This is a genomic window from Microbacterium sp. W4I4 (genome assembly GCF_030816235.1).
Taxonomy (GTDB): Bacteria; Actinomycetota; Actinomycetes; order Actinomycetales; family Microbacteriaceae; genus Microbacterium.
In genome coordinates, this window is sequence record NZ_JAUSXT010000001.1 from 2,334,366 (window position 1) to 2,389,970 (window position 55,605).

Annotated in this window: 54 protein-coding genes (2 of these 54 running past the window's edge); 25 read left to right on the forward strand and 29 right to left on the reverse strand. The window is 69.7% G+C overall.

Going from position 1 to position 55,605, the window contains the following annotated elements; all coding sequences use genetic code 11:
* The 4 genes in view from QF046_RS10950 to QF046_RS10965 are tightly spaced (at most 50 nt apart) and all read right to left on the reverse strand, a layout consistent with a single transcriptional unit that may run on beyond the window.
* Positions 1–223, reverse strand: partial view of a RidA family protein gene (locus QF046_RS10950; protein ID WP_307369647.1) — the 5' portion only. Its footprint begins 161 nt before the window's first position; only the first 223 of its 384 coding nucleotides appear in the window; it begins with the start codon at positions 221–223; its stop codon lies off the left edge, out of view.
* Positions 224–273: 50 nt separating this feature from the next.
* Complete coding sequence (locus tag QF046_RS10955; RefSeq protein ID WP_307369649.1) at positions 274–1,863, reverse strand: amidohydrolase family protein; 1,590 nt, start codon at positions 1,861–1,863, stop codon at positions 274–276.
* A gap of 11 nt (positions 1,864–1,874) precedes the next feature.
* The gene (locus tag QF046_RS10960) at positions 1,875–3,125 is read right to left on the reverse strand and encodes an alanine racemase (protein WP_307369652.1); all 1,251 of its coding nucleotides are present in this window, start codon (positions 3,123–3,125) and stop codon (positions 1,875–1,877) included.
* 23 nt (positions 3,126–3,148) lie between these two features.
* Positions 3,149–4,504, reverse strand: coding sequence for an MFS transporter (locus tag QF046_RS10965; protein WP_307369654.1), 1,356 nt, complete (start codon positions 4,502–4,504; stop codon positions 3,149–3,151).
* 164 nt (positions 4,505–4,668) lie between these two features.
* On the opposite strand from QF046_RS10965, the gene QF046_RS10970 reads away from it, so the two are divergent.
* From QF046_RS10970 to QF046_RS10985, 4 genes are read left to right on the forward strand one after another with little or no spacing between them, the layout of a single operon-like run.
* The gene (locus QF046_RS10970) at positions 4,669–5,391 is read left to right on the forward strand and encodes a transcriptional regulator (protein ID WP_307369656.1); all 723 of its coding nucleotides are present in this window, start codon (positions 4,669–4,671) and stop codon (positions 5,389–5,391) included.
* Between the two features lie 22 nt (positions 5,392–5,413).
* Positions 5,414–6,337 carry a sugar kinase gene (locus QF046_RS10975; RefSeq protein ID WP_307369657.1) on the forward strand — a complete coding sequence of 308 codons (924 nt, stop codon included), beginning with the start codon at positions 5,414–5,416 and terminating at the stop codon, positions 6,335–6,337.
* A 29-nt stretch (positions 6,338–6,366) separates the two neighbouring features.
* Positions 6,367–6,981, forward strand: a complete 615-nt coding sequence (locus tag QF046_RS10980) for a bifunctional 4-hydroxy-2-oxoglutarate aldolase/2-dehydro-3-deoxy-phosphogluconate aldolase (RefSeq protein ID WP_307369660.1) — start codon at positions 6,367–6,369, stop codon at positions 6,979–6,981.
* Positions 6,978–7,349, forward strand: coding sequence for a rhodanese-like domain-containing protein (locus tag QF046_RS10985; protein ID WP_307369663.1), 372 nt, complete (start codon positions 6,978–6,980; stop codon positions 7,347–7,349). Before QF046_RS10980 ends, QF046_RS10985 begins: the two co-directional genes overlap by 4 nt.
* A gap of 202 nt (positions 7,350–7,551) precedes the next feature.
* Here the strand turns inward: QF046_RS10985 and QF046_RS10990 are convergent, their stop codons facing one another.
* The 5 genes from QF046_RS10990 to QF046_RS11010 all read right to left on the reverse strand — a co-directional run bounded on the left by QF046_RS10990 (position 7,552) and on the right by QF046_RS11010 (position 12,930).
* The gene (locus QF046_RS10990) at positions 7,552–8,463 is read right to left on the reverse strand and encodes a glycine betaine ABC transporter substrate-binding protein (RefSeq protein WP_307369666.1); all 912 of its coding nucleotides are present in this window, start codon (positions 8,461–8,463) and stop codon (positions 7,552–7,554) included.
* 145 nt (positions 8,464–8,608) lie between these two features.
* Positions 8,609–9,532: a proline/glycine betaine ABC transporter permease gene (locus QF046_RS10995; protein WP_307369668.1), complete on the reverse strand. Its 924-nt coding sequence runs from the start codon at positions 9,530–9,532 to the stop codon at positions 8,609–8,611.
* Entirely contained in the window at positions 9,532–10,881 is a 1,350-nt protein-coding gene (locus QF046_RS11000; protein WP_373425697.1) for a glycine betaine/L-proline ABC transporter ATP-binding protein, read from the reverse strand. The genes QF046_RS10995 and QF046_RS11000 overlap by 1 nt, the downstream gene beginning before the upstream one ends.
* Positions 10,882–11,182: 301 nt before the next feature.
* Positions 11,183–12,397, reverse strand: coding sequence for a methyltransferase (locus QF046_RS11005; RefSeq protein WP_307369671.1), 1,215 nt, complete (start codon positions 12,395–12,397; stop codon positions 11,183–11,185).
* Positions 12,398–12,609: 212 nt separating this feature from the next.
* Positions 12,610–12,930 (reverse strand): helix-turn-helix transcriptional regulator, encoded by a 321-nt coding sequence (locus QF046_RS11010; protein ID WP_307369675.1) that lies wholly within the window; start codon positions 12,928–12,930, stop codon positions 12,610–12,612.
* 16 nt (positions 12,931–12,946) lie between these two features.
* Here QF046_RS11010 and QF046_RS11015 point away from each other — a divergent pair, with 16 nt between their 5' ends.
* Complete coding sequence (locus QF046_RS11015; RefSeq protein ID WP_307369678.1) at positions 12,947–13,411, forward strand: SRPBCC family protein; 465 nt, start codon at positions 12,947–12,949, stop codon at positions 13,409–13,411.
* A gap of 12 nt (positions 13,412–13,423) precedes the next feature.
* On the opposite strand, the gene QF046_RS11020 is transcribed toward QF046_RS11015, so the two are convergent.
* Positions 13,424–14,044, reverse strand: coding sequence for a helix-turn-helix domain-containing protein (locus QF046_RS11020; RefSeq protein ID WP_307369679.1), 621 nt, complete (start codon positions 14,042–14,044; stop codon positions 13,424–13,426).
* Positions 14,045–14,117: 73 nt separating this feature from the next.
* Between QF046_RS11020 and QF046_RS11025 the strand changes: the two genes are divergently transcribed.
* Entirely contained in the window at positions 14,118–15,422 is a 1,305-nt protein-coding gene (locus QF046_RS11025; RefSeq protein ID WP_307369680.1) for an MFS transporter, read from the forward strand.
* A 271-nt stretch (positions 15,423–15,693) separates the two neighbouring features.
* On the forward strand, positions 15,694–16,494 hold the full coding sequence (locus tag QF046_RS11030; RefSeq protein ID WP_307369682.1) for a MerR family transcriptional regulator: 801 nt from the start codon (positions 15,694–15,696) through the stop codon (positions 16,492–16,494).
* 297 nt (positions 16,495–16,791) lie between these two features.
* Here the strand turns inward: QF046_RS11030 and QF046_RS11035 are convergent, their stop codons facing one another.
* Complete coding sequence (locus QF046_RS11035) at positions 16,792–18,015, reverse strand: FAD-binding oxidoreductase (RefSeq protein WP_307369684.1); 1,224 nt, start codon at positions 18,013–18,015, stop codon at positions 16,792–16,794.
* A 154-nt stretch (positions 18,016–18,169) separates the two neighbouring features.
* Here QF046_RS11035 and QF046_RS11040 point away from each other — a divergent pair, with 154 nt between their 5' ends.
* Positions 18,170–18,670 carry an Lrp/AsnC family transcriptional regulator gene (locus tag QF046_RS11040; RefSeq protein WP_307369685.1) on the forward strand — a complete coding sequence of 167 codons (501 nt, stop codon included), beginning with the start codon at positions 18,170–18,172 and terminating at the stop codon, positions 18,668–18,670.
* Between the two features lie 141 nt (positions 18,671–18,811).
* On the opposite strand, the gene QF046_RS11045 is transcribed toward QF046_RS11040, so the two are convergent.
* From QF046_RS11045 to QF046_RS11075, 7 genes are all read right to left on the reverse strand, one after another.
* Entirely contained in the window at positions 18,812–19,588 is a 777-nt protein-coding gene (locus QF046_RS11045; protein ID WP_307369686.1) for a DeoR/GlpR family DNA-binding transcription regulator, read from the reverse strand.
* Positions 19,585–20,466, reverse strand: coding sequence for a class II fructose-bisphosphate aldolase (locus tag QF046_RS11050; RefSeq protein ID WP_307369687.1), 882 nt, complete (start codon positions 20,464–20,466; stop codon positions 19,585–19,587). The genes QF046_RS11045 and QF046_RS11050 overlap by 4 nt, the downstream gene beginning before the upstream one ends.
* Positions 20,467–20,542: 76 nt before the next feature.
* Complete coding sequence (locus QF046_RS11055; RefSeq protein ID WP_307369688.1) at positions 20,543–21,784, reverse strand: 1-phosphofructokinase family hexose kinase; 1,242 nt, start codon at positions 21,782–21,784, stop codon at positions 20,543–20,545.
* Entirely contained in the window at positions 21,781–21,909 is a 129-nt protein-coding gene (locus tag QF046_RS11060) for a hypothetical protein (RefSeq protein ID WP_307369691.1), read from the reverse strand. Before QF046_RS11060 ends, QF046_RS11055 begins: the two co-directional genes overlap by 4 nt.
* Positions 21,906–22,889: an ROK family protein gene (locus QF046_RS11065; RefSeq protein ID WP_307369693.1), complete on the reverse strand. Its 984-nt coding sequence runs from the start codon at positions 22,887–22,889 to the stop codon at positions 21,906–21,908. Before QF046_RS11065 ends, QF046_RS11060 begins: the two co-directional genes overlap by 4 nt.
* 23 nt (positions 22,890–22,912) lie before the next feature.
* A complete protein-coding gene (locus QF046_RS11070) occupies positions 22,913–23,806 on the reverse strand; it encodes an SIS domain-containing protein (RefSeq protein WP_307369695.1) in 894 nt (297 codons plus the stop codon).
* A gap of 213 nt (positions 23,807–24,019) precedes the next feature.
* Positions 24,020–24,316 (reverse strand): chorismate mutase, encoded by a 297-nt coding sequence (locus tag QF046_RS11075; RefSeq protein ID WP_307369697.1) that lies wholly within the window; start codon positions 24,314–24,316, stop codon positions 24,020–24,022.
* 59 nt (positions 24,317–24,375) lie between these two features.
* Here QF046_RS11075 and QF046_RS11080 point away from each other — a divergent pair, with 59 nt between their 5' ends.
* Entirely contained in the window at positions 24,376–25,554 is a 1,179-nt protein-coding gene (locus QF046_RS11080) for an AI-2E family transporter (protein ID WP_307369698.1), read from the forward strand.
* Between the two features lie 24 nt (positions 25,555–25,578).
* Here the strand turns inward: QF046_RS11080 and QF046_RS11085 are convergent, their stop codons facing one another.
* From QF046_RS11085 to QF046_RS11115, 7 genes are all read right to left on the reverse strand, one after another.
* Positions 25,579–26,505 (reverse strand): ABC transporter substrate-binding protein, encoded by a 927-nt coding sequence (locus QF046_RS11085; protein WP_307369699.1) that lies wholly within the window; start codon positions 26,503–26,505, stop codon positions 25,579–25,581.
* A 28-nt stretch (positions 26,506–26,533) separates the two neighbouring features.
* Complete coding sequence (locus tag QF046_RS11090; protein WP_307369700.1) at positions 26,534–27,271, reverse strand: ABC transporter permease; 738 nt, start codon at positions 27,269–27,271, stop codon at positions 26,534–26,536.
* On the reverse strand, positions 27,268–27,960 hold the full coding sequence (locus tag QF046_RS11095; protein WP_307369701.1) for an ABC transporter permease: 693 nt from the start codon (positions 27,958–27,960) through the stop codon (positions 27,268–27,270). Before QF046_RS11095 ends, QF046_RS11090 begins: the two co-directional genes overlap by 4 nt.
* Positions 27,957–28,790, reverse strand: a complete 834-nt coding sequence (locus QF046_RS11100) for an ABC transporter ATP-binding protein (RefSeq protein WP_307369704.1) — start codon at positions 28,788–28,790, stop codon at positions 27,957–27,959. The genes QF046_RS11095 and QF046_RS11100 overlap by 4 nt, the downstream gene beginning before the upstream one ends.
* A gap of 148 nt (positions 28,791–28,938) precedes the next feature.
* On the reverse strand, positions 28,939–30,345 hold the full coding sequence (locus QF046_RS11105) for an NAD(P)/FAD-dependent oxidoreductase (protein WP_307369707.1): 1,407 nt from the start codon (positions 30,343–30,345) through the stop codon (positions 28,939–28,941).
* 449 nt (positions 30,346–30,794) lie between these two features.
* Positions 30,795–31,889 (reverse strand): beta-propeller fold lactonase family protein, encoded by a 1,095-nt coding sequence (locus tag QF046_RS11110; RefSeq protein WP_307369709.1) that lies wholly within the window; start codon positions 31,887–31,889, stop codon positions 30,795–30,797.
* A 90-nt stretch (positions 31,890–31,979) separates the two neighbouring features.
* Complete coding sequence (locus tag QF046_RS11115) at positions 31,980–33,266, reverse strand: adenylosuccinate synthase (protein WP_307369711.1); 1,287 nt, start codon at positions 33,264–33,266, stop codon at positions 31,980–31,982.
* A 112-nt stretch (positions 33,267–33,378) separates the two neighbouring features.
* Between QF046_RS11115 and QF046_RS11120 the strand changes: the two genes are divergently transcribed.
* Positions 33,379–34,116 (forward strand): Pr6Pr family membrane protein, encoded by a 738-nt coding sequence (locus QF046_RS11120; RefSeq protein ID WP_307369713.1) that lies wholly within the window; start codon positions 33,379–33,381, stop codon positions 34,114–34,116.
* Between the two features lie 24 nt (positions 34,117–34,140).
* Here the strand turns inward: QF046_RS11120 and QF046_RS11125 are convergent, their stop codons facing one another.
* Positions 34,141–35,142 carry a DUF2804 domain-containing protein gene (locus QF046_RS11125; protein WP_307369714.1) on the reverse strand — a complete coding sequence of 334 codons (1,002 nt, stop codon included), beginning with the start codon at positions 35,140–35,142 and terminating at the stop codon, positions 34,141–34,143.
* A 109-nt stretch (positions 35,143–35,251) separates the two neighbouring features.
* Between QF046_RS11125 and QF046_RS11130 the strand changes: the two genes are divergently transcribed.
* The 8 genes from QF046_RS11130 to QF046_RS11165 all read left to right on the forward strand — a co-directional run bounded on the left by QF046_RS11130 (position 35,252) and on the right by QF046_RS11165 (position 42,797).
* The gene (locus tag QF046_RS11130; protein ID WP_307369715.1) at positions 35,252–36,157 is read left to right on the forward strand and encodes a hypothetical protein; all 906 of its coding nucleotides are present in this window, start codon (positions 35,252–35,254) and stop codon (positions 36,155–36,157) included.
* A 139-nt stretch (positions 36,158–36,296) separates the two neighbouring features.
* Positions 36,297–37,421, forward strand: coding sequence for a MoxR family ATPase (locus QF046_RS11135; RefSeq protein ID WP_307369716.1), 1,125 nt, complete (start codon positions 36,297–36,299; stop codon positions 37,419–37,421).
* Positions 37,422–37,451: 30 nt separating this feature from the next.
* Positions 37,452–38,342 carry a DUF58 domain-containing protein gene (locus tag QF046_RS11140; RefSeq protein ID WP_307369717.1) on the forward strand — a complete coding sequence of 297 codons (891 nt, stop codon included), beginning with the start codon at positions 37,452–37,454 and terminating at the stop codon, positions 38,340–38,342.
* Positions 38,329–38,817, forward strand: coding sequence for a hypothetical protein (locus QF046_RS11145; protein ID WP_307369718.1), 489 nt, complete (start codon positions 38,329–38,331; stop codon positions 38,815–38,817). Before QF046_RS11140 ends, QF046_RS11145 begins: the two co-directional genes overlap by 14 nt.
* Positions 38,808–39,794 (forward strand): VWA domain-containing protein, encoded by a 987-nt coding sequence (locus QF046_RS11150; protein WP_307369719.1) that lies wholly within the window; start codon positions 38,808–38,810, stop codon positions 39,792–39,794. Before QF046_RS11145 ends, QF046_RS11150 begins: the two co-directional genes overlap by 10 nt.
* On the forward strand, positions 39,791–40,864 hold the full coding sequence (locus tag QF046_RS11155; RefSeq protein ID WP_307369720.1) for a VWA domain-containing protein: 1,074 nt from the start codon (positions 39,791–39,793) through the stop codon (positions 40,862–40,864). The genes QF046_RS11150 and QF046_RS11155 overlap by 4 nt, the downstream gene beginning before the upstream one ends.
* On the forward strand, positions 40,861–41,676 hold the full coding sequence (locus QF046_RS11160; RefSeq protein WP_307369722.1) for a hypothetical protein: 816 nt from the start codon (positions 40,861–40,863) through the stop codon (positions 41,674–41,676). The genes QF046_RS11155 and QF046_RS11160 overlap by 4 nt, the downstream gene beginning before the upstream one ends.
* Positions 41,670–42,797 (forward strand): hypothetical protein, encoded by a 1,128-nt coding sequence (locus QF046_RS11165; protein ID WP_307369724.1) that lies wholly within the window; start codon positions 41,670–41,672, stop codon positions 42,795–42,797. The genes QF046_RS11160 and QF046_RS11165 overlap by 7 nt, the downstream gene beginning before the upstream one ends.
* 13 nt (positions 42,798–42,810) lie before the next feature.
* On the opposite strand, the gene QF046_RS11170 is transcribed toward QF046_RS11165, so the two are convergent.
* Positions 42,811–44,346, reverse strand: a complete 1,536-nt coding sequence (locus QF046_RS11170; protein ID WP_307369725.1) for an FAD-dependent oxidoreductase — start codon at positions 44,344–44,346, stop codon at positions 42,811–42,813.
* A 157-nt stretch (positions 44,347–44,503) separates the two neighbouring features.
* On the opposite strand from QF046_RS11170, the gene QF046_RS11175 reads away from it, so the two are divergent.
* Positions 44,504–45,445, forward strand: coding sequence for an N-acetylglucosamine kinase (locus tag QF046_RS11175; RefSeq protein ID WP_307369727.1), 942 nt, complete (start codon positions 44,504–44,506; stop codon positions 45,443–45,445).
* 189 nt (positions 45,446–45,634) lie between these two features.
* On the opposite strand, the gene QF046_RS11180 is transcribed toward QF046_RS11175, so the two are convergent.
* Positions 45,635–46,342 (reverse strand): ZIP family metal transporter, encoded by a 708-nt coding sequence (locus QF046_RS11180; RefSeq protein WP_307369729.1) that lies wholly within the window; start codon positions 46,340–46,342, stop codon positions 45,635–45,637.
* Positions 46,343–46,594: 252 nt separating this feature from the next.
* On the opposite strand from QF046_RS11180, the gene argG reads away from it, so the two are divergent.
* The 6 genes from argG (at position 46,595) to QF046_RS11210 (ending at position 55,216) form a co-directional block, all read left to right on the forward strand.
* A complete protein-coding gene (argG, locus tag QF046_RS11185; RefSeq protein ID WP_307369730.1) occupies positions 46,595–48,040 on the forward strand; it encodes an argininosuccinate synthase in 1,446 nt (481 codons plus the stop codon).
* A gap of 238 nt (positions 48,041–48,278) precedes the next feature.
* On the forward strand, positions 48,279–48,893 hold the full coding sequence (locus QF046_RS11190; RefSeq protein ID WP_307369732.1) for a TetR/AcrR family transcriptional regulator: 615 nt from the start codon (positions 48,279–48,281) through the stop codon (positions 48,891–48,893).
* Complete coding sequence (locus tag QF046_RS11195) at positions 48,890–49,678, forward strand: hypothetical protein (RefSeq protein ID WP_307369733.1); 789 nt, start codon at positions 48,890–48,892, stop codon at positions 49,676–49,678. The genes QF046_RS11190 and QF046_RS11195 overlap by 4 nt, the downstream gene beginning before the upstream one ends.
* Positions 49,675–51,489, forward strand: coding sequence for a YhgE/Pip domain-containing protein (locus QF046_RS11200; protein WP_307369735.1), 1,815 nt, complete (start codon positions 49,675–49,677; stop codon positions 51,487–51,489). Before QF046_RS11195 ends, QF046_RS11200 begins: the two co-directional genes overlap by 4 nt.
* Positions 51,490–51,661: 172 nt before the next feature.
* Complete coding sequence (locus QF046_RS11205; protein ID WP_307369737.1) at positions 51,662–54,310, forward strand: penicillin acylase family protein; 2,649 nt, start codon at positions 51,662–51,664, stop codon at positions 54,308–54,310.
* A 144-nt stretch (positions 54,311–54,454) separates the two neighbouring features.
* A complete protein-coding gene (locus QF046_RS11210) occupies positions 54,455–55,216 on the forward strand; it encodes an alpha/beta fold hydrolase (protein WP_307369739.1) in 762 nt (253 codons plus the stop codon).
* A gap of 155 nt (positions 55,217–55,371) precedes the next feature.
* Here QF046_RS11210 and mnhG read toward each other — a convergent pair whose 3' ends face one another.
* On the reverse strand, positions 55,372–55,605 hold the 3' portion of the coding sequence (gene mnhG, locus QF046_RS11215; protein ID WP_307369741.1) for a monovalent cation/H(+) antiporter subunit G. Its footprint extends 159 nt past the window's final position; 234 of the gene's 393 nt are visible here — the last part of the coding sequence; its start codon lies beyond the right edge, outside the window — the gene reads right to left on this strand; the stop codon is at positions 55,372–55,374.

Here is a 55,605-nt window from a genome sequence, read left to right on the forward strand (position 1 = left end):
TGACGACGTCGTCCATCGTCAGTCCGTGCACGGCGAGAACCGTCTGGATGTTGCGGAGCACCTGGCGGGTCTGCTCCCCGGCGTCAGCGGCGACCGCGTTGCCGTTGGCGGCGTCCTGCGGACCGAATCCCGCCGTGTACAGGAAGCCGTTGGCGACGACCCCGTGGCTGTAGGGGCCGGCGGGTGCGGGCACGCCCTCCGTGTGGAAACCGGTCTTCGGCATATTGCTTTCCTTTCTGTTGACAACAGGTCTGACCCCATGCGGGGAAGTTCTCAGGCGCCGGGTTCGCGGCGCAGTCCGCGCCCGGGCAGGGCGCCGGTCAGCTCGCCGTCGGCGAGGACGCGGATGCCGTGCACGAACACGTCATCGATGCCGACGGCCAGGGTGCGCGGGTCCTCGTAGGTGGAGGTGTCGGCCACGGAGGCCGGGTCGACGATGATCAGATCGGCGATCGCACCGACCTCGACCGCACCGCGCCGGCCGAGCCCGAACCGGCGCACCGGCAGCGCCGACAGGTGGTGCACGGCCTCGGCCCAGCTCCAGGTGCCGAGCTCGCGCACGTACTCGCGGAGGTACCGGGCGAATGTGCCCGCGGCTCGCGGGTGCGGATGGGCGCCGATGAAGATGCCGTCGGAGCCCCCGGTGTGCGCGGGGTGGGCGAAGATGCGGGCGAGCTCGGCGCTGCTGCGCGGATGCCGCACGGCCATCACCGCGCTGCACTCCAGCCCGGATGCCACCAGGGCGTCCAGCGCGAAGTCGATCGGCGAGGTTCCCGCGCGCTCGGCAGCGGCGCGCAGGGTGAGACCGTGCGCCCACGCCAGCTCGGGTGCCGCGAGGTGGGCGAGCGTGATCATGTCGGGCCAGTCGGGGCCGAGGCTGGCGCTCTGGGTGGCCCGGGTCGTGCAGGCCTCCCGCAGTGCGGCACGGCCGGCGGGATCGGCGATCACGGCGACCGCCTCGTCCTTCGGCAGCATCGAGACCTCGGGCGGCAGGAGCGGCATGCCCAGCAGCGTGCAGCCGCGCACATACGGGTAGGCGTCGAAGGTGGCATCCACTCCGGCATCCTCCAGCGCGTCAAGTTGCGCCAGCACGATATCGGCCTCGGCGTGGAAGTGCGAGATGTGCGCCTTCAGCGGCGATCCGGTGGCCTCTGCGGCACGGCGGGAGATCTCGGCCACCTCGGAGATGCCCGCGGCGGTGTTCGACTCGTAGCCGCCGCGCATGTGGGTGACGTACACGCCGCCGGCTTGTGCGACCGGTGCGCACAGGGCCGCGATCTCCGCGGCGTCCTGGAAGATGCCCGGCACGTAGTCGAGGCCGCTCGACAGGCCCAGCGCCCCAGCATCCATCCCCTCGGCGACGAGCGCGGCCATCCGCTGCCGGTCCTCCACGCCTGCCGGAGCGGAGTCGCGTCCGCACACCTCGAAGCGCACGGTTCCCGCCGGGACGAGGTAGCCGACGTTCAGCGGCGAGGTCCCGTCGGTGTCGGCGAGGTATGCCGCGACACCCCCGCCCCGGTAGGTGCGGTGCGGTCCATTGATCGCCGCGAAGTACTCGGATGCGTACGCGCCGTCACCCGGCGCATAGGAGACGCCGTCCTGGCCGCCGATCACCGTCGTGACGCCCTGCCTCAGCAGCGCGCGGGCGACGTCGGGGTCGCCCAGCAGGCCGTCGGCATGCGAGTGCACGTCGACGAGGCCGGGCAGCACGAACCGTCCGGATGCGTCGATCACGACATCACCCGGGAGCGCATCGACGACGCCGACCTGCGTCACCTCGCCGCCCTCGATCGCGACGTCGGCCGGCACGGGTCCGGTCGGCAAGATCACGGATCCCCCGCGCAGCACGGTGCGAGTGCTCATACTCCCGCGCCTCAGAACCAGGTGCGGACGAGATCGATGACGACGTCGGAGTCGGCGGACTCGACCACCGGCAGCACGCGCCACTTGTCGAACGCGGTGCACGGATGAGACAGCCCCAGCCGCACGACCGATCCGATCGGAAGGTGCTGCTCGGAGCGCACGTAGGAGTGCTGGTCGTTCATCGCCGACACTTCGGCGTCGAGCGGCTGCCACTCATCCGACGGCGTGGCGCGCCAGGCCCGCGGGATCGGCAGACCCTCGTCGTAGGGCAGATCGCGCTTGCCGCCGTCGACCAGGGCCAGACCGGGTTCCGGGCTGGATACGACCCTGGCGTAGCCGTGCATCGCGTTGACGAATCGGGGCGAGCCTGCCGGATGCTCCGCACCCTCGTCGAACGGCGAGATGCCGCGGTAGAAGCCATCGTCGTGCACGATGTACGCGCCCGAGCGCAGCGTGAAGCGGGTGCGCCCATCGCGGGCCGCGCCCGCCCAGACATCGGCCACGATGTCGAAGTAGGCGCTGCCGCCGGCGGTCACGAAGAGCTCGCCGTCGTCGTACAGACGGCCGAGCTCCGCGTGCAGCTCCAGCTGCGCCTCGAGGTAGGCGCGAACTGCGGCGAGCGCGGCGTCCGAGCGGTCATGCCCGAGGCTGCCCTCGTAGCCGGCGACGCCGGCAAGGCGCAGCACGGGCGACGCGGCGATGCGCTCCGCGACGCGCACGGCCTCGGCGATCGACCGCGCGCCGGTTCGGCCGCCGGCCGCGCCCAGCTCGACGCACACGGCTACCGCACGCTCCGCGCCGGTCGCGAGCAGACCGAGCTCCATCGCCTCGACGGTCTCGACGGAGTCCGCCCAGCTGACGAACCGGAAGCCCGGGTCGGCCAGCTCTGCGGCAAGCCACGCCAGCGAGCGCGGATCGACGGCCGCGTTCGCCAGCATGATCGAGTCGAGACCGAGGTCGCGGCCGGTGCGCACCTGCCCCATCGTCGCCAGGGTGATGCCGGTCGCGCCGGCGTCGGTCTGACGCTTCCAGAGCGCGGGCGCCATGGTGGTCTTGCCGTGCGGCATGATCTCCAGGCCGCGTTCGACGCACCAGGCCGACATGGTGGCGATGTTGGCATCCATCGCCGCGTCGTCGAGCGCGATGAGAGGGGTCCAGAACTCGTCCAGCCGTGGACGCGTGGCGAGGAACTCCGCCGTCGTCGAGCCGATCGCTCGCGCCGGCAGTCCCTTGTCGCGTGCGGTCAGGGGTGCGTCGTCCACGTGGACCATTCTGGACCCTTCTCTCAGGCGTTCGTCTTGATGGTGGAGGTGGCCGCCAGCTCGTGCAGACGGCCGGCGCCCTCGACATCCGGGCGGATGGATGCCATCAGCGTGGCGATCACGCCGACCACCGCGATGACGGCCGCGTACACCACGACCGGCCAGAATGAACCGCCGGCAGCCGCGACCAACGCGGTGCAGATCAGCGGAGCGAGGCCGCCGCCGAGCGTGTTCGAGATCTGGTAGCCGATGTTGACGCCGGTGGTGCGGGCCTCCGGGTCGAACATCTCGGCGAGCATCGTGGCGAGCGTGGCCTGCATGGCCACACCGAACACGACGAAGCCGATGATCTGCCCGAGCCAGATCAGCCACAGGTTGCCGGTGCTGAACAGCATGAATGCCGGATAGACCATGGCGGCGAAGCCGAGGCATCCGATGATGTACACCGTGCGGCGGCCGATCCTGTCGGAGATGTGACCCCACAGCGGGGCGACGACGATCTGCAGCAGACCCACGATCATGGTTCCTGCGAAGCCCATCCAGGCCGGTAGGTGCTTGTTGCCCACCATGAACGCCAGGCCGTAGGTGAGCACCACGTATCCGGCGATGGACTGCGGCAGTCCGATGAGGATGCCCATGATCGCGTTCTTCGGGTGCCGGAACACCTCGATGAGCGGGTTGGCCTTCTTGCCTGCGGCGGCGAGCTGCAGTGTCTGGGTCTCGACGAACTCGTCGGACTCCTCGAGGTGGCGGCGCAGGATCACCGCGACGATCGCGAGGACGATCGAGAACACGAACGGGATGCGCCAGCCCCACTCCAGGAACCAGGAACCGGGGGTCAGGCCGAGAACGGCCATGAGGCCGCCGGAGACGACGTTGGCGACACCGGCACCGCTGATGAGGAAGGCGCCGTACAGCCCCTTCTTCCCGATGGGAGCAGCCTCGACGACCATCGTCGCGGCTCCGCCCATCTCACCGCCGACGAAGAAGCCCTGCAGCAGTCGGCAGAACAGCAGCAGCAGCGGTGCCGCGACGCCGATCGCGTGATCGGAGGGGATCAGGCCGATGGCGGTGGTGGCGAGGCCCATGCCGATGACGGTGCTCATCAGCACCGTCTTGCGGCCGATCCGGTCGCCGATGATGCCCCAGATGATGCCGCCGACGGGGCGCAGGAAGAAGCCCACGGCGAAGGTGGCGAAGGAGGACAGCTGGGCGATCACCGGGTCTTCGGAGGAGAAGAACACGGCGGGGAACACGGCTGCCGAGGCGAGACCGTACAGGTAGTAGTCGTAGTACTCGATGAGCGTTCCGATGGCACCGCCGGCCACCGTCTTGCGCTGCTTCTGGGACAGACCGCGAGATGCGGACACAGTCGTCATCCGAGCCTCCTTGCTGGGTGAGAATGGGCCGCGCAGAGCGCGCGGGCCTCGACGAGACGTCTGGGGTGACGCTAAGCTAGCAGGCAGAGAGACATTTTGTCTATCCCGCTTATTTTTTGTTCAGAACAGTTCGTTCAGCCGCCGTCGATCTCAATGAGGAAGCGATGAAGACCAGGACCGCAGCAGAAGACGCCATCGAAGGCCTCGCTCAGGATGTCGCCCGTCAGACCTACGACACGGCCGAGGCGGTGCTGCGCCTGTACCAGCCCGTGATGCGGGCGCTCGCGACCGCAGCCGGCCCCTCCGTCGAGGTGGTGCTGCACAACCTCGACGGCGACGACGTCGACCTCGGTCACACGATCATGGCGATCGAGAACGGCCACGTCACCGGACGCGCGGTCGGCGGACCCTCGACATCGCTCGGACTCGACGTGCTCAAGGACCGCCGAGCCGATCACGACGCGTTCGGGTACACCGCCTACACGGCTGACGGGCGCCAGTTGCGGTGCTCATCGGTGTACTTCCACAACGCCGACGGCGACATCATCGCGTCGCTGTGCATCAACGTCGATCTGAGCCCGATCCAGCAGGCGCGCAATGTCCTGACCGCGCTGCTGCCGGCATCGGAACGGATGCCGAACGCCCCGCGCGAGCACTTCGGCACCGACCTCGTCGCCGTGATGGACTCGATGATCAGCGATGCCATGCACGAGATCGGCCGCCCCGTCGAGAACATGTCGCGCGACGACAAGATCACCGTGCTCGAGCGCCTGGATCAGCGCGGTGCGACCCAGATGCGCAAGTCCGTCGAGGCGATCGCCAAGCGGCTCGGCATCTCCCGTGTCACCGCGTACAGCTACCTCGAGGAGGCTCGGGCCCGCCGCTAGGGCTTCCGCCATCATGGAGAACGTGAATCACCCCTCCCCTGCCTCAGCGGACACCGCCGTGCCCGCCGTCATCGCCCTCGGCGAGACGATGGTTCTCGTCACACCGCACGACGCGACGCGACTGGCGGATGCCGACGACGTGCGCCTGACCATCGGCGGCGCCGAGTCGAACGTCGCCGCCCACGTCGCCGCTCTCGGGCAGCGTGCGGCCTGGGTCAGCGCGCTCGGCGACGACGTGCTCGGGCACCGCGTGCACCGCACCGTGACCGGGCAGGGCGTCGACACCCGATGGGTGCGCTTCGCCCCCGACGCCCCGACCGGCGTGTACTTCAAGGACCCGGGTCATGGTGTGCACTACTACCGCGCCGGTTCCGCGGCATCGCGGATGAGTCCCGAGAGCGTCGCCGAGGTTCCGTTCGAGGATGCCGAGATCGTGCACGTCTCCGGCATCACGCCCGCCCTCTCGGCATCCTGCGCAGCCCTGATCGACTCGGTCATCGACCGCGTCACGACGGCAGGCCGCGGATCGCTGAGCTTCGACGCCAACCATCGCGCCGCCCTGTGGCCGGCATCCGTCGCCGCACCCGTGCTGCTCGACCTGGCGAACCGCTCGGACATCGTGTTCGTCGGCCTCGACGAGGCCGAGACGCTCTGGGGCTGCCGCACCGCGGACGAGGTGCGCGCACTGGTCGCCGCGCCGAGCCATCTGATCGTCAAGGACGGGGATGTCGGGGCGACGGAGTTCTCCGCCGCGGACACCGTCTTCGTGCCCGCGATCCGCACCGAGGTCGTCGAGGCGGTCGGCGCCGGGGATGCGTTCGCAGCCGGCTGGCTCGCCGCGAAGCTCCACGGCAGGCCGCCCGAGGAGCGGCTGCAGGCAGGCCACCGGCGCGCGCACCTGGTGCTCCAGTCCACCGAGGACGTACCGGTCACGGCCGTCGAATGACGACGCACCACCCATCGAAAGGGACACTCATGGACAATTCCGGATTCGAGCAGCTGTTCGGCGGCTCACCGCTGATGGCGATCCTGCGCGGCATGGGCGTGGAGCGCAGCCTCGCGGTGTCGACCACCGCCTGGGATCTCGGCATCGAGGTCGTCGAGCTGCCGATCCAGACCGAAGAGGACATCGAGGCGCTGCGCGTGGTCGCCGCCGCCGGCAAGGAGCGCGGCAAGTCCGTCGGCGCCGGGACGGTGGTCTCCCTCGCGCACGTCGCACAGGCGGCATCCGCCGGTGCCGTCTTCACAGTGAGCCCCGGTCTCGACCTCGACGTCGTCCGCGCATCGCATGAGGCGGGCCTGCTCAGCATGCCCGGTGTCGCCACGGCGAGCGAGGTGCAGCTGGCGATGAAGTCCGGGCTGACCTGGCTGAAGGCGTTCCCCGCCTCGGAGTTGGGCTCGCGGTGGCTCTCCGCCATGCACGGTCCGTTCCCGCAGGCGCAGTTCGTGACCACCGGCGGAATGAGCGCCGCCAACGCGGGCGAGTTCCTGCAGGCCGGCGCCCGCGTCGTGGCGGTCGGCTCCGCCCTCGAGGACCCGGCGCAGCTGCCCCTGCTGGCGGGTCTGCTCGGCGGCGCGGACCGGTCATGACCGACGCCGCGGTCCTCGCCTCCCGGCTCGCGCACGTCGAGGCGCGGCTGGCGTTCGAGATCGACGTGGTCGCCGCCGAGCGCGCGGTCGCGTCGGGTGCCGCCGTGCTCGTCGACACGCGGCGGCAGGAGTCGTGGGAGCACGGGCACATCGCCGGCGCACTGCACCTGCCCACGACCGAGATCGAGGCGCGCATCGACGACCTGCCGCGGGATCGCACCCTGATCGTCTACGGCTGGGGGCCGGATGCAACGGAGCCACCGCCACGGCCCGGACCCTGCTCACCGCGGGGCTCGACGTGCGCGAGCTGCTCGGCGGCTACGAGTACTGGGTGCGCAACGGCTTCCCCACCGAGTCGGACGGCGTGACCACCCGCGCCACGCCGGATCCGCTGGTGACCGCCGAGGCCTGAGCGCGCGGCATCCGCTCGCCCCGGCATCCGCTCGCCCTCCGGCCCCGCAGCGACCGCGCACGCTCCGGAGGAGAACACAGCGATGGGAGGAGCCTTCGCGGTGAAAGCTCCTCCCATCGGGGAGAACTCCTCCCGAGCGGGAGGGGAGATCGGAGTCCTTACTCGGTGACGAGCCAGTCGATCTGGTCGCCGTACTCCTCGATCCACTTGTCGACGGCCTCCGCCGACTTGTCCTTGTACTCGTCCGAGGTGACGAGGCCCTCGAGCGCGCCGTACTGCTCATCGTTCAGCTTGATCTTCGCGATGTAGTCCGCAGCCTCGGCATTCGCCTCGCTGAAGCCCTTCGTGCCCAGGAAGTGCAGACCCTCGGGCTCGCCCATGGCGCCCTTCGGGTCCTTCAGGTCCTTGATCGGGTACGCGTCATTGGCCCAGAACGGGCGCCACAGCGTGACGACGATGTCTTCCTTCTTCTTCGTCGCCTTGTCGAGCTCGGTGAGCATCGCCGCGGTCGACGAGGTGACGAGCTCGTACTCGCCGTCCAGGCCGTACTCCGGCAGCATGCTGTCCTGCGTCTGCTTGGTCAGGCCGGCACCGGGCTCGATGCCGATGATCTTGCCGCCGAACATGTCGGCGTTGCCCTTGAGCTCCTCGATCGAGTCGATCTTGGTGTACTCGGGCACGGCGATCGTGAGCTTGGCGTTGTCGTAGTACTTGCCGAGGTCCTCGATGTCGTCGCCGAACTTGTCCATGTAGGACTTGTGGGTCAGCTCGGGCCAGGCCGACGGGTAGATGTCGACGTCGCCCTTGGCGAGGCCGGTGTACAGCGGGCCGGCCTCGGTGAGGGTGTTCATCTCGACCTTGTAGCCGAGCTTCTCGAGCTGGTCCTGCAGCAGGTACGCGGTGCTGAGACCGTCGGTCCAGCCGGGCAGGAAGCCGAGCGTGACGGTGCCCTTGTCATCGCCGGCCGGCTTGTCGCCTGGGGTGTCGTTCGTGCCGCTCGCGCAGCCGACGAGAGCGAGGGATGCAGCGGCGGTGAACGCCAGGATGCTGGTGAGCTGTCGCTTCTTCATGAGATTCCTTCTTTCGTGATGCATGACATCGTGCGTTATGTATGGGACTCGGTACTGCGGTGTGCGGGTGGTGCTGTCCAGCCCGCGCGTCACGGCCGGTCCGGCCGTGACGGGTCGGAGCCCCGGGTTCGGGCCGCGACGAGATTCAGGCGGTGGCGAAGCCAGGGGCGATCGCCGCCTCGGCGGCCTCCTGCCGGCGGCGGTCCTGACGACGGCGCTCGAGGATGCCGAGCAGCGAAGACGGTGAGGGCTCCGCGAGGGCCGCCGTGCAGCGGTCGAGGAAGACGGCGATCAGCACGATGCCGAGACCGGCCTCCACGCCCAGCGCGATGTCCATCGACGAGATGCCCTGCACGACCAGCTTGCCGAGTCCGTCGGCGCCGGCCATACCGGCGATCACGGCCATCGACAGGGCCAGCATGATCAGCTGGTTGATGCCGGCCATGATGGTCGGCAGCGCCAGCGGCAGCTGCACACCGCGCAGGATCTGCCCCGGGGTCGCGCCGAACGCGTGTCCGGCCTCGACGGTCTCGCTGTCGACTCCGCGGATGCCGAGCTCGGTCAGGCGCACGCCCGGAGGCAGCGCGAAGATGACCGTGGCGACCACGCCGGGGACCACGCCGATGCCGAAGAACATGATCGCGGGGATCAGGTAGACGAACGCGGGCATGGTCTGCATGAAGTCCAGCACGGGCTTGAGCGTCGCGCGCACCCGGTCGTTGCGGGCCGACCAGATGCCCAGCGGCACGGCGATCAGCACGGCGATGACGGCGGCGACGATGACCAGCGCCATGGTCTGCATGGCAGGAGTCCACAGGTCGAGCGCCAGGATGAACACGAACGACAGGATCGTGCCCACCGCCAGCTTCCAGGAGCGCAGCAGCCAGGCGATCAGGGCGAAGATCGCGATCGTGACCGGGAACGGGGTCTCGATCAGCGCGGTCGACAGGCCGTCGACGAACGCACCGATGACGGTGGAGACGAAGGTGAACAGCCCCTCCAGGTTGTCGAGCAGCCAGTTCAGGCCGGTCTCGACCCAGTCTCCGAGCGGAATGCGGAATCCATCCATCAATGCGCCTCCTCTGCGGAGTCGGGCGACGAGGCGGCGGTCGCGGCGGATGCGGTCTCCACCGCATCCTGGGCCTCAGCCAGCACCTCGTCGATAACGGCCTGCGGCATCGGGTTCAGCGGCAGGGTGAGCTCGCCGGTGGCCCCCGGACCGGGGCCGAGGGCGGCGAGCAGGGTGACACGCGGGATGACGCCGGTCAGGCGTCCTTCGGCATCCGTCACCGCGAGAGGCAGGGGCGACTCGACGGAGGGGATGAAGAGGTTCATCAGCACCTCGTTCTCGTCGACGCTCTGCGGGACCGGTTTGAGGATCGACGCGAGCGAGGACTCGCCCTTGCGCACCAGCTTCACGGCATCCCGGTCGGTGACCATGCCGACCAGCTGGCGGTCACGGCCGACGACGTAGGTCGCCGACATGTAGGAGTCCCGCATCTGGCGCAGCGCGGTGCGCGGGCCGGCGGTGTCGGGCACGACCGGACGCGCACGCTCCATGACGTTCGCGGCGGTCAGCACGCGGGCGCGGTCGACGTCCTGCACGAACTGCTCGACGTAGTCGTTGGCGGGGTCGGTGAGGATGTCCTCGGGCGTGCCGATCTGCACGATGCGGCCGTCGCGCATGACCGCGATGCGGTCGCCGAGGAACATGGCCTCGTTGAGGTCGTGCGTGATGAAGACGATGGTCTTCTGCAGCTTGGCCTGCAGCTCGACGAGCTGCTCCTGCATCTCGCGGCGGATCAGCGGGTCGAGGGCGCTGAACGCCTCGTCCATGAGCAGGATGTCGGTGTCGGCGGCGAGCGCGCGGGCGATGCCGACGCGCTGCTGCATGCCACCGGAGAGCTCGCTGGGCAGCTTGTCGCCCCAGCCCTCCAGGCCGACCAGGGAGAGGATCTCCTCGGCCTTGCGCAGGCGCTCGGTCTTGCCGATGCCCTTCAGCTCCAGCGGGTAGGCGACGTTCGCGGCGACCGTGCGGTGCGGCAGCAGCGCGAAGTGCTGGAAGACCATCGACACGCGCTCACGGCGGATCTCGCGCAGCGCGGCGGGCGGCGCCTTGGCGATGTCGTCACCGCCGATGATCACCTCGCCGTCGGTGATGTCGTGCAGGCCGTTCAGCATGCGGATGATGGTGGACTTGCCGGATCCGGACAGTCCCATGATCACGAAGATCTCACCGCGGTTGACGGTGAAGCTGGCGTCGATGACCGCTGCGGTGCCGGCGTCGAGCACGTCGGTTCGGGTTTCGCCGGCCTTCAGACGCTTGACCGCATGCTGCGGACTGCGACCGAAGACCTTGTACAGATGGTGCGCTTCGAGAGCGATTTCGGACACGTTTCCCCTGACAGACTCACCCATTTCCAGGGTGTCGGCGAGCCTGCTTCGGTAACGTCCGGGTGATGATCACAGGGCCGTTTCGACAATCGCTGTACTGGCGGCGCGGACGAGGATTTCGGATCCTCGCAAAGAACATCGACCGTACGCCCACGCCTCTTCGTGTACAGCTCGAGTCGAAAGAAGGACGCGGCCGCGGACTGGTCTTGTGGCCCCTCGACCACCTGTCCACGCTAACGAATGGCTGATCCGGTGGCAAATCTGATTTCGGGTTTCGCGGTCTCACCGGGAGTTAAGGGCGTGTCGGAAATGCCGCCCGAACCCCTCAGCCGCGGCGGATGCTGCGCGTGACGGTGAACTTCGGGGTGCGCGCGACCTGCTCGGTGGCGCCGATATCGCGGCTCAGCGCACGCCGGTGATCGAGGTGCGAGTTGAACACGGTCCACACCTCGCCGCCGGGTTTCAGCAGGCGCGCGGCGGCCTGGATCAGGCGCTGCCCGGCACCCTCATGCACGCTCGCGCCGAGGTGGAACGGCGGGTTCAGCAGGATCAGATCGGCGCTCGCATCGGGGAGCTCGGAGCCGGCGTCGTCGAGGGTGACGTGCACGCGACCCTCGAGCCCGTTGGCGGCCATCGTGGCGCGGGCCGAGCGCACCGCGGAGGCGGAGCGGTCGGTCGCGATGATCACAGCATCCGGATGCTGCCGCGCGAACGCCGCGGCGAGGGCGCCGGTGCCGCAGCCCAGGTCGATCACGTGCGGGTTCACCACCGGGATCGCGAGCGTCGCCATGGTCTCCAGCAGCGCGCGGGTGCCGATGTCGAGCTTCGCGCCCGCGAAGGCTCCGCCGTGCGCGGCGAGGGTGAGCGACGTGTGTCCCGCGAGCCCGCCCGCCGAGAAACCACTTTGCGCGCGAGAAACACGTGCTGACGTGGTTTCTGATGTGGAATATGGTTTCTCGTCGAGGTCGTGCGTCTGGGAGATCGGGAACGGCGGGGTCGCCGGTACCGACAGGGCAGCGGATGCCATGATCAGACGCGACTTGCGCTCCGCGCGCTGGGGCTGCACGTGCCCGAAGAAGCGGGCGAGCACCTCGTTCTGCGCGAGGGTCATGTGCTTGACGCGCCCGCCGGCGATCAGGGTCGCGTCGGGTGCGGCCCAGCGGGCCACGGCATCCGCGATCTCCTCCAGCTCGGCGAGCGCCTTCGGCAGCTGCACCAGCACCAGGTGGGCACCGTCGAGCAGCTCCCGGTCGAGTTCGTGGGCGACCCAGTCGGTCAGCCCCAGAGCCACGGAGTTGGCGGCGAGCGCCTGCCGACCGGTCACGAGATCCTGATGCACGCGGATGCCGTGCAGCCCGGCATCCGTCAGCGCCAGCGCGATCGCGCCGTACCCGTCGCCGATGACGGCGATCTCGGTGCCGGGCACCTCCGCGGCGAGCGCAGCCTGCACGAGCAGCTCATCGGTGGCATCCCAGGCCTGCAGGTTCGGCGCCTCCACGTCGGGGAACCGGCGCAGGCTGCTGTAGTCGAACTCGGGCACCCGATCACCCTACCGGCGGCGCCTGTCGACCCTCTCGGTGCACTCCAGGTCACACTGGTTGCCGCCTCCCGGCGATTCAGGCGGCATCCATTGCGACCTGAACGGCGGGCGGTACAGAGTTCCGGCATCCATTGCGACCTGGAAGCGCCGACCGGGGATCGGGCGGTGAGACGGTGCTGCGGATATGTGAGCACGAGCGCATCCGCGGGCTCTCAGTCGTCCAGATCGTCGAGCAGCTCGACGGCGGCCCGAGCGTAGTCCCCGATCCAGCGGTCGAAGATGCGTTTGATCGGCTGCGGCGCCAGCGAGAGGCGGCGCTCACGTCCGACGCGGCGGCCGATCACGAGGTCCGCGCGCTCGAGCACCCGCAGATGCTGCAGGACCGTCGTGCGGTCCAGTTCCGAGAAGCGGGCGCACAGCTCGCCGGTGGTCAGCTCGGAGGGGCGAAGCGCATCCAGCATCCGCCTTCTGATCGGCGCCGCGAGCGCCTTGAAGACGAGATCGTCATCCCCTGTTCCCTCTGCCGACGACATGTTGTAATCTTACAACATGTCTCAGGAACTCACCGAACTCTCCTTCACGGTGTCGGGCCGCGTCTCGCGCCCGATCGCCGAGGTCTACGAGGCCGTCGCCGACCCCGCCCAGCTCTCCCACTACTTCACCACCGGCGGCGCGCGCGGCCGCCTCGAACCCGGTGCGGACGTGAGCTGGGACTTCGCCGACTTCCCCGGCCGCTTCCCCGTGACGGTCGTCGAGGCGGTCGCACCCGAACGGATCGTCATCGAATGGGGCGGGAACGACTCGCTCGCCGACGTCACGCGCGTGGTCTTCGAGTTCGCGCCGATCGACGACGGCACGCGCACGCTGGTCACGATCAGCGAGAACGCGTGGCGTGCGACGCACGCCGGGGCCAAGAGCGCCTTCGGCAACTGCGAGGGCTGGACCGGCATGCTGGCCGCGCTCAAGGCATGGCTCGAGCACGGCATCAACCTGCGCGAGGGGTTCTACAGGTAGCGCCTCAGCGGGTCAGATCGTGTCGTCGGCGGCGATGATGTCGATGTTCCAGATCCGGGATTCGGGATCGTCGCGGTCCGGATGCGCGAGGTCGTGCGCCTCCTTGGCTTCACGGGCGATCTCGTCGAATCGGTCGATCAGAGCTACGAATTCCGCTTCGGTCAGGCGCAGGGTCTTCTGCGAGAACTCGGCGTGCATCTCGGTGGTCCGTCCCGCCATGTAGTCGGGAGTCCAGGCCACCATCCGACGCACCAGGTCGTAGTGGTCATCGATCAGCGCGGCCAGCACGGCATCGCCGAGGGCGGGGTCGTCGATCGGAGCCTCGGGCCCGCCGAGCTTCACTGCGGCCGCCTGGCCCTTCCAGACCCGATCACGGCGATCGCGCGCGCGCTCCGGAGCCTCGACGAGCAGCCCCGCGTCTGCCAGTACGCGCAGATGGAAGCTGACCTTGTTCGCGGGCACCCCGAGCGCCTCCGCGGCATCGGCGGCACGCAGGTACTCGCGTTTGCCGAGCAGCCGCAGGATCTGTCGGCGCAGCGGATGCGTGAACGCCTTCAGCATGGCGGTCGTGGCCTGGGTGGCCTCCTCGCCCCCGGGCGTCTCCGCGTCTGCAGTATCCGCCTGCTCTGTCATTCCCACAGTCTAGTCAGGATTATTTGCGCAATTCCTATTGCGCAACTCTTCTTGCACGATTATCGTTGCGCGCATGACAACCACCTCGCCTCGACTCTGGCGGCAGACTCCGTACCTGCTGTGGCTCACCTCCGACACGGGGAAGGGCCTGGCGATGACGCTGTTCAGCTTCGCCGTGCCGCTGCTTGCGCTGGTCATCACGAACGACCCCGCGAAGGCGGGCATCATCGCGGCCGTGGGCACGATCGTTCGACTGCTGGCGACGCTGACCGGCGGCGTGCTGGCCGACCGGCACCGCCGCATCCTGATGATGACTCTGGGCGCGGCCGCAGGTGTTCTCGTCGCCGGCGCGTTCACCGCGATGGCGCTCGCGGGTGGCATCGACTTCGTCAGCCTGCTGCTGTTCGAGGTGCTGCTGGCCGGGGTCGCCGGCCTGTTCAGCCCGGCGGGCGAGGCCGCACTGAAGGACATCGTGCCCGGCGAGATGATGGGCCGCGCGCAGGCGGCGAACCAGGGCCGCGACGCCGCCCTGCAACTGGCCGGCGGACCCATCGGGGGGATGCTGCTGGCCGCAGGCGGCTGGTTGATCGGAGCGGCGATGGTGATCAGCAGCCTGGTGTCCGCCGTCGCGGCGTGGGCGCTGGGTCGGCGGGTCGGGTGGGAGCGGGCCGGTGCGGCGGATGCTGCGGCATCCGCCCTCCCCGCTCTCCCCAAGAACGGCCTGCGCGAGCTGCGCGAGGGCGTGCGCTGGCTGTTCCGCCGGCCCGACCTCAGCACCGGGACCGTCGTCGCCACCGTGATCAACCTCGGGCTGAACGCCGGGATCACCACCATGATCTACTCGGTGCTGCAGGCCGGGCACTCCGAGGCGACGATCGGCTGGATGATGGCGGCATCCGGTGCGGCGATGCTCGTGGGCGCGCTACTGGCGCCGACGCTCGTGCCGCGGATCGGGGCCGGGATGCTGATGATCCTGGGCCTGTTCGCCTGCACGGCCGCCATCGCCGGCGGCGTGTTCGTGGAGACTCCCTGGGGCGTGGCGCTGCTGATCAGCGCGGCGGTCTTCCTGATCCCGGCGTTGAACGCGGCCTTCAGCGGGTACCTGATGGTGGCCACGCCCACGGCGCTGGTCGGCCGGGTCAACAGCGTCGGCGGAGTGCTGAGCATGGGTGCGATGCCGTTGTCGCCGCTGATCGCCGGGTTCGGACTTGCCTGGGCCGGGCGCGGACCGACGCTGATCTTCAGTCTGGCGCTCTGCGCGATCGCACTGATCATGGGCGTCGCGAGCCGCCCGCTGCGTTCGATCCCCGCCGAGGCCGGCTGGGTCGAGCACGCCGAGCAGTACGAGGAGCCGGTGTCAGCGGCATCCGCTCGCTGAGGTCGCGCTGCGCCATGGCATCCCCTCGCCCGGCCTCTCCTCGCCCCCGCCCCTCGCGGCATCCCCTCGCGGCCTCTCCTCGCGGCCGCACGCCGCAGAGATGGAAATCGTCGGCCGGAGGCCCCAGGAACCCGCGTTTTCCATCTCCCGCACCCGGACCGGATGGAAAACGTCGGTGGCACGGACTCTGGGCCAGCGTTTTCCATCCGTGCCGCGCCGGTTCACCCGGCAGACTTGACCCTGACACGGTGTCAGGCGGGAGAACAGAGACATGTTGTCCATCGGAGCGTTCGCGCAGGTCGGCCAGGTGACCCACCGGATGCTTCGGCATTGGGACACCTCCGGACTGCTCGTGCCCGCGCACGTGGACGAGTTCACCGGCTACCGTTCCTACGACCCCTCGCAGCTGGACCGGCTGCATCGGATCGTGGCGCTGCGTCAGCTGGGGTTCGGCCTGGAGCACGTCGGCGCCATCCTCGATGAGGGGATCGATGCCGACCGCATCACCACGATGCTGCGCTCCCGCCGATCCCAGGTCGAGCGCGAGCACCGGATCGCGGCCGAGCGACTCGTCGACGTCGAGCGGAGGCTCCACCTCATCGGAAGAGAGAACCGCATGTCATCTGCAGAATTCGTCGAGAAGCCCCTGCCCGCCGTCCGTCTCGTCGGGCGCACCAAGACCGTCCCGGAAGAGGAGGTCGGCCTGACCGTCGGCCCGATGTTCGGCGCCGTCGAGGATGCGCTGCCCGATCCGCACGGGATGCTCGAGACCCCGGTCGCCGAGTACGACCTCACCGACGACGGGATGCGCATCACCGTCGGCTACGCGTACAGCGGCGATCCGATCGAGGGCCTGGAACTGATCGACCTGCCCGCCGTGGAGCGCTCCGTCTGCGGCATCCACCTGGGCCCGATGTCCGGCATCCGCGACACCTGGCACGCACTGCACGCCGAGATGCTCGCCCGCGGGTACGTGCCCTCCGGGCCGTGCCGCGAGCTGTACGTGCGCGCCGAGTCCGAGGACCAGTCCGACTGGGTCACCGAATTGCAGCAGCCCGTCACGCGGGGCTGAGCTTCGGCATCCGCCGGTGATCCTCGCTGAGCCACCGCACGGATGGAAAACGTCGGTCGGAGGCCCCGGGAACCCGCGTTTTCCATCCGCGCGCAACGAGGCAGATGGAAAAGGCGGGGCCGGATGCCGCGCAACCGACGTTTTCCATCCGCAGCGACGTGCACGCGCACGCGCACGCGCGGCCGGTCGCCCCGGCATCCGCTCGCCAAAGCCGGCCTGGATCAGAAGTGCACCCCAGATGCCGGACTCCGAGGCGTTCCTGATCCATCCTGCGCGCGCAGGGCGCGGTCGACGCGCTCAGCGCAGCGGGTCGAAGGGTTCGATGGCGGGGTCGATGCGGCCGGTGACGATCTGCTCCGCGAGCAGCTTGCCGGTCGCGGGGCCGAGCACGATGCCCCACATGCCGTGACCGCCGGCGACGTACACGTTCGGCGCCTGGGTCGCGCCGACCAGCGGCAGGCCGTCGGGAGTGACGGGGCGCGAGCCCATCCACTCGTCCTGGCGGTCGTCGAGGTCGAGTCCCTGGAACATCTCGCGCACCTGCGCGATGATCGCCTGCACACGGCGCGGCTGGAACGGCTCGTCGGGCCCGCGGAACTCCATGGTCCCGGCGATGCGGAATCGCCCCTGGTACGGGGTGCAGGCGATCCGCTGAAACGGCAGGTAGACCGGATGCTCCTGCGGCTGCTCCGTGGCGACCGTGAACGAGTAGCCGCGGCCGGCCTGCACGCGCGTGCGCACGCCGAGCTTTCGGGCGAGCTTCGGCATCCACGCCCCGGTCGCGATGACGACCGAGTCGGCCTCGATCCGCGCCCCGTTCGAGAGCGCGACGACGGGCCGGCGGGTGGAGGACACGTCGGTGACCTCCACACCGGTGATCAGCTCGGCACCGCGCGCGACGACCGCGTGACCGAGCGCCTCGACGAACGGCGCGGGCTCGAAGTAGCGCTGACCGTCGAGTCTGTAGACGTGCTGCACGGCATCCGACAGCACCGGCGCCAGCTCGCGCGGATTCTGCAGCTGCTCGAGCGGGACATCCTGGCCGTGCCGCCTCACGCCCTCGATCTCGTGCAGGAAGCCCTTCGCGTGCGCCTTCTCCTTGAAGCCGATCACGAACGGACCCTCCCAGGTCCACGACTCCACGCCGCCGTCGAGCATCTCGTCGAAGGCGCCCAGCGCCATCTTGTCGATGGGGGTGAGGGCTGCCATGGTGCGATCCCACGCGCGGTTGGTGCCGTGCGCGGCGAACTGGGCGAGGAACGACCAGAGCCCGGCATCCACCCGGAAGGGCACGTGCAGCGCGGCATCCGGGTCGAGCAGTGCTCGCGGTCCATAGGTCCACAGGCCCGTGTCGGCCAGTGGGATGGTCTTGCCGGGGGTCAGCCAGCCGGCGTTGCCCCACGATGACCCGGCGGCGATGCCGACGCGGTCGATGACCGTGACCTCGACTCCGCGCTCCTGCAGGTGCCATGCCGTGGCGAGCCCGACCATTCCGGCTCCGACGACGATCGTGCGCGTCATTGCGTCCTCCTGAGACATGCCAGCCAGGGCGCGATGAAGCCCTGCTCATTCACGATTATGCGGATCCCATGCGCGATCGTGGGGCGAGTCGAAAGATCCTGCGTAGAATCAGGCCGAACGCCGCAGTTTCTGCATTTTCCGGGAGGAAGTGACCATGTCGACATCCGAATCTTCGAGGTCCCGTCACACGGCGATGACGGATGCCGGGCTGGATGCCGTCGATCGCACGATCCTCTCCGAGCTCAGCCGCAACGGACGACTGTCGAACACCGAGCTCGCGGCGCGCGCCGGCATCGCCGAATCGACCTGCCTGAAGCGCGTGCGCGCCCTGCAGGCGAGCGGTGTGATCGTCGGCTTCCACGCCGAGATCTCCTCGGCCGCGATCGGCCTGCACCTCGAAGCGCTGATCACCATCAGGCTGCACGCACACGCCCGCGGAGATCTGCGCCGGTTCCAGGCCTACCTGGAGGAGCTGTCGGCCACGCAGCGCGTGTACTTCCTGGCCGGCGACCGCGACTTCCTCGTGCACGTCGCGGTGCCGGATGCCGGGGCGCTGCGCGAGCTCGTCTCGGACACGCTCAGCCTGCGCCCCGAGGTCGCGTCGACCTCGACGAGCCTGATCTTCGCGCAGGCTTCGGGCTCCCGAGGTCTCTGAGGGTCCGGGCATCCCGCACCCCACCTCTGCCGACGAGAGCACGGGACCTCGCCGAGTGCATGGCACATTCACGCCAAGCTCCCGTGCGCTCGGCGAGATGTCGTGCTCTCGACGGGGATGAGGACGGCGAGGCGCGGGCGCTCAGCCCGCGATGCGGACCTCGTAGCCGGCGGCGGTGAGGGCGTCGCGCTGGGCGGGCGCGGCGGCGGAGTCCGTGATCACCGTGGGGAACAGCTTCGCGCCGCCGACGTGCGCGAACGCCGCGTGACCCAGCTTCGACGCGTCCGCGACGACGACCGCGCGCGTGGCGCGCTGCGCCATCATGCGGTTCACGGCGGCCTCGGCCTCATCGTGCGTCGTCGCGCCCTCGACTCCGGACAGTCCGTTGACGCCGATGAAGGCGATGTCGAGACGGATGCCGGCGAGCATCTGCTCCACGAACGGCCCGACGAGTTCGAAGCTGCGGGAGTGGATCGCCCCGCCGGTGACGACCACCTTGAATTCCGGCCGCATGGCGAGCTGAGCGGCGATGTTGACTGCGTTGGTCACGACCGTGAGCCCGTCCGAACCCAGGTCATCGCGGGCGGCGAGCGCCGTGGCGATCGCGGTGGTGGTCGTCCCGCCGGAGAGCCCGACGACCCCGCCCGGATCGACCAGAGCGGCCGCCGCCGTCGCGATCCGCTCCTTCGCACCGGTGCCGAGGTGGCTCTTGTAGCGGATCGGCAGCTCGTAGGCGACCGACTGGGCGACCGCACCGCCGTGCGTGCGCGTGAGCAGACGCCGCTCGCCGAGGCTGTCCAGATCACGGCGGGTGGTGGCGGCGGATGCCCCGAAGCGCTCCACCAGCTGCTCGACCGACACCTCTCCTTGAGTTGCGAGCAGGTCGAGGATGGCGGCCAGGCGAGAGGCGCGGTTCATGCGCGGGCCGTCTGCTCCGACTCGAGGGCGAACAGGCGCAGCATCCGCGCCGCCTCCTCGGCCACCGCCTCGCGACCCGGCGCGACGTACTTGCGGGAGTCGACGAGTTTCTCGTCGGAGGCGAGCGTCTCGCGCACCGCGCGGGTGAAGAAGCCGTTCAGATGCGTGGACACGTTGATCTTGGTCATGCCTGCGCGCACGGCCTGCATGATCACGGCGTCGGAGACGCCCGACGATCCGTGCAGCACGAGCGGCACGTCGCCACCGGAGCGGCCCTCCCCGCGCAGGGCATCGCGCAGGCGCCCGATCAGCTCGATGTCGAGGGATGCCGAGCGGTCGAGCATCGCGTGCGAAGACCCGACGGCGACGGCGAGCGAGTTCACGCCGGTGGCCTCGACGAAGGCGCGCGCCTCGTCGGGGTCGGTGCGCACACCGGGCGCGTGCGCGCCGTCCTTGCCGCCGACCTCGCCGAGCTCGGCCTCCATGTAGACGCCGGCGGCGCGGGCCCGGGCGGCGACGTCTGCGGTGATCTCGACGTTCTCCTCGTAGGGGAGTCTGCCGCCGTCGAACATGACCGAGCCGAAGCCCAGCTCGATCGCCTCGTCGACGAGCTCGGGGCGCTCGGCGTGGTCGAGGTGCACGGCCACCGGCGTCGCGGCGCGGCGGGCGATCGCGAGGGTCGCCCAGCCGATCGGCTCGAGACCCCCGTGGTAGTCGGCGCAGTTCTGAGAGATCTGCAGGATCACCGGCAGCTGAGCGCGCTCGGACGCCGCGACCAGCGCCTCGGCGGTCTCGAGGTGGATCACGTTGAAGGCGCCGAGCCCGGTGCCGGCTGCGGCGGCCGCGCCCATCAGGTCGCGAGCGGAGACGAGGGTCATCTGGGGTCCTTCGGGTCGGGCGGGCGGATGTCGGGCGGCGTGACTTCACTTCCAGCATGAGACGGCACGCCAGACGTCATGTCTCGTGCAGGAGGTGACGTCTCGGACCGGGTCCTGACGGTGAGGGCGTGCTCGAGGTCGGGCCAGGACTCGTGGATCTCTCGCCGGCGAGCGGCATGAGCACGGCGGCGGCCGACCACGCGGTCGCGCGACGGAGGATCTGCTCGGGGTCGCGGATGCCGGCATCCATCAGCACCGCGCACGCGGCGACCGCGGCGTCCCCCGCACCCGTCGGGTTGCCCGCGAGCGGGGTGTCCAGGCGCGCGTGCAGGATGCTGAGCGCGCCGACCGCGGTCGCGGCACGGGCGGCATCCCGCTCGGGGACTGCGGTCACGGCATCCCGCTCGGGGACTGCGGTCACGGCATCCGGCCCCGTGCCCGCGGTCACGGCATCCATTTCGGGGGCCGACACGCCAGATGTCGGACCGGATGCCGGGATGCGTCCGACATGTGGCGTGTCGGCCCCCGTTCCGTCATCGGCGGAGAGCGACACGGCCAGCATCCCCTCGGCGCCGAGCGAGAGCAGCACCAGCTCCGCACCGCGGCGCAGCAGCTCTTGCGCGCCGGTGATGGGGTCGTCGAGGCCGGTGGCATCTCGCAGTTCGTGCTCGTTGGGCTTGAGGACGGATGCTCCCGCGTCGGCCGCCACGAGCAGCGACGGCCCCGACGTGTCGACGATCACGCTCGCACCGGCATCGCGCCCGAGCCGGATGAGCGCGGGCAGCAGGTCGTCGGGGGTGCCCGGCGGGAAGCTGCCCGAGATCACGAGGACGTCAGAGGCGCCGGCATCCGCCCGCGAGAAACCACTTCCTGCATGAGACACCTGCGCGGACGTGGTTTCCTGTGCGGAATGTGGTTTCTCGCGGGATGCGGCGGTCAGCGCGGCGGTGACGGCATCCGTCAGCGCGGTCCACTCCACCGCCGTCGGGGCGATGCCGTACTCGTTCACGACAGTGGTGTCGCCGAGCGCCTCATCGACCAGGGCGATGCTGCGACGGGTGGATGCCGCGACAGGCACGAGCACGTGCGGAACGCCGGATGCGCCCAGCTCGGCGGCGAACTCCTCACCGGTCTCGCCTCCGGCGGTGGTGACGGCAAGCGCGGACGCGCCCTGTGCGTGGGCGACCCGGGCGACGTTCAGTCCCTTGCCTCCGGCGCGTGCGACTCCGGCATCCGCTCGATGCGTGCTGCCGACGGCGAGCGATGCGACATGCCAGGTGAGGTCGAGTGCCGGGTTCGGCGTGACGGTGATGATCATGCGCGCTCCGCCGGGTACGACTGCACGACACGGGCACGGATGCACGATCCATCGGCCGATCCGGTCGTGCGGGTGTTCCCGGATCGTGCAGCCGTGCCGACCGGAAGCCGGAACAGAGCGCTCATGACCGCGCCTCGCGCGCCAGCAGGGCGGAGCCGAGGATGCCGGCGTTGCCGGACAGCTCGGCGGGGACCAGCGCCGGGATGCGGTGGAAGCTGAGCCGGTCGGCGAGCCGCAGACGCAGCTGATCGAACAGGGCGCCGCCCGCGCGCGAGAGCCCGCCGCCGATCACGATGGCCTGCGGGGCGAGCACAGCCGTCAGCTGTGCGATCGACAGGGTCAGCGCGTCGAGCGCCTCGTCCCAGATGCGCACCGCGACGCCATCACCACCGGCGGCGAGCGCGAGCACCTCATGGGCGCCCGCCACGGCCGTCCCGGTCGCCTCGGTGTAACGCCGCGAGATCGCACCGGCCGAGGCGACGGCCTCGAGGCATCCGCGCGCGCCGCAGGGGCACGGCCACTCCCCGATCGGAGAATGCCCGATCTCGCCGGCATATCCGCCCGCCGTGTACGGCTTGCCACCGATCAGCAGCGACCCGGCGATTCCCGTGCCGATGATCAGCACCACGGCATCCGCATAGTCGCGCGCACCGCCGAGCACCCGCTCGGCCCAGCTGCCCGCCCGCACGTCGTGATCGAACGCGACCGGAAGACCGAAGCGCGCAGCCATCAGTTCGCGCATCGGCGCGTCCCGCCAGCCCAGATTGCTGCTGAACACGGCGACGCCGGCATCGGCATCCACGATCCCGGGAACCACGAGCCCGACGGCTTCGGGCACGACCTCCGGATGCTCCGCGCGCAGCTGCTCTGCGAGTTCGGCCAGCCTGGCGATGAGCGCCCCCGCGGGGTCGCCGTCACCGGCCGGCGTGGGCGTGCGACGCAGCCCGATCGCCGTGCCGTCCGCGTCGAACAGCGCCGACTTGATGTCGGTTCCGCCCACGTCGAACGCCAGCACGGGCGCACCGCGGCCGATGGTCACGGCGCGGGCGAGCCGCTCACCGGAGGCGTCGGTGACGACGTCGGGGATGCTGTCGCGCTCGGGCATGGCGGTCGTCTCCGTCGTCGGTGTCAGTCGGAAAGGATCACGGAACGGGTCAGGTTGCGCGGCTGGTCGGGGTCGAGGCCCTTGCCGACCGCGCGATCCAGGGCGACGCGGTGCAGGCGCACGAGGTCGGCCATCGGATCGACCGGGTGCTGCACGAAGCGTGCGCCGGTGGCGGCGACCTGTGCCTGGAGCCCTTCGGGCGCGGTGCCGAACTGCCAGGTGATGCGGCCGGGTGCGGCGATCGCGATCGGGCCGTGGCGGTACTCCATCGAGCTGTACGACTCGGTCCACGACTGCGACGACTCCCGCATCTTCAGCGCCGCCTCGTGAGCGAGGCCGATGGTCCAGCCCAGCCCGAGGAAGGAGTACTGCTCGGCCGCGCCGAGCTCCGCCTCGTCCGTGCCGTCGAGCACGGCCTGCGCGTCGGCGATGGCCGGGTCGAGGTCCTCGCCCAGCGAGGCGCGGAACAGGGCGAGCGCCGTGGTCGCGAAGCGGGTCTGCACGACCGACTGCTCATCGGCGAACGGCAGCGCGATGACGGTGTCCGCCAGGTCGACGAGGGGCGAGGTGTCGTCGCCGAGAACCGCGATGACGGGGGTGGTGCCCTTGACGCGCTCGGTCAGCTCGAGCACCTCGGTGGTCGTGCCGGAGCGGGTGAGGGCGACGATCGCGTCGTAGCCGCGATCGGAGGGAACCTCGGATGCCGTGAACGCATCGGTCTCACCGTGGCCGGCCGCCTCGCGCAGCGCGGCGTAGGACTGGGCCATGAACCAGGAGGTTCCGCAGCCGACGACGGCGATGCGGGCACCGGATGCCGGCAGCAGTGCCTGCTCGGCCCGCATCCCGGCGGCACGGGCCCAGGTCTCGGGCTGTGAGGTGAGTTCCGCGCGCATGTGCGCGCCGGCGGCGTTGGTCATGTCCGACTCCCGTTTATGCAAGTTTGTGATCGTTTTATGAATGTACCGATCACATTATCGCATCCGATGGTGTGGACTGTCGAGGCGGCCGCGCGCGAAACGCAGGAGATCGCAGGAAACACAGGAGCGGATGCTGAGCTTCCTCCTGCATTTCGTGCGATCTCCTGCAGGCCATGAGCACGATCGCCGTCGAGGTGGAGCGGGCGCGGAGGCTCAGCGCCCCTCGGCGGCCTCGGTGTGGTGGCGGATGACCTCGGCGACCACGAAGTTGAACCACTTCTCGGCGAACTCGGGATCGAGGTGCGCCTCTTCGGCGAGCGCGCGCAGACGCGCGACCTGCTGCTCCTCCCGACCGGGGTCGGATGCCGGCATCTCGTGCTCGGCTTTGAGGTACCCGACCTGCTGGGTGGCGCGGAAGCGCTCGGCCAGCATGAAGATCAGGGCGGCGTCGATGTTGTCGATGCTGGCACGCAGGCGCAGCAGCTCGGCGCGGGCGTCATCTGCGGACATGATCCTCCTCGGAGTGGGACATCCTCGACGATACCGAAGAGCGCAATAGAGTGATCCGCATGAGCGCCGACGAATCCTCGAACACCGAGCACGAGTCCGACGTCGACGACGCCGACAGCACCCTCGAGAATCCCGGAGTGGTGGCAACCGTCCATCCGGTCATCGAGTCGCCGACACCCAGCCGATCTTTCTGGGCACGCATCGACAAGCCTTTCACGGTCGGCTTCCTGGTGACGATCGGCGGCTTGGCCGCCATCCTCCTGGCGATCACGCTGACGAGCCTGTCCACGGTGCTCATCTACATCGCCTTCGCTCTGTTCGCCGCCCTCGGCCTGGATCCGGCCGTGCGCTTCCTGGAGCGTCGGGGCCTCTCCCGCGGGCTCAGCGTGCTCAGCGTGATCCTGGGCCTGGTGATCGTGCTCGCGCTCATCCTGCTGATGATCGTGCCGGTCGTGGTCGAGCAGATCACGTCGTTCGTGAAGTCCGTCCCGGGCCTGATCACCGACTTCATGCACAGCGACATCTACGCCGTGCTCGAGAAGCAGTTCGGCGATCAGTTCGAGCAGCTCGTCGAGGATGCCCAGAAGTTCCTCACCGACGGCAAGACCTGGCAGGTGATCGGCGGCGGTGCGCTGCAGGTGGGCAGCTCGATCGCCACCGGCATCTCGGGCTTCATCGTGGTGCTGGTGCTGACGCTGTACTTCGTCGCGGGTCTTCCCGCCATGAAGACCGCACTGCTGCGCTTCGCCCCGGCGCGCGATCGTGCGCGTGCCGGCAGCATCACCGACCAGATCACGGACTCGGTCGGCGGCTACGTGCAGGGCATGGTGATCCTGGCTTTCGCGAACGCGATCGTCGCGCTGATCCTCTACCTGGTGCTCGGTCTGCCGTTCCCGCCGCTGATGGCGACGGTGGCGTTCCTGGTCACCCTGATCCCGCTGGTCGGCTCGGTGCTGTTCTGGGCCATCGGCTCGGTGATCGCGCTGTTCGCGGACCCGCTGCACGCGCTGCTGTTCGCCGTCATCTACCTGGTCTACATGCAGGTGGAGGCGTACGTCCTCACCCCGCGGGTGATGAACAAGGCCGTGTCGGTGCCAGGGGCCCTGGTGGTCATCGGCGCTCTGGCCGGTGGCACGCTGCTGGGTCTGCTGGGTGCGCTGGTGGCCGTGCCGGTCACCGCGTCGATCCTCATCATCATCAACCAGGTGTGGCTGCCCCGCCAGGACGCTCGGGTCTGAGCGCCCCGGCGGAAGCGAGGGGACTCAGACGAGCCCCTTGTCCTTCAGCCACTTCGCGGCGATGTCCTTCGCCGAGGCCTGGTCGACGGTCGACTGCACGTTCATGGAGACGAGGTCGTCGGCGCTGAGCGCGGCGCTGATCGGGTCGATCACCTTCGCGATCTTGTCGGCGAGGTCGCTGGATGCGATCGGCACGACGTTCGAGGCGAGGATCATGTTCTCGGGGTCCTTCAACGCCACGATGTCCTCGGTCTTGAACGCGGGCGCGGCCGTGTAGATGTCGGCCACCTGGATCTGACCGGCCAGCAGCGACTCCAGGGTGCTCTCACCTGTGGCGGAGAAGCCCAGGTCGACGCCGTAGACATCCTTCGCCCCGGCCGGGCCGTACGGCCGCTGCTCCAGTTCGGGCGCACCGCCCAGCACCGGCTTGGTGGTCAGCTTGGAGAGGTCCGCGATCGAGGTCAGGCCGTTCTCGTCGGCGAACTTCTTCGTGACGGTGTAGGTGTCCTGGTCGCTCGCCTGCGCGTAGTCGAGCGCGGTCAGACCCTCGGGCAGCGCCTTCTGCAGCGCGGCGTAGACGTCGTCGGGGCTGGTCGCCGTGGCGGACTTGTCGAGGTACTCGAGCAGGTTGCCCGTGTACTCCGGGAACAGGTTGATCGCGCCGGACTCCACCTCGGGCATGTACGCGTCGCGCTGACCGACGTTGAACTTGCGCTCGACGGTGAAGCCGTCGTTCTCGAGTGCCTGGGCGTAGATCTCCGCGACGATCTCGTTGGAGTAGTAGGCCTGCGATCCGACGACGACGGTGTCGGAGCCGCTGTCACCGCCTGCGGTGCTGCTGGTGGTCGGCTCCTCGAGCGGGTTGCTGCTGCTGCAGCCGGCGAGCGCGAGGGTCGCGACGAGCGCGGCCCCGGCCACGAGGGCGAGTCGGGACTTCCGTGCGGTGAACATGATGTGCCTCTCTGGTGGGGTTGGGGGGTCAGGCGACGGCGGCCGCGGCGCGGCGCGAGCCGCGTCGTTCACCGGAGTCGGAGTCGGATGCCGGATCGGAGGAGCGGATGCCGGCGGGGACGACTGAACGCTGCAGGGCGGCCAGCAGCAGGTCGACGATCAGGGCGAGCACCGCCACGAGCAGGGCACCGGCCAGCACCTGATCGAACCGGCGCAGCGGGATGCCCTGGATGATCGGCCAGCCGAGTCCGCCGAGATTGACGTAGGCCGCGATGGTGACGGTGGCGATGACCTGCAGCAGGGCCGAGCGGATGCCGCCGACCAGCAGCGGCATGCCGAGCGGGAGCTCCACCTTGGTGAAGATCTGCCATTCGGTCATCCCGACTGCACGCGCCGAATCGATGGTGCGCCGGTCGATGGCTTCGAAGCCGGTGTAGGCCCCGGCCAGCAGGGAGGGGATCGCCAGCAGCACGAACGTGATGACGGCGGCCAGGGGCGTCTGCAGCACGCCGAGGAGCAGTACGAGCAGCACCAGGAGGCCGAAGGACGGCACGGCGCGGGCGGCACCGGAGACGGCGACGGCGATCTCTCGCCCCTTGCCGGTGTGGCCGATCAGCCAGCCCGCGGGCAGGGCGATCGCGGCGGCCACGGCGACGGAGATCACCGTGTACAGCAGGTGCTGTCCGAGCAGGAGGGGCAGGGCGTACTGGCCCTGCAGCCGCTCGGGGGAGAACAGCCAGGCCAGCGCATCGGCGAAGAGATTCATGCGGCCGACCTCACGATCGCGCGCTTCGAGGCGGTGCTCTTCGAGCGGCTCAGCGCTCCCGCGCGCGCCCACGGCATCAGCATCCGCCCGGCGAGGACGAGCAGCAGATCGATGACGAGCGCGATCACGACGACCGCGACGACTCCGGCGAGCACCTCGACGATGATGCGCCGCTGCAGGCCATTGGTGAACAGGTAGCCGAGGTTGGTGACGCCGATCAGGATGCCGACGGTCGCGAGCGAGATCGTGCTGACCGCTGCGACCCGGAGTCCTGCGAGGATGACGGGACCGGCCAGCGGCAACTCGACGGTGAAGAAGCGGCGCGGGGCGGCGTAGCCCATCGCGGTGGCGGCCTGGCGGACGCCTGGGTCGACCGAGTCCAGCCCGTCGGCGACGGCGCGCACCAGGATCGCGATGGCGTAGATGGTCAGCGCGATCATGAGGTTCGGCTCGTCTGTGGCCGAGTAACCGAAGACCGCGGGCATGAGGATCAGCAGCGCCAGCGACGGGATCGTGTAGAGCAGCCCGGTGAGCACGATCACGGGGCCGCGCACCAGCCGGTACCGCCATGCCACCCAGCCCAGCGGGATCGACAGCAGCAGGCCCACCACGATCGGGATCGCACTCTGACGCAGATGCACGAGTGTGAGCTGGAGGATGAGGTCCAGGTTGTCGCCGACCCAGTTCACGTCGCGCCCTCACCGCCGGGGGTGTGCAGAACGCCCTGGGTCCGCCCCTCGGAGTCGACGACCACGGTGCCGTGCGACGTCTGCTTGAGGGAGAGTGCACGCCGGCCGCGCTCGGTGCCGATGAACGCCTCGACGAAGGCATCCGCCGGGTTCTCGATGATCTCGCTCGGGCTGCCGACCTGCACGACGCGAGCACCCTTGTCGAGGATGACCACCTGGTCGCCCAGCAGGAACGCCTCGTCGATGTCGTGCGTGACGAACACCACGGTCTTGTCGAGCTCGCGCTGCAGACGGATAAGCTCCTGCTGCAGATCGGCCCGCACGATGGGGTCGACGGCCCCGAAGGGCTCGTCCATCAGCAGGATGTTCGGGTCGGCCGCGAGCCCTCGAGCCACTCCGACGCGCTGCTGCTGGCCACCGGAGAGCTGGTTGGGGTAGCGGTCCGCCAGGTCGCGGTCGAGGCCGACGGTGTCGAGCAGCTCGCGCGCGCGGCCGTGTGCCTCGCGTCGGGCGACGCCGTTCAGGCGCAGCACTGTGGCGACGTTGTCGATGACGGTGAAGTGCGGCATGAGGCCGGAGTTCTGCATCACGTACCCGATGCGGCGGCGCAGCTGCACCGGATCGCCGTCCAGCACGCTCTCGCCGTCGATCGCGATGGTGCCCGAGGTGGGGTCCACCATGCGATTGATCATGCGCAGCAGCGTCGTCTTGCCGCTGCCGGATGACCCGACGAACACCGTCGTCCTGCGTGATGGGAGCACCAGACTGAAGTCCTCGACGGCTGCCGTGCCGTCGGGGAAGCGTTTCGAGACCGAGCTGAACTCGATCATCAGCTGATCGCGGTCCTGTCGACCTCGGCGATCACGGTTCCTGCGAGTACAGCTCTCATGCACGTACCTCCTGGCATCTCTTCGAGCGTAGGTGACACCTCCGACAACGGGAATCAATCGCAGAAACTTCCCGGGTCGGCCGAATGCGTCACGCGGACTGGCGGCCGTACTCCTCCAGCAGGCGCAGCCAGATCTCGTTCATGGTCGGGTAGGCGGGCACCGCGTGCCACAGCCTGCTGAGAGGGATCTCGCCCACCACGGCGATGGTCGCGGCATGCAGCATCTCGGCGACATCCGGGCCGACGAAGGTGACGCCGAGCACCACGTCGCGCTCGGTGTCGACGATCATCCGCGCCTGTCCACGGTAGTCGTCGGCGTGCAGACTGGCGCCGGCGACCCGGCCCAGGTCGTTGTCGACGACCTCGATCTCATGGCCGGCCGCGCGTGCGGCATCCGCCGTCAGACCCACCGAGGCGACCTCTGGTTCGGAGAAGACCACCTGCGGCACGGCCGCGTTATCGGCCGTCGCCACGTGCCTGCCCCAGGGCTGATCGGCGACCACCTCGCCGCGCGAGCGCGCCGCGATCACGTCGCCGGCCGCGCGCGCCTGGTACTTGCCCTGATGGGTCAGCAGCGCCCGTCCGTTCACGTCGCCGACGGCGTAGAGCCAGTCGATTCCGGTCACGCGCATCGTGTCGTCGACGTCGATCGATCGTCCGGGGCGCAGACCCACGACCTCGATTCCGATGTCGTCGGTCTGCGGAGTCCGTCCCGTCGCGACGAGCACCTCGGACGCCGTGACCTCGTCCTCTCCCAGGGTGATCACGACCTGTTCGCCGTCGCGCCGCACCGCCGTGGTCTCGGTGTTCAGCCGCACATCCACTCCCAGACCGCGCAGGCCGTCGGCCACCCGATCCCCGGCGAAGGGCTCGGTCTTCGCGAGCAGCCCGCCACGGGCGATGAGGGTGACCCTCGAGCCGAGCTGCGCGTAGGCGGTGGCCATCTCCACCCCGACCACCCCGCCGCCGATGATCGCCAGCGACTCCGGCACCTCCTGGGCGCTGGTCGCATCACGGCTGGTCCACGGCGCCGCTTCCGCCAGACCCGGAATGCGAGGGATCGTCGCATCCGTTCCTGTGCTGATCGCGACCGCATGCCGGGCGCGCAGCACCCGTTCGACGCCATCCGTCATGACCGTGACTTCACGCTCGCCCGAGAGGCGGCCGTGACCGCGCACCAGGTCGATGCCGGCGCTGTTCAGCCACTCGACCTGCCCTTCGTCCGACCAGTGCGAGGTGAAGGAATCCCGCCGGGCGAGCACCTCCGCGGGGTCGAGCGTCCCACCGATGACGCCCTGCACGTGCTGCGCCGCGCGCAGCGCCTGGGGCGAGCGCAGCAGCGCCTTCGACGGCATGCACGCCCAGTACGAGCACTCCCCTCCGACCAGCTCGCTCTCCACGATCACGGTGGTCAGACTGCCCTGCACCGCCCGGTCGGCCACATTCTCGCCGACCGGTCCGCCGCCCAGCACGATGAGGTCGTATTCGTCGCTCATGCCCCCAGTCTTGCGTGATCGGGTGCGCCGTGTCACTGGTTCGAGGCGAACGCATCGGCGACGCCGCGCACGGGCGGGGTGCGCGGAGATGGAAAACGTCGGTGAGAGGCGCCCGGAACCCGCCGTTTCCATCCGGACGGGTGCGGACGGATGGAAAGTGTCGGTAGGAGGCGCCCGGAATCCGCGGTTTCCATCCGTGCGGCAACGAATGCCGGGGGACGGACCCGACTCAAGCTGGATCAGAAACGCCGCGGAAAGGCGTCGGGGAGGTGCGTTTCCGATCCACCCTGCGGCGCACGGATGGAAAACGTCGCTGGGAGGCGTCCGGAACCAGCAGTTTCCATCCGGGCGGGGTGCGGACGGATGGAAAACGTCGGCAGGAGGCGCGCGGAACCAGCGGTTTCCATCCGTGCGGGGGATGCCGGGGACGGGAGCACCCGAGCCCGATCTCAGCGCGTGGCGAGGATCACCGTCGGCGCGGGGACCGAGGTCGTGTGGCGCACGTCGCGCGGAGCACCGGTGCGCTCGTCGAGATCGATCGCGCTGACCGTGCCGGAGCGCTGCCCGGCGACCAGCAGCACGCCCTCGTGCACGAGGTGGTGGCGCGGCCAGTCCACGCCCGACTCGGCGAGCGCGAACGGCTCGAGCGCCTCACCCGATCCCTTCACGCGCAGTGCCGAGATCGTGTTGCTGCCGCGCAGGGCCGTGTACAGGGTCTGCCCGTCGCGCGACATCGCCAGCTCGGCCGGGAAGTCGACGCCGACCTGCGCGATCGGCGAGGCGATCACGGCGGAGGCCAGTCCCCACCGTCCGTCGCGGGCGGATGCCAGGGTGAACACCTCGCAGGAGTACTCGGTCACCACGTGCAGGTGCCCGCTGGGGTGCATCACCATGTGCCGGGGTCCGGTGCCGCGCGGCAGCACGACCTCGTGGTCGAGGGAGAGGCCCGTGCCCGAAGACCGCCAGATGCGCACCAGATCGAACCCGAGGTCGGTGGTCGCGATGCGTCCGTCGGGCAGGAAGACGGCTTCGTGCGCGTGCGAGACGCGCGGCTCCTCGCCGGTCGGCGTGGGGTACGGGTCGGATGCCGCGGCAGCATCCGTCTCGGCATCCTCATGCTCGATGCCGAACAGCGCGGCACGCAGGGCCGCGGCCTTGTCGGGTGTCGCGGGAACCAGGCTTCCGTCATCGGCGACGCCGAAGCGGACCACCTTCCCGTCGCCGTAGCAGCTGGCGATCAGCATCCGTCCGTCGGGTGAGACCGCGACGTGGCAGACCGACTCGCCCACCGCCACCGGAGCGCCCAGCGGGCGCAGCGACGACTCCCCGGAGCGCGCGAACGGCTGGACGGCGCCGGCGCCCTCCAGCCCGGCGTAGACGACGTCGAGACTCGGATGCTGCGCCAGCCAGGACGGCGACGCCACCGGGGCGGCGACGCCGCGATAGGTGAGCGTGCGGGGACCGCCGTCCGCCGCGAGGACGCCGATGCCCTCGGCATCCCCGTCCAGGCCTTCGCCGTACCCGCCGACCCAGAATCGCGTCATCGTCGTTCCCAACAGCCCGTCTATTTGTGTCTAACGTTGCCGAATCCGCGTGAAATCGTGCACCAGGCACAAATAGACGGGCTTTGAACGTCAGTCGAGGAGGTCGTGGCGCACGATGACCTGCTCGCGCTCGGGACCGACGCCGATGACCGAGATGCGCGTGTTGCTCATCTTCTCGAGGGTCAGCACGTAGTCCTGGGCGTTCTGCGGCAGGTCCTCGAAGGAGCGCGCCTTCGAGATGTCCTCGCTCCAGCCCGGGAAGCTCTCGTAGATCGGCTTCGCGTGGTGGAAGTCGGTCTGGTTCACCGGCACGTCGTCGAAGCGCTTGCCGTCGACGTCGTAGGCCACGCACACCGGGATCTGCTCGAGACCGGTGAGGATGTCGAGCTTGGTCAGCACCAGATCCGTGATGCCGTTCACGCGGGTTGCGTAGCGCGTGATGGGGGCGTCGTACCAGCCGACCCGGCGCGGGCGGCCCGTGGTGGTGCCGAACTCGAAGCCCTGCTTGCGCAGCCAGTCGCCCTGCTCGTCGAACAGCTCGGTGGGGAACGGACCCGAGCCGACGCGGGTCGTGTACGCCTTGACGATGCCGACGATGCGGTCCAGCGACCCAGGGCCGACGCCCGATCCGGTCGCGGCCCCACCGGCGGTCGCCGACGACGAGGTGACGAACGGATAGGTGCCGTGGTCGATGTCGAGCATGGTGGCCTGGCCGCCCTCGAAGACGACGACCTCTCCCCGCCCGAGCGCCTCGGCGATCAGGTGACCGGTGTCGGCGACCATCGGACGCACCCGCTCGGCGTACGACAGCAGGTCCTCGACGACCTCGTCGACGGTGATGGAGCGGCGGTTGAAGATCTTCACCAGCAGGTGGTTCTTCTGATCCAGCGCGCCTTCGACCTTCTGGCGCAGGATGTTCTCGTCGAACAGGTCCTGCACGCGGATGCCGACGCGGTTGATCTTGTCGGCGTAGGCCGGGCCGATGCCACGACCAGTGGTGCCGATCATGCGCTTGCCGAGGAAGCGCTCGGTGACCTTGTCGAGGGTCGTGTGGTACGAGGTGATCAGGTGCGCGTTGGCGCTGACCTTCAGCTTCGAGACATCGACGCCGCGCGCGGACAGCGCCTCGAGCTCGTGGAAGAGCACCTCGAGGTCGACGACCACGCCGTTTCCGATGACCGGGGTGACCCCTGGTGTGAGGATGCCGGAGGGCAGCAGGTGCAGCGCGTACTTCTCGTCACCCACCACCACCGTGTGGCCCGCGTTGTTGCCGCCGTTGAACTTGACGACCCAATCGGTTCGTTCGCCGAGCAGGTCTGTCGCCTTGCCCTTGCCCTCGTCGCCCCACTGGACGCCGACGATCACGATTCCTGGCATGGGTGTACCCCCTGGTACTGCACGCTGTTCGCCGGGTTTGCACCGGCAGATGAGCTGGCCCGAACGGGCGAGTCCATCCTATCGGAGGGGCCTGGATCGCTAGAGTTCGAGCATGACGACCTGGTGGCCATGGGCCCGGCTCGCAGCATCCGCGCTCGGCTTCGCCGCGATCATCGCGCAGCTCAGCCGCACCCTCCAGAACGCGATGGACTCCGACACTGCATGGGGCGGCCATCTGCCGACGGTCGCCGCGAACTTCCTGAGCTTCTTCACCATCGAGTCGAATCTGCTCGCCGCCATCATCCTGGCGACCGCCGCGATCTGGGCGTGGACGAAGGGCCGGGATGCCGCAAGCGAGCCGCAGTGGCTCGCCGTGCTCCTCGCCTGCGTGAGCACGTACATGATCGTCACGGGCATCGTCTACAACCTGCTGCTGCGCAACGTCGAGCTCCCCCAGGGGGTCACGGTCGCCTGGGCGAACGAGGTGCTGCACGTCGTCATCCCGCTGTTCCTGCTGGCCGACGTGCTGCTCGCGCCGAAGCGGCGGATGCTGACCTGGCGCACGGTGCTGACGATCGCCGTGTTCCCGATCGTCTGGGCGGTCTACACGCTCGTGCGCGCGAACCTGATCATCGCGCCCGCGACCGGCGACCCGTACTGGTACCCCTATCCCTTCCTGAACCCGCACATCACCGCCGGGGGATACGCGGGGGTCGCGGGCTACATCGTCGGCATCGCCATCGCGATCATCGCCGTCGGTGCGGGCGTCGTGTGGGTGTCGCGCCGGCGCGCGGCATCCGTCCCCGCCCCGGCACCCGCCGACGCGGAACCGGTCGCAGACGCCGCCTGAGACCGGATGCCGGATCCCGCTGACTCACCAGCGGTTGTGCACCTCTTCGGCCCAGCCGAAGATCCCCGCGAACTCGATGATCTCGCCGTCGGCGGTGCGGAAGCTGCCCGACCAGTCCCCGAAGCACTGGTCCGTGGAGGAGGAGAGCACGCCGAGGTTCATGCGCGAGGTCTTGTCGTAGACGGGGGTGAACACGGCATCCAGGCCGCCCCCGCTGATCTGCCACGGATGCCGCCAGTCGGCGATGTCGTACCGCCAGTCCAGCTCGGCGCGGATCTTGTGCAATCGGCCGTCGACGACGAACGCGTTCTCCGTCGAGCCGGTGCCGTCCGTCCACTTCGCGCCGACCTGGATGCCGATCGTGCGGCCGTGCGAGACGCCGGAGCCCGCACCCCAGTTCCAGCGGATGTCGTAGGGCCAGCGGCCGCGGCCGTGGTCGAGCACGGCCCAGCCGTCCAGGTCGTGGGTCACGCCGTCGAGTTCGAGAGTGCCGGATGCCGGACGGGCGACGTCCTTGACCGTGTACTGGAAGCGGGTGCTGCTCCACGGCACGACGACGGCCAGCCGCTCGTGCCCCTCGGGCAGGAGCGCGATGACATCGAGCACCGCGCCGGGGATGCGCGCCCGCAGCCGGGTTCCCTCGGGCAGCTCGTCGATGTCGATCTCGAGGTCCTTCGCGCGCGCTCGGCTCGGCCCCTGCTCGAGACTCGGCGGCAGCCGGACGCCGCGCGGCGGGATGTTCGTCACCGACCGGTGCCAGGTCTGCTCGCTCTGCCGGTCCAGCACCCACACCTCATGCACGGCGGCGTAGTCGATCGACGACACCGTGAGCCCGACGACATGGGTGGGCGTGGCGACGTTCCAGTACTCCCAGCGCTTGTTGCGTCCGGTGAAGCGGATGCCGTCGCGGGAGATGCCGGCGGTGTCCACCAGCGGCGAGCGCGCCCAGCCCACGGCATCCGGGTTCAGCGTGCCGTCCGGCAGCGTCAGCGAGACGGGTGCTGTGAGCTCGTGCGCGTCGATCATGCGTGGGGTCCCTTCCCTCTCGGCCTCACCCTACTGTCGTCGCTCTCAGATCCCGTTCGACGAGGCACGGCATACTGAGAAGGCCGAATTCTTGCGGAAAGGGGGGTGGATGGCGTTCGGAGATCAGGAGCTGACCGGCCTGTGGGACCGTCAGCCCCTGCGCAGCGACACTCGCGCAGGCGCCCCTCCTCTTCCCTTGGCGGCGCCCATCGGTCACGCCGCAGCGCAGCCTCCTGCCGTGCACCGCGGCCGTCTGATCGCGGGTTTCGCGGCGGTGCTCGTGATCGGACTGAGCGCGACGACGGCGAGCATTCTGGCGCCGGGCGCGAGCGTCGTCGGATCGGTGGCCGCCGTGGAGGCGGGTGCTATGGATCACACCGAGGCCGCCCTGTCGGGCGGCGAACGGGGCGGCCCGCACGATACCGGCCGTGGGGGTGCGGGTCAGGCGGATGCCGACGACCAGATGGATGCCGATGGCGGGTCCGCCGACGCGCTGCCGGTCTCCGAGGTCGACGCGCAGACGCCGGATGCTGACAGCGACTCCCCCGGCACCGACGGATCGGGAGCGACCGACCCCGGTGCATCCACTCCGCCGGATTCCGGCACCGTGAATCCCGCGCCCGCGCCCTCTGCTCCCCCGACCCAGGCGCCGGAGTCGCCCGCTCCCGCACCCGCACCGCCTGCACCCCAGCCGACGCCGGATCAGCCGGCACCGCAGCCGACCGGGCCCGAGCCTCTCGAGTTCACCGGTCTCACCGAGAATCGGACCACGCTGCTCGGCATCACGCTGCTGTCCAGCTACACGCTCTCGCTGTCAGGCGAGCCCGGCGCCAAGGCATCCGTCACCTACGGATCGATGGCCGCCGGATCCGTGACCTTCGACGGCAGCGGTCGCGCCACCCTCAAGATCGGCGGATCGCTGCTCGGCATCGGTGTGGACAACCCGATCATCCGCGCGAAGTACACCGACGGAACCGCGGGCGCCGCCATCGAGGCACGCCGCGACTCCATCTGATACGCGCCGGGACGCCACCGCCGCCGCGGGTGGGCACCTCGACCCATGCCGTTCCCGCAATGCGCACGGTCTGAGCGGTTAGCCTGTTCTGCGGGGGAACGCGGCGACCTGTCTCCCCGGCGCGATCGAGGAGACCAAGATGAACCAGCCCTATCCCCCGTCCTACGGCGGATCGGCCGAAGCGCCGCCCCCTCCGGCACCGCCCGCACCGCCGGCGCCCGTGAGCTCGGCGCCCGTCGCAGCCGCGCCGGAGCGGCGCTCCGCCTCCCAGGACGCCCCGGGCGCGACGCAGGAAGACCTCGCCCGCGCGCAGCGGATCCTGCGGGTCATCACCGAGTCGTACTCCACCAAGATGGTCGGCCAGGATCAGCTGCGCAGCAGCCTGCTGATCTCGCTCATCGCGGGCGGCCACATCCTGCTCGAGTCCGTGCCGGGCCTCGCGAAGACCACCGCGGCCAGCACGCTCGCCGACACGGTGAAGGCCAGCTTCAAGCGCATCCAGTGCACCCCTGACCTGCTGCCCAGCGACATCACCGGCAGCCAGATCTACGACGCCGCGACCGGCACGTTCCGCACCGTGCTCGGACCGGTGCACGCCAACTTCGTGCTGCTGGACGAGATCAACCGCTCCAGCGCCAAGACGCAGTCGGCCATGCTCGAGGCGATGCAGGAGCGGCAGACCACGATCGGCGGCGAGATCCACGCGCTGCCCAAGCCGTTCCTCGTGATCGCCACGCAGAACCCCATCGAGCAGGAGGGCACCTACGAGCTGCCCGAGGCGCAGATGGACCGCTTCCTGCTGAAGGAGATCGTGGAGTATCCGAGCCCCGCCGAGGAGTTCGAGATCCTGGGTCGCATCGACTCGGGCGTGCTCAACCCCGACCGCCACGTGCCCGGCGTCATCTCCCTCGAGGACGTGCAGGAGCTGCAGGACATCGCCTCCCGGGTGTACATCGACCCCGCCATCCGCAACTACATCGTGCAGCTGGCCTACGTCACCCGCAATCCCGCGCCGTACATCGGCGCGGAGCGCGCCCGCTACATCAAGTACGGCGCCAGCCCGCGTGCGAGCATCGCGTTCCTGCAGGCCTCCCGCGCCCTCGCACTGCTCAACGGACGCACGCACGTGCTGCCCGAGGACATCCGCTCGCTGCGTCACCTCGTGCTGCGCCACCGCGTGCTGCTGACCTTCGAGGCCGACGCCGAGGGGATCCGCAGCGAGGAGATCATCGACCAGATCTTCGCGTCGGTCCCCACCCCCTGACCCTTCGACAGGCTCAGGGACCCAGAGAACATGGCAAGTCTGATCGCCCAGGTGAAGAGCAAGCTCTTCGTCCGCTCCTCGCAGAAGTCGATGCACGCGCTCGATGGCGCCTACGCATCTCTGCTGCGCGGGCGCAGCCTCGACTTCGAGGACCTGCGGCCCTACGAGTACGGCGATCAGGTGCGCGACATCGACTGGCGCGCCACCGCGAAGCAGGGCGAGCCGCTGATCAAGCGCACCAAGGCCACCCGCCGCCACACCGTGCTGTTCCTGGTGGATTCCGGTCGCGGCATGAAGGCCCTCGCCGAGGACGAGAACGTCAAGCGCGACCTGGTCGTGCTCCTCACCGGCGCTCTCGGGTTCCTCACCGTTCGCCACGGCGACGACTTCTCGATGGTCTACGGGGACGCCGCCCAGGTGCGCCGCCTCCGACCAGGCGGCACCGAGGGTGCACTCGAGCACGCGCTGCGCACCGTGCGCGACGCGATCGACGAGACCGCCGCACCCAACGACCGCGACGCCCTGCTGCGGTACACGGCGCGCAACATCGCCAAGCGCACGATCGTCGTGCTCGTCACCGATGAGGCGCCGATGACCGCCGACACTGAACGGCTGCTGCGCCGCCTGAAGGTTCAGCACGACGTGCTGTGGATGACCGTGCGGGATGCCGACCCGGTGGCCCCCGAGCACGCCGGAACGTCGCACCGGCGTGACGTCGACACGGGTTGGGGCATCCCCGAGTTCGTGCACGGCGACGCCGAGGTGATGGCCGAGCTCGCCGCGCTGGAGGCCGCCGACACCGCCCACCGCGATGACGTGCTGCGCCGGCTCGAGATCACGCACGCCGAGTTCGGCGGGCAGGATGCCGCGGTGCCGACGCTCCTCGCCATGCTCAACCGGAGGTCGCATGCCCGCCTCTGACGAGCTCTACCCGCCCGCCCAGTACGGCTGGGGCTGGATCCTGATCGCCATCGGCATCCTGCTGCTGCTCGGCGCCGCCGCCTGGCTGCTCGTCTTCCTCACCCGTCCCCGGCGCAGCATCACACTCCCGGGCGCGGCCTCGTACGCACCGCCGACCGCCGAGGTCCTGAACCAGCTGCGCTCCCAGTACTTCGCCGAGGTGCAGCACATCGAGGATGCATACCGTTCAGGGAATATGCCCCCGAAGAGGGCCAATCTCGAACTCAGTCGGGTGGTGCGCAGCTTCGTCAACGAGTACTCCGGGCTCGAGGCGCCGGTCCTCTCGCTCGACGACCTCGTCGCGCGCGGCGTCGACCCGGCCCTCATCGACGCGATCCGCCGGCACTACTACCCGAGCATCTTCCAGCGCGGACCGGCGGTCGATCCGACCTACGGTGCCGACGCCGCCCGCAAGGTGGTGTCCACATGGCATTGAGCACCTGGTGGATGATCCTTGTCGCACTCGGGGTGCTGATCCTCGCGGTGGTCATCGGCATCCTGCTCGGTCTGCGCGGCCGCCGGCGCACCGAGACCGCCCCTGCGGCACTGATCTCCCGCGCCGAGCGGCTGCGCAGCCTGCCGTCGTTCCGCGCCTCGGTCCGCCGGCGCATGAGCCTGCTCGCCGGCATCCTCATCGTCGGGGGGATCGCCGTGCTGCTGGGCGGTGTGGTCGCCGCCCGCCCCATGTCGGCGAAGACGATCCATCCCGTCGACGACAGCCGCGACATCATGCTGTGCCTGGACGTGTCCGGGTCGATGTCCGATGTGGACGTCGAGGTGCTGAGCGTCTTCGAAGAGCTGCTGAAGGGCTTCGAGGGCGAGCGGATCGGGCTGACGATCTTCAACAGCTCGCCCGTGCAGGTCTTCCCGCTCACGGACGACTACCCGTTCATCAAGGAGCAGCTGAAGAACATCCGCACCAGCTTCGACTACAACAGCGAGGTCCCCGAGCACTGGGTGGGCACCCTGAACGGGCCCGGCGCCTCGCTGATCGGCGACGGCCTCGCGGCCTGCACCATGCGCTTCGATCACCTCGACGACGACCGCAGCCGATCGGTGATCCTCGCCACCGACAACGAGCTGTCCGGAGCCTCGATCCTGTCCGTCACCGAGGCGGCGCAGTACGCGAAATCGAAGAACGTGCGGGTGTTCGCCCTGAACCCCGTGCAGGGCAAGGACGCCGCCGTCAGCGCCGAGCTCACGAACGCCGCCCAGCTGACCGGTGGTCAGTCCTACGCGCTGCGCGACACGACGAGCGTGGCTGACATCATCACCGAGATCCAGAAGCAGGAGGCGACGGCGTTGAAGGGCCAGGCCCAGGTCGTGCTCGTCGACAGCCCGAACCTCGTCATCGCGCTGATGCTCGTCGCCATCCTCGGCTTCCTCCTCCTCGTCTGGCGGGTGCGCCTGTGATCGTCCAGCCCGTCCTCCATCCCGTACTGCTCGTGCTGCTGTGCGCGGCACCGGCGTTCTTCGTCATCCGCGCCCTCATCCGGACTCCGCACGCCGGTGCCCCTGGCCGCCCGATCTGGGCGCTGCGCCTGGGCATGATCGTCGTCGTCTTCGCGATGCTGCTGCGCCCCGGCATCCCGGGCGGCACCTCGCAGACCCTCGCGACCGACACCGACATCGTGATCGTCGTCGACACGACGGCCAGCATCATCGCCGAGGACTGGAACGGCGACCAGCCTCGCCTGACCGGCGTGCGCGCCGACGTGCAGTCCATCGTCGACACCTACCCGGGCGCGCGGTTCTCGCTGATCAGCTTCGACGCGGCGGCGCAGCTGCGCCTGCCGCTGACGACGGATGCCACCGCGCTGATGTCCTCGCTCGACGTGATGCTCCCCGAGATCACCGACCAGTCGCGCGGATCGTCGATCAGCATCGCGAACCGGATGCTGACCGACACCCTCCGGGCGGCGGCGAAGGCCTCACCGGATCGCAGCCGGATGGTGTTCTACCTGGGCGACGGCGAGCAGACCTCCTCCAGCGAACCGGAGTCGTTCTCCGGCGGCGCGAAGTACGTCGATGGCGGGCTCGTGCTCGGTTACGGCACGGCCGAGGGCGGCCCGATGAAGAAGACCACGGGCCGCGCCCAGGGCTCAGACGATTCGCCCGGCGAGTACATCGAGTACCAGGGTGAGCGGGCGATGTCGGTGATCGACGAGGACCGGCTGAAGAAGATCTCCGAGCAGCTGGGAGTCGACTACCAGCACCGGACGGCGGATGCCGAGATCGCCCTGCCCGAGGCACCGAGCAGCACGACCGACTACGCGACCGCGGGAGAGGTGGGCAACGTCATCGAGCTGTACTGGATCTTGGCGCTCGCACTCATCGCACTGGTCGCCGTCGAGCTGGTGCGCGCCACCATGCTCGTCACCCGCCTGCGCGAGCTGTCCCGCCCCGCGACCGACCCTGCAGCCGTCCCTGCACCCACGCCTGCACCCGCACCCGCACCCGCGCCGGACGGAGGTGCGCGATGACCGACACCCGGACCGCTCCCGCTCCGGCCCGCGCCCAGAGCGACCCCACGGCGGCCTCCGCCGCGGCCGCGCTGCTGGCCGCGAACCGCCGCAGGCGCAGCATCCGCTGCTGGGTCGCGATCGGCACCCTTCCGCTGACGCTGGCCGCGCTGCTCTTCGCCGGCAAGCTGCTGAGCATGTACGCGTTCGCGCATCAGTCGATCACGTCGTTCGTGGCGGGCGGCTACGCCGAGTCCGAGTCGGCCGCCCGCGGTCAGGACGTCCTGAACTGGTTCGAGCCGTTCAAGGCGCCGTACAACATCGGCACGGCGCTCGGGGGCGCCGAGCAGCTGGCCGACGCGCGAATCGAGCTCGAGCGCGCGCTGCCGCTGGCCCAGGGCCTGGATGCCTGTCCGGTGCTGATCAACCTGTCGCTCGTGGTCGAGCGGCAGGGCGACGCGGCGCTCGTCGACGGCGATGCGGCGAAGGCGGCCGAGCTGTTCGGCGAGGCGCTGCAGATCACCGTCGACACCCCTGAGGAGTGCAGCAACCAGGATGCGCAGGACCAGTCGCCCGACCCGAACCGCGACATGAGCGACACCCTGGATCAGAACCAGCAGCGTCAGCAGGAGAAGCAGCAGCAGAGCCAGCAGGATCCGAACCAGAGCGAGCAGCCGCAGTCCGAGGACGATGAGCCGCAGCAGGACCAGCCCTCGCAGAGCGATCTCGACGACATCGAGGACCGGCTGAACCAGGGCGCTCAGGAGCGCGAGGAGGAGCTCGGCGGCGGCGGCGAGGGCGGCTCCGACGGCGGAACGGACAAGCCGTGGTAGAGCAGCAGCGCAGTCGATACATCGGCGGAGCCGAGGGCGCACCGCCCGTGCCGCCGCCCGGTGGTTACCAGGGCGCGCGGCGCGTTCCGGCGGCTCTGGATGCCGCGGCCGGCCTGCCCCTGGCATCCGGCCCGCGCTCTGGATCCGACACCGTCTCGTACACGGCCGCGCCGGCCGAGAAGAAGTCGGTCAACACCCTCGGCCTGGTCGCCATCTCGACGGCCGTGCTGTTCGTGCTGGTGATGCTGCTGATGATGGGCGCCGGCGGCACGGATGCCCTCTACGGCGCCTCCATGCTGGTGGTGCAGTTCATCGTCATCGGCGTGATCATCGCCGCACTCGTCACCCCGCGAGGGCGGATGCTGGGCACGATCGCCCTCGCCCTGACACTCGTCTTCAACGTGGCCACGGTCGGCGCGATGGGCGCGCTGCGCTCGGCGGCCACCCATGCGTACGACGGCACGAAGACCGAGGAGCAGAAGCACGAGCAGGGCTATCCCGGGATGAAGGGCGTCGCCAACAGCGATGTGCTGAACGGCCCCTCGTTGGAGGACGTGCAGGCCGAGGGTGACCAGTTGATGGCCGAGGTGCGCGAGCGCCTCACTGCGAGATACGGGTACACCTGGGTGCAGTCCGGCACCGTCGACATCAGCCCGGAGCGCAACGGCTACGGCGGCGAGTCGATGCTGCGCCGCTACGCCTCCACGACCTGGACCACCGAGCAGCCCGTCCAGGACATCCAGCGCAAGCGCGAGGTCATGCGGGTGATCGACGACGTGCTCGCGGCTCGTGGCATGCCCGGTCTGTACCCGCTGAACGAGCCGGGATCGGGGATCTCCGACGACATGGTCGCCAAGCTGTACGGGTCGAGCGACCCGGCGCGCCAGCACACCTGGGAGTACTACAGCGACACCTACCCCGAGCCGCTGCGCTTCTACGCCGACGTGTACGACCTGTCGAACGACCCGACCGGGGAGTTCCGCACCCAGCGCGAGGCGGTCCAGCAGCAGTTCGGCGAACCCCTGGAGGGTCTGCAGCTGATCATCCTCGCCCGCGAGGTGCTGCCCGAGGCCGACCGTGCCGCGTACGAGGAGAAGCTCAGGGACTACCCGGGGTTCTGAGTCGGGTCCTGTCCTACGACGGGTCCTCGACCGGTTCGTGCGCGTCGCCCGGGAGCTCGGGCTCGTCGACCGCGTGCAGGTCGTCGACCGCGGGCCCCTCGAGCAGACGGCCGTCGGCGGCGAAGCGCGACCCGTGCAGCGGGCAGTCCCACGAGCGCTCGGCACTGTTCCAGGAGACGATGCCCCCGAGGTGCGTGCACACGGCCGACAGCCGGCAGGTGGTGCCGTCGACGGTGGAGACCGCGGTCGGCTCCATGTCGTAGGTGCCGGTCCGGCCCTCCCCCTCGCCCGGATCCTCGTCGGGCAGCGGGTGCAGGCCCGAGGACACCCAGCCGGATGCCAGCCTGCCCGCCACCTCGGCGTTCGCGGCGACGCCGTGCGCGAGGTCCTGCGGCAGCGTGAAGCGGTGGTGCAGGGTCTTGGCCCAGGGGATGCTGCCGTCGAGGATGTCCGCGGTGATGCTGAGCGCCGCTGCGACGGAGTTCGTCATCCCCCACTTGTTGTAGCCGGTGGCCAGCGCGACGCGGTGATCGGTGCGCGGCATCCATCCCACGAACGGCACGAGGTTCATCGACTCGTAGTCCTGCGCCGACCAGTCATGCGTGCGCTCCGCTCCCGGGAAGCGCTCCCGGGTCCACTGCTCCAGGTCGTCGACGAGCCGCTGCGTGTCGGGTTCGCGACCGACCGTGTGTCCATTGCCGCCGACGATCAGCCGCTCCTCGCCGTCGATCGGCGCGGTGCGCAGCGAGCGCCCCGGCGAATCGATGGAGAGATACATCCCCTGCGGCAACGCGGTGCCGGGCACACGGTAGGCCTGCGCGTAGGAGCGCGACGGCTTCACCTTGGCGAAGTAGAGGCCGCGGTCCAGGATCGGGATGCCGGTGGCCAGCACCACGGTGCCCGCGTGCACATCGCCGACGGGCGTGACCACCGTGCTCGGCTCCCCGGTGCGCACATCCTTCACGCGCACTCCCTCCACGATCACGCCGCCGTGCTGCCGCACATCGGCGGCGAGCGCGGCGAGCACGTCCATCGGATCGAACTGCGCCTGATCGGCCAGGCGGATGCCGCCGTGGGTCTCGAACGGCAGGCCGACATCGTCCACGCGCTCCACGTCGAGTCCGGCCCGACGGCTCGCCCCGTACTCCTCATCGAGGCGAGTGCGCGCGTCCGGGGAGCTCGCATAGGTGAAGGCGTCCCGGCGCTGCACGTCCACGCCGTGCTCGTCGAGGTAGCGCAGCATCCACCGCTGGCCCTCCAGGTTGCCTTCGACGTACGCCTTCAGCACGCGACTCGAGCCGCGCGAGAGGATGCCGGAGAGCACCCCGCCCTGCAGCAGGCTGAGCTTCGCGGTGGTGTGGCCGGTCGTGACCGCGCCGATCGAGCGCGCCTCGAGCACGGCGACCGCGCACCCGGCGCGGGCGAGCAGCAGTGCGGTCATCAGCCCGGTGATGCCGGCGCCGACGATGACGACGTCGTGCTGCGCGTCGGGTTCGAAGGGGTCTGAGGGAATGCGCTCGCGCTGTTCGTCGAGCCAGAGGGAGGTCACGATGATGCTCCTCAGGATGGGGACGGTGGCCACCAGTACACCGCAGTCGGCGCCGATCCATGGGGGCCTTGACTTCGGCGGGCATCACCGGCAGGCGGTGGCCTACGCTTGCATCTGGCCGATCGTCCGAGGCGGCACGCGAGCGAGGGAATCCGGCATGGCAGACGCACAGCATGAGAGCGGCTCGCCGCTGCTCGCCATCGACGCCGGGCAGACCGGCATCAAGACGCGCCTGCTGCGCGCCGACGGCTCGGCGCACGACGACCTCTTCGCGGGTGTGCTCACCGACCGGCCGCTGCTGACGCAGCTCACGAGCGTCGTGGAATCGGCACTGCGAAGCGCCGACGTCGCGCCGCTCACCGTCACCTTCGGGGTCTCGGGACTCACGGATGCCGATGCCGAGGCACAGGCTCTGCTGCAGCATCCGGCCCTCGACGGCGTCGACCGCGTTGTCGTGACGCACGACTCGGTCACCTCGTTCCTCGGCGTCCTCGGCGACCAGAACGGCGCCGTCGTCGCCGCGGGAACCGGCGTCGTCACCCTCGGTGTCGGCCCCGAGCACTCCGCCCGCGTGGACGGGTGGGGCTACATCATGGGCGATGCCGGCAGCGGATACTGGATCGGACGCGCGGCGCTGGATGCCGTGATGCGCGCGTTCGACGGACGCGGCCCCGCCACCGCGCTGACCGCCGTCATGCAGGAGCGCTGGCCCGACCTCGAGAGCGCGTACACGCTGCTGCAGGCCTCGCACGATCGGGTGCGCACGGTGGCCTCCTTCGCCGCACCGACGGCCGCACTCGCGGCGGCGGGCGACGAGGTGGCCGTGCGCATCTGCCGCGAAGCCGCCGGAGAGCTGGCGCTCGCCGCCACGACTGCCCTGCGGGTCACCGACGCCCCGGCCGATGCCGCCGTCGGAGCCGTCGGCGGCGTCTTCGGATCCGAGCTCATCCGCTCGGCCTTCCAGGATGCCGTACGCACCGCATGCCCGGATGCACGATTCGTGCCGCCCATCGGCTCCGGCCTCGAGGGCGCCGTCGCGCTCGCGGGCCTCGGTGCGCAGCATCCGCTCCGCGAGCGCTTCACCGACCTGACGCGCTGAGGCCTGCTGGGCTGCTGGGCTCTCTCCCGCTCGGGAGGAGAACTCCCGCTCGGGAGGAGGGTTCTCGCGCGGGGCTCCTCCCATCCGTGAGAAGTCCTCCCGAACGCGGGTGCTCGAACGCGGGTGCTCGAACGCGGGTGCTCGAACGCGGGGCGCTCGAACGCGGGTGCTCGCGGCGCAATGCCGGCCTCAGGCGGCGAGCGCGAGCCAGGCAGCGAAGGCGAAGCCGATGACCGTGGCCAATCCGGTCGATTCCTTGGCCTTCTCCTGCGCCTCGGGGATCATCGAGTCCACCAGCATCACCAGCAGGGCTCCCGCCGCGAAGCCGTTCGCCACGGCGCGGAACTCGTCGCCGACGGCATCCGTCAAGGCGAAGCCCACGACCGTCGCGAGGGCGCAGACCACCGCGACCGCCGCCCAGAGCAGCACGACCCGGCTCTTGCGCATTCCGGAGCGCAGCAGGTCGGATGCCGAGCCGATCGACTCCGGCAGATTCGAGACGAGGATCGCGACCACGAGTGCCACGCCGACGCCGTCTCCCGAGGCGAGTCCGATGCCGAGAACCAGCTGCTCCGGGATGCCGTCCAGCAGCGCTCCCACGGCCAGCGAGCCTCCGCCGGCGTTCGTGTGCGTCTTAGCCTGCCGGGCGTCGAGGATCCGCGCCGCGATGTAGTAGCTGAGCGCGCCCGCGCCGACGCCGATGATCAGAGGCAGGTGGCCCGCGAGCTCGACCCCCTGCTCCCACAGCTCGAAGGCGATGGATGCCATCAGCGCACCGGCGCCGAAGCCGAGGATGATCCCCAGCAGCCGCTCCGGCCAGCGCCGCAGCAGCGCGAGCACCGCCCCGATCAGCAGAGGAGATGCGGCGACCACGCCCCACAGGATGGCTTGACCCATATGAGTCACCGTACCGCCGGGCGGGCCGGCTGCTCGCAGCGCGCGCTCGGGGCATCCGCCGCATCAGCTCGGGGCATCCGCTCGCCGCATCCGCTCGGGAGGAGTTCTCGCGCATCGGAGGAGCATCCCGCGCCAGGCATCCTCCGTTCCTTGCGATCTCCTCCGATCCGTGCGAGGGATGCCGTGAACGGACGCCCTCCATCCGCCGCAACCCGAACGGGCCGCCCGCAACCCGCCGATACACTGGAACCCATGTCCAAGGTGCTTCAGTCCCTCCCTGTCGGCGAAAAGGTCGGCATCGCGTTCTCCGGTGGTCTCGACACCTCCGTCGCCGTCGCGTGGATGCGCGACAAGGGTGCGATTCCCTGCACCTACACGGGCGACCTCGGCCAGCCCGATGAGGACGACATCGACGCGATCCCCGGCCGCGCACTCGAGTACGGCGCCGAGATCTCGCGCCTGGTCGATGCGAAGACCGCACTGGTCGAAGAGGGCTTCGTCGCGCTGCAGTGCGGTGCGTTCCACATCCGCTCCGGTGGCAAGACCTACTTCAACACCACTCCCCTGGGCCGCGCCGTCACCGGCACCATGCTCGTGCGCGCCATGAAGGATGACGGCGTGGACATCTGGGGCGACGGTTCCACCTACAAGGGCAATGACATCGAGCGGTTCTACCGCTACGGCCTGCTCGCCAACCCGCGTCTGCGCATCTACAAGCCGTGGCTCGACGCCGACTTCGTCACCGAGCTCGGCGGCCGGCAGGAGATGAGCGAATGGCTCGTCGAGCACGGGTTCCCGTACCGGGACTCGGCCGAGAAGGCCTATTCGACGGATGCCAACATCTGGGGCGCCACGCACGAGGCGAAGACCCTGGAACACCTGAACGTGTCGCTCGAGAGCGTCGACCCGATCATGGGTGTGAAGTACTGGGACCCGTCGGTCGCGATCGAGACCGAGGACGTCGCCGTCACCTTCGAGGGCGGTCGTCCCGTGGCCCTCAACGGAGTCGAGTTCGGCGACCCGGTCGCCCTGGTCCTCGAGGCGAATCGCATCGGCGGCCGCCACGGTCTGGGCATGAGTGACCAGATCGAGAACCGCATCATCGAGGCGAAGTCGCGCGGCATCTACGAGGCCCCCGGCATGGCGCTGCTGTTCATCGCCTACGAGCGGCTCGTCAACGGCATCCTCAACGAGGACACCCTCGCCACCTACCACGAGCAGGGCCGGCGCCTCGGTCGCCTGATGTACGAGGGCCGCTGGCTGGAGCCGCAGTCGCTCATGCTGCGCGAGTCGATCCAGCGCTGGGTCGGCCTCACGATCTCCGGCACCGTCACCATCCGCCTGCGTCGCGGCGACGACTGGAGCATCCTCGACACCGTCTCGCCGAACCTGTCGTACGGTCCCGAGAAGCTGTCGATGGAGCGCGTCGGAGATGCGGCCTTCGGCCCGGTCGACCGCATCGGCCAGCTGACCATGCGCAACCTCGACATCGCCGACTCGCGCTCGCGTCTGGAGCAGTACGCGAGCCTCGGTCTGGTCGGCGGCGCCACCGGCGAGCTGGTCGGACGCGTCACCGCCGGCGAGGCGAGCGAGATCACCGAGGCCGTCGAAGGCTCCGTCTCGGCGCCCGACGGCGTGCTCACGGATGCCGTGGATGCAGCATCCGAGGGCGCCGCGTTCGACTCCGGCACCGACTGACCCCACGTCCCACCCCAGGACGCGGGGCGCCCTCACACCTTGGCGCCTCCGTGCCCTTCCGGACCCCGATACGTTCTGGGGGCCGACACGCCAGATGTCGGACGTTCTCGCTGGAATCGTCCGCAATCTGGCGTGTCGGCCCCCGTTCTGTATCCGGGACGGCTGCCCTGACGGACGGATGCTGTGAGTCCGCCGTAATAACTTGCACAGCAGTGTGCAAGTTACTTATTCTGGAGGCATGACCTCCCGCACGCCCCGTGCCGACTCGCTCGCCAACCGCGCCGGCATCCTCGACGCCGCCCGCCACGCCCTGGCGACGGACCCCCACGCCTCGGTCGACACGATCGCACGCAGCGCCGGCCTCAGCCGACGCACGCTCTACGGGCACTTCGACGACCGCGATGCACTGATCCGCGAGCTGATCGTCACCGGCGCACAGCGCTTCAACGGCATCGCCGCATCCGTGACCGATGCCGACCCGCGCCTCGCCCTCGCCCGCCTCGCGACGCGGCTGTGGCACGAGGCCGCGCACGTGCAGGTCGCCGCCGCGATCGCGCTCGACGAAGCGCACGTCACCCAGACCGCCGAGGCCCTCGCTCCGTTGCGCAGAGCCGTCGCCCAGCTCGTGCAGCGCGGACAGGATGCCGGCAGCTTCCGCACCGACATCGCGGCACCCACGCTCGCCCGCCTCATCGAAGAGGTCGCGCGCACGGTCGTGGCGCGCGTCGACGCCTCGTCACCGTCCGCCGCAGACCTGGCCGTGCGCACCCTGCTGAGCATCGCCGGGCTCTCCTGGCGCGAGGCCGACGACCTGCTGCGCACGCACCCCGACGTGCTGGAGAGCGTCGAATGAGGATCACCCTCGACAGCATCTCGAAGGGACGGCGCGGACAGGCGCTGCCCACGATGGCCCTGAGCTTCGAGACCGGCCACGCCCGGTTCGTCCGTGCCGAGACCGAGCAGCGCCCGACGGTGCTCGGTCTGATCGCATCCGGACGGATGAAGCCCGACACGGGTCGCGTCACGATCGATGCCGAAGCGGATGCCAAGCAGCTGCGCCGCCGGATCGCCCTGGTCGACGCCCCCGAGGTCAGCGACCCGCATCCGGGAGTGACCGTCGCCGCAGTCGTGGGCGAGGAGCTCATGTTCGCCGGCCTCGCGGCGACGCCGCTGCACGCGAGTCGGTGGCTGCGCGGACTCGGGTTCTCCGACATCGCCAGCACGCCGATCGGCATGGTCGACCCGGCGGCGCGGGTGCGCATCCTGTGCGAGCTGGCCGTGCTGCGCGAGGGCGTCGAGGGCCTGGTGCTCGTCTCGCCGGATCGGCACGGCGGGCGTCCCGACGGCTGGTGGCGCATCTCCGCCGAGTTCGCCGAGCGCGGGTATGCGGTGCTGGTGATCGTAGGCGGCGCGGCCGCCGCGGTGATCGCCGGCATGCCCGAGACCCTGGGCGCCGACCATCTGTCGGATGCCACCGCGGACCCGACGGATGCCGTATCCGGACTCCGGTCCTCGCCCCCGCTCAGCTACCCGGCCCCTGCTCATTCACGCGACTCAGCAGGGGCGGCGGCGACCAGCAGGGGCGAGGACAGGCAAGAGGACACGGAGAACGACGCGGACGAGGAGGAGGCGCGATGAAGGTTCCCTCCATGATCGCCGCCGAACTGCGGCGACTGACCGCGAGCCCGATGGCCGTGATCGCGCTGTTCGCGCTGATGTGCGTGCCGATCCTCTACGGCGGCCTGTACCTGTGGGCCAATCAGGACCCCTACGGGCAGTTCTCCGAGGTGCCCGTCGCGCTCGTCGTCGAGGATGCCGGGACGACGGACTCGACTCAGGATGCCGTGAACTACGGCGACAAGGTCGCCGACAACCTGCTCGATGACGGCGCCTTCGACTGGCAGGTGATGTCGGCATCCGGAGCGGCCCGCGCACTGCAGGACGGAACGGTCGATTTCACCGTGACCATCCCGTCCGACTTCTCCGAGGCTCTCACCTCGGCATCCGGCGACCACCCGCACCAGGCACGCCTCGAACTCGAGACCAATGACGCCAACAACTACCTCGCCTCCACGATCGGCACGCAGACCGTGGAGCGCATCCGCCGCTCGGTCGCCGAGATGGTGGGCTCTGGGGCCGCCGGGCAGCTGCTGACCGGGCTGAGCGACGTGCGCGACAAACTGTCCGAGGCGACCGACGGCGCGACGAAGCTGCACGACGGTGCCGGCACCGCCCGCGACGGGGCCGGCACCCTGGCATCCGGCCTCGGCGCCCTCGCCGACGGCACGAAACAGCTCGCCGACGGCGCACGCACCCTCGCGGACGGCGCCTCGCAGGTCAGCGCGGGCAACGACCAGCTCGCAGGCAAGGCCGACCGGGCCGCGACGCTCGCGCAGCGGGCGACTGATGCCCTGCCCACCGCCCGCACCGATCTCGCACAGGCGATGGCAGAGCAGGGCCTGACGCAGGAGCAGATCGATGCGGTGCTCGCGAAGCTCGACCCGCTGGCGCAGAAGGTTCGCGAGGGCAACACCGCCGCCCAGGGCGCCGTCGACCGGATCGATCAGCTCGCCGCGGGCGCCGGACAGGTCGCCGACGGGGCGAAGAAGCTCGCCGATGGTGCGGGCAGCGCGGCATCCGGCGCAGCATCCGCCCGCGACGGCGCGACCCGCCTCCGAGACGGGCTCAGCACGCTGGATGCCGGCATCGGCACCCTCCGCGACGGTCTGGCGAACGGCGTCGACGCGATCCCGGCATCCACTCCCGACCTGCGGGAGCTGCAGGCCGACACCATCGCCGACCCCGTGAAGATCGCCAACGACAAGGTCACCGCGGCCAGTGACTACGGCCAGGGGCTCGCACCGTTCTTCGCCGCGCTGGCCGGATGGATCGGCATCTACGCGCTGTTCCTCATCGTCAAGCCGATCTCCCGCCGCGCGATCACCGCGCTGCACTCCCCCATCCGCATCACGCTCGCCGGCTGGCTGACACCTGCGGCGCTCGGCGCCCTGCAGATGACCGGCCTGATGGCCGTGCTCAGCTACCTGCTGGGCTTCGACTTCGCCCACCCGTGGGGGTCTCTGGGCGTGATGGTGGCGGCGGTCGCGACCTACTCGGCTATCATCCTCGCGCTGAACGTCTGGCTGGGCTCGGTCGGGCAGTTCATGGGGCTGGTGCTGATGGTGCTGCAGCTCGTCACCGCCGGCGGCACGTTCCCCTGGCAGACCCTGCCCGCTCCCCTCGCCGCCCTGCACCACGTGCTGCCGATGGGCTACGTCGTCGACGCGACGCGCCAGCTGATGTACGGCGGCGACCTGAGCCGCGCGTTCACCGACCTCGGGGTTCTCGCCCTGTGGCTCGTCGGCGGGCTGCTTCTGGCGGGCATCGGCGTGACGCGGATGACGCATCGGCGCACCCTGCGCGACCTGCAGCCCAGCCTGATCGGGTGAATCACCGCGACATCCGGAGCCTTTCCATACTGGGTGCAGTTAGTCGAAAGTCGATAGCGGGCCAGACGATCGGCCAAACCACTGGATAGGATGCGAGGACGTGTCACCCCCGGGACGCGCACCCGGACTCCGTGATACGGAGTCCCACGTTCGACCCGAAGGACTTTTGCTGATGTCGACAGAAGCCACCGCCGCACCGTCTCGTCCGCTCGCCGGCCGCATCGGTCGCGTCGCGTTCATCGTGCTCGCCGCACTCGTCGTCCTCGCGACCGCCGCCGCGTTCTTCCTCACGTGGACGATCCAGCGTTCGTTCCCCGAGACCTCCGGCGAGGTGACGCTGAAGGGATTGGACGAGAGCGTCTCCGTGCAGCGCGACGACCTCGGCATCCCGACCATCACCGCATCCTCCACCGATGATCTGTTCTTCGCCCAGGGGTTCACGCACGCGCAGGACCGGTTCTTCGAGATGGACTTCCGCCGACACGTGACTTCGGGCCGCGTGGCCGAGATGTTCGGGTCGTCGCAGGTGCCCACCGACAAGTTCCTGCGCACCCTCGGCTGGCACAAGGTCGCCGAGCAGGAGGTCGAGGCGCTCGACGACACCACCCGCGGCTACTACGAGGCCTATGCCGCCGGCGTGAACGCGTACCTGGCATCCCACTCCGGAGCCGAGCTCTCCCTGGAATATGCCGTCCTCGGCATGCAAAACGCGGACTACAGGCCCGAGCCATGGAAGCCCGCCGATTCCGTCGCCTGGTTGAAGGCGATGGCCTGGGACCTGCGCACCAACATCGAGGACGAGACCGACCGTGCGCTGCTCGCGGCGCATCTCGACGAGTCCGGACAGACGGATGCCGACGCGCAGAAGCTCATCGAGAAGGTGTACCCGCCGTACCCGTTCGACAAGAACCCGGTCATCGTGCCGAAGATCTCCACCGTCGACCCGCTCCCGGCCGAGGACACCGGCACCGCCCCCGCCGCGTACACCGGTGGCACCACGCCGGATGTCAGCGACGCGGTGACCACCGTCGAGTGGCAGCAGGCCGACAGCGTGATCGAAGCGGCGAGCCTGCTGCTCGGTCCCATCGGCGAGGGCATCGGATCGAACTCCTGGGTCGTCTCCGGCGAGCTCACCGAGAGCGGCAAGCCCCTGCTCGCGAACGACCCGCATCTGGGCGCGGCGCTCCCGTCGGTTTGGTACCAGGTGCAGCTGAAGTGCTCGCAGGTCACCGACGACTGCCCGTTCGACGTCTCCGGCTTCTCGTTCTCGGGACTGCCCGGAGTCGTGATCGGCCACAACGCGCAGGTGGCGTGGGGCTTCACGAACCTCACCACCGACGTCGCCGACCTGTACGTCGAGAAGGTCGACGGCGATCAGTACTGGCGTGATGGGGCACTGCAGCCGCTCGAGGTCGAGAAGGACGTCATCAAGGTCGCCGGTGGCAAGGATGTCCCTCTCACCATCCGACGCACCGCGCACGGCCCGATCATCTCGGGCCTCACCGACGATTTCACCGCAATCGCGAAGGCTCCGGCGGTCGAGACCGGCGGCGATGTGCTGTCCCTGACGGACGCCCCCGAGATCCCGCCGGGCGACTTCGCGGTCAGCCTGCGCTGGACGGCGCTGGACCCCGGGACCACAGCGAGCGCGATCTTCGCCCTCGACACCGCCCAGGACTTCACGGAGTTCCGCCGTGCGGCATCCCTCTTCGACGTGCCCGCGCAGAACCTCATCTACGCCGACCGCGAGGGCAACATCGGCTACCAGGCGCCCGGCCGCCTGCCGATCCGCGGTGCCGGCGAGGGCTGGCTGCCGCAGCCCGGCTGGGACAGCACGTACGACTGGACCGGATTCATCCCCTTCGAGAAGCTGCCGGTGTCGTACAACCCGCCTGAGGGATTCATCGTCACGGCGAACAACGCGATCGTCACCGACGACTACGACTACTTCCTCTCCCGCGACTGGGACTACGGCTACCGCGCGGCGCGGATCGCCCACCTCATCGAGCGCAAGGCGGCGACCGGTCCGCTGAACGCGCAGGACCTGCGCGACATCCAGATGGATGACGAGATGTGGATCGGCAAGCAGCTGGCCGTCGCGATGGACGGCGTGAGCGTGGACCGCGAGGGCCCGAAGGCCGCCGTCGACCTGCTGCGCACCTGGGACGCCCAGAACCAAGCCGACTCCCCCGCCGCGGCCTACGCCAACGCACTGTGGTCGAATCTCGTGCGCAACGTGTTCACCGACCGCGAGGTCCCGTTGCCGGTGGGCGACCAGGGTCGGCTGTTCACCGTCGTCGGTGCCATGCTCGACGACCCCGCCGACCCGCTGTGGACCAACGACCGGCTGAAGATCTCGGGCATGGACGCGATGCTGACGCTGTCGGCCGACCAGGCGTACGACGAGCTCGCCGAGTTGCAGGGCGAGAACGTGACGGGCTGGAACTGGGGCACGCTGCACGCCCTGACGCTGACCAGCTCCACGTTCGGCACCTCGGGCATCGCCCCGATCGAGATGCTGTTCAACCGCGGCCCGTACCCGGTGAGCGGCGGCTCGTCGGTCGTCAATGCCACCGGCTGGCGGATGGGCGAGTCGTACGCGACCACCACGGTGCCGTCCATGCGGATGGTGGTGGACCTGGCCGACTTCGACGCCTCGAGCTGGAACCACCTCACCGGCGCGAGTGGCCACGCGTTCAGCACTCACTACACCGACCAGACCGACGATTGGGCGAAGGGCGTGCAGAGCCCGTGGGCGTTCAGCAGTGCCGCCGTCGCCGAGGCCACCGTCGACACGCTGGTGCTGAAGCCCGCGAGCTGAGCCCGCCTCTCGCCGACCCACCAAGCAAGCGCCGAGCCACCAAGCAGATCACCGTCGCCTGCTTGGTGGCTCGAGGTTTCGATGGTGGCCCGCCGCTGCGCGGCATGCGCGTCGCGCACAAGCTGATCCCGGTAGCGTGGAAGGATGCCCGAACGACTGCTCGCCCCCGAAGGGATGCCCGTCGACCTCGGCGAGTTCGAGCACGGCGGTGCGACCCTCGTGTACGAGGACTTCGGCACCGGACCACGCCCGATCGTGCTGCTGCACGGCATCGGCATGGGCCGCAGCGTCTACATCGACCTGATCCAGCGGCTGAGCGGCCGGATCATCGGACTCGACCTTCCCGGTTTCGGTGAGGCTCCTGAGCCGGTCCGCACGCTCACCATGGAGCGGCACGCCGACCTCGTCGCGACCTTTCTCCGCTCGCGCGGAATAGCGGATGCCGTGGTGCTCGGCCACTCGATGGGCAGTCAGATCGCCGCGGAGGTCGCCGCGCGGCATCCGGAGGTCCTCTCCGCCCTCATCCTGGCGGGGCCGACCGTGGACAGCACCGCGCGCAGCATCCGGATGCAGGCCGGATACCTGCTGCGCGACCTGGTGGGCGAACGGCCCGTCGTCCTATGGCGAGGCGCCCGCGAGTACCTGCGCGGCGGGCCGAACCTGATCCGCAAGATGCGCGCGACCATCGTGCACGAGCCCGAGAGGGCCTACCCGCGCGTGCACGTGCCGACCCTCGTCGTGCGCGGCCAGCGCGACCCGCTGGCGTCGATGACCTGGTGTCGCACGATCGTGGACACCGTGCCGGATGCCCGGTTCGCGGAGATCCCCGACCACGGTCACGGCACGCTGATCAGCGACTCGGGAGCTGCCGCCGAGAAGATCAGCGACTTCGTCGACGGGCTCTGACTCCGGCATCCACTCGCCGATCCACCAAGGTACCGGCGAGCAACCAAGCAACATCATGCGAACTGCGTGGTGGCTCGGCGATTGCTTGGTGGGTCGGCGGAGGGAGGGGGCGCGGGAGCTGGCGGGGGCGGCGGAGAGTGCGAGGCGCGGGAGCGCTACCCCGCGGCGGGCGGGGTGCGCTTGGACTCGGCGTACTCGTCGACGACCAGTTCGCGCTCGTTGATCGTGCCATTGCGGTAGGCCTGCCGGCCGACCATGTGCGCCGACAGCGGCGCGGTCGCGAACTGCAGCAGGATCACGGGGATCACGATCAGCAGAGCCATCAGCATCCCGCCGATCGTGCGCTGCGAGACCGCGATGGCCAGGCAGATCAGCACCACGCCGAGCAC

Excerpts from the sequence above, each read along its gene's own strand:
- argG (WP_307369730.1), top strand. The coding sequence starts at position 46,595 with ATGTCCAAGGTGCTTCAGTCCCTCCCTGTCGGCGAAAAGGTCGGCATC.
- QF046_RS11055 (WP_307369688.1), bottom strand. The coding sequence starts at position 21,784 with ATGATCATCACCGTCACGCCGAACCCGGCACTCGACCTCACCTGGCAT.
- QF046_RS11120 (WP_307369713.1), top strand. The coding sequence starts at position 33,379 with ATGACGACCTGGTGGCCATGGGCCCGGCTCGCAGCATCCGCGCTCGGC.
- QF046_RS11070 (WP_307369695.1), bottom strand. The coding sequence starts at position 23,806 with ATGACCAACGCCGCCGGCGCGCACATGCGCGCGGAACTCACCTCACAG.
- QF046_RS11150 (WP_307369719.1), top strand. The coding sequence starts at position 38,808 with ATGGCATTGAGCACCTGGTGGATGATCCTTGTCGCACTCGGGGTGCTG.
- QF046_RS10990 (WP_307369666.1), bottom strand. The coding sequence starts at position 8,463 with ATGAAGAAGCGACAGCTCACCAGCATCCTGGCGTTCACCGCCGCTGCA.
- QF046_RS10985 (WP_307369663.1), top strand. The coding sequence starts at position 6,978 with ATGACCGACGCCGCGGTCCTCGCCTCCCGGCTCGCGCACGTCGAGGCG.
- QF046_RS11015 (WP_307369678.1), top strand. The coding sequence starts at position 12,947 with ATGTCTCAGGAACTCACCGAACTCTCCTTCACGGTGTCGGGCCGCGTC.
- QF046_RS11160 (WP_307369722.1), top strand. The coding sequence starts at position 40,861 with ATGACCGACACCCGGACCGCTCCCGCTCCGGCCCGCGCCCAGAGCGAC.
- QF046_RS11010 (WP_307369675.1), bottom strand. The coding sequence starts at position 12,930 with ATGTCGTCGGCAGAGGGAACAGGGGATGACGATCTCGTCTTCAAGGCG.
- QF046_RS11175 (WP_307369727.1), top strand. The coding sequence starts at position 44,504 with ATGGCAGACGCACAGCATGAGAGCGGCTCGCCGCTGCTCGCCATCGAC.
- QF046_RS11195 (WP_307369733.1), top strand. The coding sequence starts at position 48,890 with ATGAGGATCACCCTCGACAGCATCTCGAAGGGACGGCGCGGACAGGCG.
- QF046_RS11090 (WP_307369700.1), bottom strand. The coding sequence starts at position 27,271 with ATGAATCTCTTCGCCGATGCGCTGGCCTGGCTGTTCTCCCCCGAGCGG.
- QF046_RS11200 (WP_307369735.1), top strand. The coding sequence starts at position 49,675 with ATGAAGGTTCCCTCCATGATCGCCGCCGAACTGCGGCGACTGACCGCG.
- QF046_RS11125 (WP_307369714.1), bottom strand. The coding sequence starts at position 35,142 with ATGATCGACGCGCACGAGCTCACAGCACCCGTCTCGCTGACGCTGCCG.
- QF046_RS10970 (WP_307369656.1), top strand. The coding sequence starts at position 4,669 with ATGAAGACCAGGACCGCAGCAGAAGACGCCATCGAAGGCCTCGCTCAG.
- QF046_RS10980 (WP_307369660.1), top strand. The coding sequence starts at position 6,367 with ATGGACAATTCCGGATTCGAGCAGCTGTTCGGCGGCTCACCGCTGATG.
- QF046_RS10955 (WP_307369649.1), bottom strand. The coding sequence starts at position 1,863 with ATGAGCACTCGCACCGTGCTGCGCGGGGGATCCGTGATCTTGCCGACC.
- QF046_RS11060 (WP_307369691.1), bottom strand. The coding sequence starts at position 21,909 with ATGAGCGCTCTGTTCCGGCTTCCGGTCGGCACGGCTGCACGATCCGGG.
- QF046_RS11210 (WP_307369739.1), top strand. The coding sequence starts at position 54,455 with ATGCCCGAACGACTGCTCGCCCCCGAAGGGATGCCCGTCGACCTCGGC.
- QF046_RS11000 (WP_373425697.1), bottom strand. The coding sequence starts at position 10,881 with ATGGGTGAGTCTGTCAGGGGAAACGTGTCCGAAATCGCTCTCGAAGCG.
- QF046_RS11115 (WP_307369711.1), bottom strand. The coding sequence starts at position 33,266 with ATGCCAGGAATCGTGATCGTCGGCGTCCAGTGGGGCGACGAGGGCAAG.
- QF046_RS11030 (WP_307369682.1), top strand. The coding sequence starts at position 15,694 with ATGTTGTCCATCGGAGCGTTCGCGCAGGTCGGCCAGGTGACCCACCGG.
- QF046_RS11050 (WP_307369687.1), bottom strand. The coding sequence starts at position 20,466 with ATGACCCTCGTCTCCGCTCGCGACCTGATGGGCGCGGCCGCCGCAGCC.
- QF046_RS11105 (WP_307369707.1), bottom strand. The coding sequence starts at position 30,345 with ATGAGCGACGAATACGACCTCATCGTGCTGGGCGGCGGACCGGTCGGC.
- QF046_RS11020 (WP_307369679.1), bottom strand. The coding sequence starts at position 14,044 with ATGACAGAGCAGGCGGATACTGCAGACGCGGAGACGCCCGGGGGCGAG.
- QF046_RS11110 (WP_307369709.1), bottom strand. The coding sequence starts at position 31,889 with ATGACGCGATTCTGGGTCGGCGGGTACGGCGAAGGCCTGGACGGGGAT.
- QF046_RS11080 (WP_307369698.1), top strand. The coding sequence starts at position 24,376 with ATGAGCGCCGACGAATCCTCGAACACCGAGCACGAGTCCGACGTCGAC.
- QF046_RS10995 (WP_307369668.1), bottom strand. The coding sequence starts at position 9,532 with ATGGATGGATTCCGCATTCCGCTCGGAGACTGGGTCGAGACCGGCCTG.
- QF046_RS11100 (WP_307369704.1), bottom strand. The coding sequence starts at position 28,790 with ATGATCGAGTTCAGCTCGGTCTCGAAACGCTTCCCCGACGGCACGGCA.
- QF046_RS11025 (WP_307369680.1), top strand. The coding sequence starts at position 14,118 with ATGACAACCACCTCGCCTCGACTCTGGCGGCAGACTCCGTACCTGCTG.
- QF046_RS11180 (WP_307369729.1), bottom strand. The coding sequence starts at position 46,342 with ATGGGTCAAGCCATCCTGTGGGGCGTGGTCGCCGCATCTCCTCTGCTG.
- QF046_RS11045 (WP_307369686.1), bottom strand. The coding sequence starts at position 19,588 with ATGAACCGCGCCTCTCGCCTGGCCGCCATCCTCGACCTGCTCGCAACT.
- QF046_RS11190 (WP_307369732.1), top strand. The coding sequence starts at position 48,279 with ATGACCTCCCGCACGCCCCGTGCCGACTCGCTCGCCAACCGCGCCGGC.
- QF046_RS11135 (WP_307369716.1), top strand. The coding sequence starts at position 36,297 with ATGAACCAGCCCTATCCCCCGTCCTACGGCGGATCGGCCGAAGCGCCG.
- QF046_RS10965 (WP_307369654.1), bottom strand. The coding sequence starts at position 4,504 with ATGACGACTGTGTCCGCATCTCGCGGTCTGTCCCAGAAGCAGCGCAAG.
- QF046_RS11140 (WP_307369717.1), top strand. The coding sequence starts at position 37,452 with ATGGCAAGTCTGATCGCCCAGGTGAAGAGCAAGCTCTTCGTCCGCTCC.
- QF046_RS11035 (WP_307369684.1), bottom strand. The coding sequence starts at position 18,015 with ATGACGCGCACGATCGTCGTCGGAGCCGGAATGGTCGGGCTCGCCACG.
- QF046_RS11085 (WP_307369699.1), bottom strand. The coding sequence starts at position 26,505 with ATGTTCACCGCACGGAAGTCCCGACTCGCCCTCGTGGCCGGGGCCGCG.
- QF046_RS11075 (WP_307369697.1), bottom strand. The coding sequence starts at position 24,316 with ATGTCCGCAGATGACGCCCGCGCCGAGCTGCTGCGCCTGCGTGCCAGC.
- QF046_RS11145 (WP_307369718.1), top strand. The coding sequence starts at position 38,329 with ATGCCCGCCTCTGACGAGCTCTACCCGCCCGCCCAGTACGGCTGGGGC.
- QF046_RS11065 (WP_307369693.1), bottom strand. The coding sequence starts at position 22,889 with ATGCCCGAGCGCGACAGCATCCCCGACGTCGTCACCGACGCCTCCGGT.
- QF046_RS11205 (WP_307369737.1), top strand. The coding sequence starts at position 51,662 with ATGTCGACAGAAGCCACCGCCGCACCGTCTCGTCCGCTCGCCGGCCGC.
- QF046_RS11130 (WP_307369715.1), top strand. The coding sequence starts at position 35,252 with ATGGCGTTCGGAGATCAGGAGCTGACCGGCCTGTGGGACCGTCAGCCC.
- QF046_RS11040 (WP_307369685.1), top strand. The coding sequence starts at position 18,170 with ATGTCGACATCCGAATCTTCGAGGTCCCGTCACACGGCGATGACGGAT.